The sequence below is a fragment of the Flavobacterium sp. FG68 genome (genome assembly GCF_057808895.1).
In genome coordinates this window covers 1-57,671 of sequence record NZ_JBMDIY010000027.1, presented here as the reverse complement: position 1 = coordinate 57,671, position 57,671 = coordinate 1, and the positions used below count along the sequence as shown (strand labels likewise).

Genomic DNA, 57,671 nt, shown 5'->3' with positions numbered 1-57,671 from the left:
CCGAACCTGAAATAGAACCAACTTACAGCGGAGAATTAGATGATGTTTATAAAGACTTTGAATATGAAGAATATACTCATGGCGAAGAAGTAAAAAATATTCGTTTTATAGATGCCATCCGAAATGGTTTAGAACAATCTATGTGGCGTAATAAAAACTTAGTCATAATGGGTCAGGACATTGCTGAATATGGTGGTGCTTTTAAAATTACAGATGGATTTGTTGATGCTTTTGGAAAAGATCGCGTACGTAATACTCCAATTTGCGAAAGTGCCGTAGTTTCGGCTGCAATGGGATTATCCATCAATAATTATAAAGCCATTGTCGAAATGCAGTTTGCTGATTTTGTTTCGACAGGTTTTAACCCAATTGTCAATTTATTAGCAAAATCACATTATCGCTGGGGCGAAAAAGCTGATGTTGTGGTTAGAATGCCTTGTGGCGGAGGAACACAAGCCGGCCCGTTTCACTCACAGACAAATGAAGCCTGGTTTACTAAAACTCCAGGTTTAAAAGTTGTTTATCCGGCATTTCCTTATGATGCAAAAGGTTTATTAAATACCGCCATTAACGACCCAAATCCGGTTTTGTTTTTTGAACACAAACAATTATACAGAAGTATTTATCAGGACGTTCCAACAGATTATTACACTATTCCGTTTGGAAAAGCAGCTTTATTAAAAGAAGGAACTGCCGTAACTATTATTGCTTTTGGAGCTCCCGTTCACTGGGCTTTAGAAACTTTAGCCAATAATCCTGAAATTCAGGCAGATTTAATTGACTTAAGAACTTTACAGCCGCTTGATACCGAAACTATTTTTGCTTCGGTTAAAAAGACTGGAAAAGCAATTATCTATCAAGAAGATACTATGTTTGGCGGAATTGCAAGTGATCTTTCGGCTTTAATTATGGAAGAATGTTTTGAATATTTAGACGGTCCCGTAAAAAGAGTCGCCAGTTTAGATTCGCCAATTCCGTTTACAAAAGCGCTTGAAGATCAATTTTTACCGAAAAATCGTTTCGAAGAAGTTTTGAAGGAATTGTTAGCGTATTAAAACATTATAAATAAATTTTAAACACATAGAAACATAGTTTTTGAAACCGATAAAAGGCGTTTCACTTAGTTTAAACAAACATAGCTATGTGTGAGAAACTAGTTTCTTTTTATATTCTTTATTCAAGAAATAAAATCTATGTTTCTATGTGTTTAAAAAAACTTTTTAGATTAAAACAACTAATCTTTTCCCATCAGAAACATCAGCGTTCCACATTTTTTCAATATCGACTAAATTCACTTTCTCGATATTTACTTTTAGTTTGTTTTGAGAAGCTAAAACAAACATCTCAGGAAGAATTTCTGAAAATAACATTTTCACTTCATCTCTTGTCCAGCTTCCTAAACCTGAGCCAGATAATTGTAAATCAACGCTTCGCAAAATTTGAGCTGATAATTGAATCGTATCACCAGACATTGAACCAACAGAAACATATCTCGTTTTAGGAGTAAAATTACCGTTTCCTTTTAAAACAGAAAGAATCAATTCTGCCGAATGTCCCCACAAATAATCCAAAACAATATCAATTGGTGTGTTTTGATGAATTTCTTTAAGCTTCGACACAAAACTTTCATCATTCTGTTTTAAAGAAACAATTTCGTCAGCACCTAATTCTAAAAGACTTTGAAGCGTTTTTTCGCTTCTTCCCGTAACAATTATTTTTTTTGCTCCATAATGTTTCGCAATCTGAATAGCCATCTGACCCGTAAAACCAGTTGCGCCATTAATTAAAACCGTTTCTCCTGGTTTTATTCCGGCTCTAAATCGAAGCGCCATTGCCGAACCTGCAACTGCGTTAGGCATTGCTGCGGCTATTGCATCTTCAATTCCGTCTGGCAATGCGACCATTCTGTTTTTCTCGACTAAAGCTTTTTCTGCGATTGTTCCTGAAATTCCTCGGGCGTAAACCCTGGTTCCGTTTTCAAGTAAACCAATGGCGTCACTGCCAATTACAAATCCGTTTTGATTTTCATTTTCTGAAGAATAATGTTCTCCGCTTGCAATTCCTTTATCCAGATTAGTAATCGCCACAGCTTTAACCGAGATTAAAACCTCATTTTCATTTGTCGGGATTGGTTTTTGGAATTCTGCATATTTTGGCAATTCGCCTTTTTTATAAACTACTGCTGCTTTCATAATTTTTATAAATATTAAATTTTATGAAGCAAAATTATGGCGTCGTTTATGGGCAAACGATAACATTTGTTATCAAATGAAATAAGAAACAATTATCAAGTTTTTTTTTAAAACCATATAAGTTATATAAGTTAATTTAAGCCAAGCTTATAATTTCTTATATAACTTATATGGTGAAATTTTAATTATTTTTTGTGAACCAGCTTACTTTTAATTCGGCTTAAATGAACGGTGCTCACGCCAAGGTAAGATGCGATGTAATGTTGCGGAACTCGCTGCACAATTTGAGGTCTTTCTTCAATTAAACTAAGATAACGCTGAGTAGGGGAGTCTTTTATAAAAGAAAAAAAGTGTTTCATATAATCAAATGTTCTTTGAAAAAGCATATTGATTAACCGATCCCGAAGTTCTGGAATTTCTTTTATTTCTTCCAAAATTGTATCAACGTCATTTTTAGAAATCCACCATAAAACAGAAGGTTCAATTGTTTCCACCACAACCGGACTCGGAAATTTTTTAATGAAACTTTCGATAGAAGCAACACTTTGATTTTCGAAAAAAAACTGCGAAGTCAAATCTTTTCCGTTATTATTAAACCAAACCCTGATACAGCCTTTTTCGATTATAAAAAGCTTTTTAGAAACTTCGCCTTCTTCTATCAAAACTGTTTTGGCAGGAACTTCAATACGATTGAAATAGCTGGTGTATTCGTTCCATTTTTCGTCCGTTAAAGGAAATTTATTTCGGAATTGAGTGAACATCTTTTTAAATTATAATTCCCAAAAATAGCTTACTGCTTTTATCAAAATTACTATTCCAATAAAATAATATATTGTATAAAATCCAATATCAAGTGAACTAAACAAAAATATAAAAGACACATATGGATAACCATCAACAAGTATTTTATATACCCTTTTTATTTTTACATCTTTAAATTCATAAAGAATAGATTTGTGTCTAGCATCATTAAAATACATAAAATTTAGAGTTAATACAACTATCCCAAAAGCACAACAACTGTAAAAAGCAATATTGTTAAATGACCTAAAAAGTAAAGAATAGACACTTAAGATATTTATAAAAATAATAAGAGACAGCAATCCTGCGGATGAATATTCTGCAGATGTTTTATTTGTTTTTGAAATAGTTTCATAAGTACGAAAGTACAGGTAATGGTATGCTTTAATCATTAGTATTATTTAGAATCAGATTCAACCTCAAACAACTGCACCTGACTTTTCAATCTGTCAATCAATAAATTCATCATTCGTTTGTTTAAACTCGATGAATTTTGAATATAAGTTTCGTATTCTTCAATAGTAAAAAGCGCCATTACAATTCCTTTTAGAGAATTTCTGAACTTAATATCTTTTTGAATGGAATTTTCTATAGTCTGCAGTTTCTTCTCAACAGAATACGAATAAAAATCAGCTTTGTTTTTATTGACATAATTAATAAAAACCGCAATAAACAAATCGTTTTGAAGTTTTAGAATAGGCCTAATCGTCTGATTTTGAAAGATCTCATCTGGAGAAGATTGAGCACTTACAGTTCCTAAAGTTTCGCCTCTTAATTCTCTTAAAAAAGTGTCTCTATCCGCCATGTTTTTTATTTAAATTTAGAAAAAAATATAATGCAAAAATAATTTCACCATATAAGTGATATAAGAAAATTTAAGTTTTATTTCTAACTTGCTGAAATTGCTTGTAATTAGGAAAATAAAAAAATCTTAACTCTATAAGTAATGTAAAAATTAAGCTTCAAATTAATTTAACCATATAAGTTATATAAGAAAATTTAAGTTTTATTCTTAACAAACTGAAATATTTATATGTTCAAGATTAAGCTTTAATTTATGAACTTACATAACTTATATGGTTTAACACACACACTCATGAATATAAAATCTTTGGTTTTTCTCCTGTTGATATTGGTTACTATAGTTTCCTGCAATTCAAAAGAGGATAAAAATGGTTATCAGGAAGTTTTGTATCGCGCCGTAAATAATAAAGACACCGCAATTTTAGCACTTAATATAAGTGATAAACGCTTTTTCGGTCGTTATGAAATATCTTATTATAAAGTAGGGAAGGATTCCGGCGATGTAAGAGGGGATATAAACGGAAATACTTTAAGAGGTGATTTTCATTATATATCAAACGGTGGAACCTGGAAAAGAGTGCCTTTGGCTTTGCTTAAAAAAGAAAACAAACTGATTCTGGGAAATGGAGTAGTGGGAACTTACTTTAATCTTCCGTGCTTTATTGACGGAACTTTGAATTATAAAGATCCTAAGTTTGTTTTTGAAGAAATTAAAAGATAGTATTCAGTCGCAGTCTCAGTTTTCAGTTTTCAGTTTTTTACTGAGACTGTGACTGAATACTGCGACTGAAAACTTACCGATCTAAAACCCCAATCTGCGAAGGCAGTTCAAATATTTCAAGATCAAAATAGATAACCGACGCCATAATGTGATCGAAAATATCAGACATTATATATTCGTAATTTGCCCAGCGTTTATCACTTGAAAAAACATAAATTTCTAATGGAACTCCGTGTGCAGTCGACTGCAGCTGGCGGCACATAATATGCATGTTTTTATTTAATCCGGGATGATCTAATAAATACTGCATAATATATTTTCTAAACAAACCTAAATTGGTCATATTACGTCCGTTGAGAGCAAGTGATTTATCGATTCCCCGATGAGCATTGTACTTTTCAATTTCAGATTGTCTGGTTTCAATGTAAGAGGTAATAAGCTGAATTCCTTTCATATGATTTAAGTCATCATTATTCAGAAAACGAATACTGCTGCTTTTAATCAAAATATGTCTTTTAATACGTCTTCCTTCAGAATTCTGCATGCCGCGCCAGTTCTGAAAAGAATCAGAACTTAAAGCATACGTTGGAATTGTGGTAATGGTATTGTCGAAATTTCGAACTTTTACGGTCGTTAAATTGATTTCTATTACGTCGCCATCGGCACCAAATTTATCCATCGTAATCCAGTCGCCAATGCGAACCATATCGTTTATGGCAACCTGAACACTCGAAACAAATCCTAAAATTGTATCTCTGAAAATCAAGATAATAATAGCCGAAAGCGTTCCTAAAATGGTTAATAATTCGCCTCTTTTGATTCCGAATAAAGTTGAAATAATCATCGCAACCCCAAAAATCCAAAGCACAATCATAATAACCTGAATGAAACTGTCGATAGGTTTATCGCTGTATTCCGGTTTTTGCTTTAAATAATCACGAAGCGCATTAAAAATCGTTCTGATGATCCATAAACTGATCAAAACGATATAAATACCAACGATTTTCCCAAAAAGCGATTCCCAATATTCGTATTTGTCCAGAATAATAGGAACAGCTTTATAAATAAAGAAAAATGGAATTAAATACGCGGTGTATTTTGTGGTTTTATTGTGAACTAAATAGTCGTCAAACTTTGTTTTGGTTCGCTGGGCAAAAATGGCCGTCAACGTTACCAAAACAAATTTTGCGACATAATAAATGGCATAAGCCAAAGCCACCATAATGGCAATATTAAAAATCAGGCTGATATAAGACGCAAAATTGCGGCTCATTCCCCAATGCCTGAAAAGAGGGTATAAAAAATTGAATATTTTATCCAAAAGGTTAAGCATTTGCTTTAGTTTCTAAATATTTTTTCTCGATGTAGAAAGTTCCAAACGGAATAAGAGAAGCGATTAGTATAATTGCAAATGTTTTTAAATCCCAGTTTTGAGATTTTTTTAATAAAAAAGCCAAAACAATATAACCTATAAATAACACGCCGTGTGTCATTCCTAAAGGTCTTAATAAAGTATGGTAAAGTTCTGGATTGTTAGTTTTAATAATAAGCATATTGGCAAATAAAACTAAATATGAAATTCCTTCTAAAATAGCGGTAACTTTAAAAATCTTAAGCATGTAGATATATTTTGAGATTATAGCAGCAAAATTAAGTATTAGGATTGGTTTTTAAGTTATGTCTCAGGAAAGTAATTTACTTTTGTAATCTTAAACTTTGATAATGAGCAAGCGCGATTTAAAAAAATATTTAACCGAACTGAGCAAAGAGCAACTCGAAGAACAGCTTATTGAGCTGTATGAAAAATTTGCTCCGGTAAAAGTGTATTACGATTTTGTTTTTAACCCAAAAGAAGATAAACTTTTGCAGGAATCTAAGGTTAAAATTTCCCATGAATATTTTCCCGTAAAAAAGCCCAATGCAAAATGGCGCCCGAGAGCAAAAATGCGTCGTTCTGTAGCACAAAAAATCATCAAACATTTTATAATGTTAGGCGTTGATCCGTTTATCATTGCCGATTTGATGTTTTACAATATCGAAATTGCCCAAACTTATTCTGCCAACAACTACATTAAGCAGGAATTATTTTACAAAAGTATTTTTAATTCGTTTGAACAAGCAGTAAATTTTGTCATTTCTAACGGAATCCTCGCTGAATTTAAAGCAAGGATTGATGCAATTTACCAGCAGACTTTGCAGCAAAAATGGAAAAATAAGTATGATTTTGAAGCAATTCTGGATAAAATCGACTTTTAAAAACACTTCCTATAAAAAATCTTATTTAAAAAAATCATTTATTTTAGGTTAAAATAAGATGAATAACTGTTTTTTAGATGTATTTTTGCAAAAATCCAAAAATAAACAATGTCTCAAAACACTTTAGAAATAGAAAGAGAAGAGAAAAAAGAACTTTATGCATACCAAAAAGGCGATATTGATGCCATTTTTGACCGCTTAGACAATGCTCCTCCAAAACATCATTTATTGTATCAGCTGCCTACCGGAGGCGGAAAAACAGTAATTTTCTCTGAAATTGTACGTCGTTATTTATCTAATAATGACAAAAAAGTGGTTGTTTTAACTCACAGAATCGAGCTTTGCAAACAAACTTCAAAAATGTTGAAGGGCTTTGGCGTAAGCAATAAAATAATCAACAGCAAGGTAAAAGAATTACCGGACCAAAATGATTATTCTTGTTTCGTGGCGATGGTTGAAACTTTAAAAAACCGTATCAACGACGAGAAACTGCACCTTGACAATATTGGTTTGGTAATTATTGACGAGGCACATTACAATTCATTTAGAAAACTATTAAACTCATTTAAAAATGCTTTTATTCTTGGAGTAACAGCAACACCTTTGAGTTCAAACATAAAATTACCAATGCACCAAAGTTACGACGAACTTATCGTTGGGGACACTATTGGTTCATTGATCGACAAAGGATTTTTGGCGAGAGCAACAACCTATAGTTATGATGTTGGTTTGACTTCATTAAAAGTAGGTATCAACGGAGATTATACCGTAAAATCATCTGATGATTTGTATACCAATTCTTTAATGCAGGAAAAATTGCTTCATGCCTATACAGAACGTTCTTTAGGCAAGAAAACTTTAATTTTCAATAACGGTATTCATACATCATTATATGTATACGATACTTTTAGAGAAGCGGGTTACGATATTCGTCACCTTGATAATACAAGCAGTTCTGAGGAGCGTAAAGATATTTTGGCTTGGTTCAAGAAAACGCCGGATGCAATTTTGACATCTGTGGGGATTTTAACAACTGGTTTTGATGAGCCAACTGTTGAGACAATTATCTTAAACAGAGCAACAAAATCATTGACATTATATTTCCAGATGATTGGTCGTGGATCTCGTAAATTACCTGGTAAAGACGAGTTTACAGTAATCGATTTAGGAAACAACGCCGCTCGTTTCGGTTTATGGAGCGAACCGGTAAACTGGCAGCACATTTTTAAATCTCCAGAATTTTATTTGGAGAATCTTAGAGACGATACTGAGATTGAAATGTTCTTTAAATACAGCATGCCGCCAGAATTAAGAGCAAAATTCAGCAAAACTGCTGATGTTACTTTTGATGTTGAAGAAGAACACAAATTGGCCATTAAACAAAATTTACGTTCGAAAATTGTTTTAGACAAATCGCTGGAACAGCACGCTGCAATGTGTGTTGATAATACAGAGACGCTTCAGGAAGCAAAAGCTTTGTCAAGAGAATTAGAAGATGATATCGAATGCCGAATTAAACGTTACGCAAAATGCTTAAGTCAGTGTAGTAAAAACTACCGCGAATGGCTTCTGGATGATTACAAGCAAAGATTGACTTTATTAGTAGGTAAAAAATACCGCGAAAAAATCATGAACGAACCGGATTGATAATAAGAATTAAAAAAGTTTCAGGTTTCATGTTTCAAGTTCTTGAAATCTGAATAATTATAATTTCAAGAAGGAGGAATCACATTTAAGAGTAATTAAGTCTAATGTGATTTCTCCTTTTAAACTTAATTGAGTTTCTGTGTAACTTGAAACATGAAACCTGAAACAAAAAAAACTAAAAATATGTCTAAACAATTCTCAACATTAGGACTTTCAGCGCCAATTTTAAAAGCTTTAGGCGAATTAAACATTGTTGAACCTACTGAAATTCAACAAAAAACAATTCCGCTTTTACTGTCTGAAAACCACGATGTTGTTGGTTTAGCCAAAACCGGAACCGGAAAAACAGCGGCTTTTGGACTTCCTTTATTGCAATTAATTGATACGGAATCTCCTGTAGTTCAGGCTGTAATTTTAGTTCCAACGAGAGAATTAGGGCATCAGATTTTTAGAAATTTAGAAGATTTTTCAAAATATATTCCAAATATTTCAATCGCGGCAACTTGCGGTGGAATTCCCATTAAACCTCAAATTGAGCGTCTTACATCGCCAACACACATTATTGTGGCAACGCCGGGACGTTTAATTGATTTGATTCAAAGAAAAGCAGTTGATTTAAAACAAACCCAATTTTTAGTTTTAGATGAAGCCGATGAAATGGTTTCGATCTTAAAAGAAAGTCTGGACGAAATTCTGGCTGAAATTCCTAAAAAACACCGCACTTTATTATTCTCGGCTACTTTACCGGGAACAATTAAACAATTGGTTCAGAATTACTTAAACAAAAATGTAGTTCAGGTAAGCGCCAATATGGAAACTGTTGGTAACCAAGGAATTGATCACGAATATATTGTAGTTGATCCTATTGAAAAATTAGATGTTTTAATGCATTTTCTAAATTCAAAAGATGGGGAACGCGGTATTATTTTCTGTAAAACAAAAGCTGCCGTTAATAAATTAGCCAAAAATCTGGCGATAAACCGTTTTTCTTCGGGAGCAATTCACGGAAGTTTATCACAGGGAATTCGTGACAGAATCATGGAACAATTCCGCGAAGGACATATTAATATTTTAGTTGCCACCGATTTAGCAGCGAGAGGAATTGACGTAAAAGAAATCTCTTATGTTGTCAATTACCATTTACCGGATGCTTACGAAACGTATGTTCACCGAAGCGGAAGAACTGCCAGAGCAGGAGCAAAGGGACTTTCTTTAACTGTTTTACAAGAAGAGGAAGTGGCAGAAATTGCTGATTTTGAAAGAGAACTGGGACTTAAATTTACTAAATTCCAAAAACCTTCAGCCTTAAGTATTGAAGAAAACAATACACTTTTATGGGCAAAACAAATCTTCAAAACAAAACCAAATCACGATATTTCGACTGATTTGAAAACGAAGGTAAAAACCGTTTTTCATCATCTTACAAAAGAAGAACTGATTGAGAAATTGTTAGCCAATTATGTTTTACAAAATAAAATTGAAGTAACAGAAAAACCTGTTAAAAAATTCAAAAAGTAAGACTTCAAGCTTTTTAATCTGCTGATTTATGTTGTAATTTTATAAGGAATTTAAATCCTAAAACTCAGCATAAATTAGAATGGAAAATATTCATATAAACGAGATTACACTTGACGATATTGACCAATTACAAAAAATTGGCCGACAAACTTTTTATGAGACTTTTTCAGAATCAAATTCTGAAGAAAACATGCGCAGTTATTTAGAAAAAAAATTTTCTAAAGAAAAATTGACGGAAGAATTAACGAATAAAAGTTCTGAATTTTATTTCGCCCTTCTTGATAATAACGCAATTGGTTATTTAAAAATAAACTTCGGAGAATCGCAGACTGAACTGCAGGACGAAAAATCCCTTGAAATCGAACGTATTTATGTTTCAAAAGAATTTCACGGAAAAAAAGTCGGACAGTTGCTTTATGAAAAAGCGATTCAAACAGCCAAAGAAAAGAACGCTGACTATGTTTGGTTAGGAGTCTGGGAAGAAAATCATCGCGCTTTAAGTTTTTATAAAAAGAATGGTTTTGTCGAATTTGACAAACACATTTTTAGACTTGGAAACGATGAACAGACTGATATTATGATGAAACTTAAATTGACTGAATAATTCTCAAAAAAGGAAAAGAAAACTTAAGTTTGAGTTTCATATTTGGAATTAAAATGTTAAATTTATGGAACTGCTAAGGCAAAAACAGTTTTACTCATAAATCCTACATAATAAAACAATACGTATGAATATAGTCATTATAGGAGGTGGTTTTGCAGGAATAAATCTCGCAAAAGAACTTGTAAATCATCCTCAAATACAAGTAACCCTTGTCGATAAAAACAATTATAATTTTTTTCCTCCGCTTATATATCAGGTTGCAACCGCTTTTTTAGAACCATCAAGTATTAGTTATCCTTTTAGAAAATTTTTCGCTGGTAAAAAGAACCTTCAGTTTCGTTTAGGTGAATTACTTTCTGTAGTTCCTGCCGAAAATAAAATCATTTTGAGCAACGGCGAATTATCATATGATTATTTGGTTTTTGCAACGGGTGCCGAAACGAGTTATTTTGGTATGGAAAACGTAATGAAAAACGCAATCCCGATGAAAACCTTAAATGATGCCATCGAAATGCGAAATGCATTGCTTAAAAACCTTGAAAAAGCTGCTATTACAAAAGATATTCGCAAACGACGTAAATTATTAACGATCGTTGTTGCCGGAGGCGGACCAACAGGAGTTGAAGTTTCTGGAATGTTTGCCGAAATGAGAAAAAATATTCTGTTGAAGGAATATCCGGAATTAGAAACATCTGCGAGTAATGTTTATTTGGTTGATGGAGGAGATGCTCTTTTAGCACCAATGAGCAAGGAATCTCAAAAAGATACTCTCGAAGCGCTTACAAAACTTGGTGTTGTTGTAAAACTGCATACTCGTGTTGTTGATTATGTTGATGATACGGTGCATTTTGAAAATGGAGAAACAATCAAAACCAAAAACTTAATTTGGGCAGCCGGAGTTTCTGCGAAGCTTTTTGACGGAATTCCAAAGGAAAGTTACGGTCGCGGCCGACGTATGGCTACAGATCAATATAGTAAGGTAAATGGTCTAGACAACATTTATGCTATTGGTGATACTGCAATTTCAGCCGGAGATAAAAATTTCCCCGACGGACATCCACAGGTTGCGCAAGTTGCAATTCAGCAAGGATTAAATTTGGCTAAAAACTTTAAGGCAATGACTCAAAATAAACCTTTGAAACCATTTGCTTATAATGATAAAGGTTCAATGGCGATTATTGGAAAAAACAAAGCCGTAGTTGATTTACCAAGTCCTAAATGGCATTTTAAAGGATTCTTTGCCTGGGTTATCTGGTTGTTTATTCATCTGATTTCCTTAATTACATATAGAAACAGAATTAATACATTTTGGAACTGGATGGTTGCGTATTTCGCCAGAGATCAATCTCTTAGAATGATTATTAGACCTGATAAAAAACAACAATTGGAATAAAATATTAAATTCCAAAATTTTTTAAATTCCAAATTCCAATTACAGGAATTTTGATTTTTTTTGAGTTTATAAACCCGACAGGTTTTTAAAACCCTGTCGGGTTTGTTGTAGAAGATCCACAAAGTATTGTCATTTCGACTGAAGGGAGAAATCGCACTAGAATGTCGACAAAGATTGGCGATTCAGATTACGGAGTTTCGTGTGCGATTTCTCTCTTCGGTCGAAATGACAAACTGTTGAACATAAAAAAAAGCCAGAATCAAGATCTGGCTTTTTATATACGAATACAATTGGAATTTGGAATTTAAAAAAATTGGAATTTAAATATCTAATGTCCCACAACCACATCATCACTTTCAGCAATCTCAACTTTATTTTTAATAAAACGTTTTCCAATATTTAAAACTACAAAAGCAATAATTGTAGTAACGGTCATAATAAGAACCATTGGCGCTACAGAATCCTTAACAAAAATTCCGACAGCAAATGAAGCTAAAGCTCCTAATCCTAATTGAATAGCACCCATTAAAGCCGAAGCACTTCCGGCATTTTTAGCAAATGGAGCCATTGTAAGTCCGGCAGTATTTGGGTTTGAAATTCCTAAACAGCCCAGGAATAAAAATAACATTACAATTGTCGAATACAATCCTAAAAGGTTATTTACAGAAAGTATAAGGAATACAATAGTAATTAAAGATTGTAAAATTAAAGCAGCAAAAATCATTTGTTCACTGGAAAATCTTTTCAATAAAACCGAATTCAACTGGCTCGAACCAATAAAACTAACGGACATAAAAGCAAAAATCCATCCGTATGTTTTAGCATCAACGTGGTAAATATCCATAAAAATGATAGGTGATGCCGCTACATATGTAAATAATCCGGAAAAAGCGATCGCTCCCGTAAATGCATACGTATAAAACTGAGGCTCTTTAAGGACTTTTAAAAAGTTTGAAATAATAGGTTTTGGTTTTAAAGAAATAGAATGGTCTGGTTTATAACTATTTGGCAAACCAACTTGAGCAGCAATTAAAATGGCAATTCCCATACAAAACAGGATTAAAAATACGATATGCCAACCAAAATCCTGTGTGACGTAACCGCCAATTGTTGGCGCCAGCATCGGCGAAAGTCCTAAAACAAGCATTAATAACGAGAATACTTTAGGGATATCTTTTACGGGAAATAAATCACGAACCATTGCAACCGAAGCTACAGTTGCAGCACAGCTTCCGACAGCCTGAATAAAACGTAAGAAGATAAACGAATCAATATCAGCGACATATACACAGCCTAAAGAAGCTAAAATATAAACCATTAACCCAATAAATAAAGGTTTTTTGCGTCCGAAACGGTCTAATAAAGGTCCGTAAAGTAATTGTCCGGCAGAAATTCCGATAAAATAACTTGATAAACTCATCGAAACTTTTGCTACAGACGTATTTAAATCCTTAGCAATATCAGAGAAACCAGGCAGATACATATCAATTGAAAAAGGGCCAAGTGCAGTTAAAGAACCTAAAATAAGTATAAGTTGAATATATTTTTTTGTTGTCATTTTCTTAAAATATTGCTTTTAATTTCGTGCAAAGATAAATATTAACTATCTTGTTGTAAATAATAATTACTTTAATTCAAAAATGGTTATTATATAACGTTTCGAAAATGTTTTGAAACATTAACTATAAAATTTAGATTATGAAAAAATTCACTTTACTATTAGCACTTATTTTTACAACAATTTCTTTTGCTCAAACCATCTCATCAAAACAAGAAGATGCAAATGTGGAGCAATATGCATTACTAACAAAAGTAAATCAATATTATCCGGATATTACTTTAAGCAAAACGATCACAAATTTTTATGCTGATGGAAAAATTATTGATTCACAGCAGCAATTTGATTTAAAAGGAACAAAATTTTCAAGTTATAAACTTGGAATTGAACCAGACAACAAAAAACTATTGTTTGAATATGTTTCTGATGAAACCGGAAAAGTTTACGGTGACGTTTCGCTTTTTAACGGAAATGTACTGAGAACAACATTTACTGAAAAAACAAATCAGATTGAAGTTTCACTTAACGGAAAATCGGTTTATTTGAAAAAATTAAATTAAATTTTCAAATACGCGAAATATAAAGCATCACAATTCTGTGATGCTTTTTTCGTTTATATTTGAATCATAATTCTGCACATTTAAAATTTATGAAAAAATTTATTTTATTTCTCATTCTTATACACTTTCAATCATATTCTCAAACCAATAAATTTACCGGCACATGGGGATCAGAAAAATGCAAAGACTGTAAAAAACAATATATTTTTACCATAACAATGGCTCAGTCAAATTATACGATTTCAGGAACTGCAGAACTTACAAGCGATTCTAAAGAATTAAATTCGGGAGTTTTGGATATTACGGGATATGTTTATCCATTAGGCGACACGGCTCAAATAAAACTGATAAATAAAGACGGATCAAGTTCAAGCGCAGTTTTAGTTGTAGAAGATAATGTCATTCAATTTAGAAAACGAGGCGGAAATGATTTAGTTCCTAAAGAATTAATTATGAAGAAATTATACGAATAATGTCGTAGTAATTTATTTTTTTACTTTCCCTGAATCAACTTTTCTAACTTATCAATCATTTCTTTTTGCTGCTGCAGCATACGCTCGTAAAGCTCAACCATTTTATCTAAAGGATTGAATGTGCAATTGAAGTTTGCCTGTGCGCCATCTGTAAAAGTATTCGCAACAGCGCTATCGTGGAAAGTACTTGCTATAATATTAATTGCAGAATCTTCATCAAAATTCTCGATAGCTTCAACAGGCACTTTAAGAATTTTAGCCACTTGATCTAAAATATTATTTTCAATCAATTCTTTTTGCTCCAAAAGAGAAATTTTCTTTTGATTCCATTCTTCGCCCAATTCAAAGGCAAGCGCTTCCTGTTTAATACCTAACATTTCACGGAAACGTTTTATATTTCTACCTTGATGTATTATTTTGTCTGTCATGTTGCGATCTGTCATAAATGTCAAATATAGGATTTTTACTTAAAATAATTAAGACATATAAAGGTTTAAATTTAAAATAGAAATTGTGACGTATGGAGAGCTTTAAAAGTTAAACAAGGAATTGAGAAATTTCTATTATAGAAATTGAAGTTTCACTCAACGGAAAATCCGTTTATTTGAAAAAAATAAAATAATTTTTCAAATATGGAAAATTTGAAGCATTACATGTACATGATGCTTTTTTATTTGAACGCGTATAAATTCCTTATTTGAAATTTGAAAATTTTATTTTTCAAATATGAGAAATTTTAAGGCAATAAAATGATACGAATTCAAATCAATATAAATCTCATATTTGGAATAAGATAAATTATTTTTTGAGATATGAGATTCTGAAACAAGAGATAAGTCTATGAATAGAAAGAGAATACAAATAATAAAGCCTCACGAGCATCCAATTAAACACAGATACTTTTGAACTATAATTTATATTATGTAAAATAGAAAATTATAAGAATCTTATGGTGAATCATTCATTATTATAAATTCTGAATAATCTAAACTGCTGCCCCTTTCACTATACAACATAAATTGAATAATTTAGTTTATAAGCTTATAAAACTGTAAATTTATAACAATGAAAATCAATCAATTATTTAAAATTGATTCTCAAAAAACTATTTTAAAGCCTTGAATTCAGTAATTCTTAACATTTCTTTAAAATAATTAGATTCTGAGCAAGATGGTTTCATTCTAAGAGTTTATTTTATTATTTTTACATTCAATATTTTAAAAGATATTATACCATATATGAATACAATTGCTGAGCATATTGCAGATTTTTTAAAAGAATACCCGCCGTTTGATAACTTAACTTTTCAGGAATTATCAGATATCGCAACAAATATTCGTGTCATTAATTTAGAAAAACATGCAGTATTGTTTCAAAATAATGATCCGCTTCACGACAGCTTTTATGTTGTAGCTTCTGGAGTCATTAATTTAACAACAATTGCTGATGCCGAGGAAACTCTTATAAACAAATGTCACGAAGGAGATATTTTTGGTTTACGCCCGTTTTTTGCCAAAAATAACTATATGATGACGGCAAAAGCACGCGAAGAAAGTATTGTTTATGCTATTCCTATTGCTGTTTTCCGTCCGTTTGTAGCTAATAATTCAGATGTTTTAAATTTTTTACTGGAAAGTTTTGCAGTAAATTCAAGACATACACGAGATAATTCCCGTTCTAACGGAAAATTAGATCCGGACAGTAATTTCATGGATCAGCAGAATGAGATGCAGTATATTCAGTCTCTTTCTTATAATAATTCTCCGTTAACAACAGAATCTCACCATATTGTAAAAGATGTTGCCATTTTAATGACAGAATCTATGGTGGACAATATTGTGATTTGTGAAAAAAATAATCCAATTGGTATTGTTACCCATGCCGATTTATCTTCAAAAATTGCAACCGGACGTTATCCTATTACAGAAACGATTGACAAGATTATGTCTTCGCCGGTTGTTACAGTAATTGAAAATGTTTCTTTGGCCGAAGCTCAGCTTTTAATGCTGAAACATAATGTTTCTCACCTTTGTGTGACTAAAGACGGTACAAGTAAATCTGCTGTGAAAGGAATTATTTCTGAGCACGATTTAATTGTGGCTCAAGCTAGTAACCCTGGTGTTTTAATTAAAGAAATTAAGCGTTCGCAGCTTCCAAAAGATTTAAAACAAATTCGTGATCGTTTATCAGATTTGATTCAGAATTCGATTCAGAAAAATATACCAATTTCTCACGTTAGCAATATTGCAAGCGAAATTAACCTTGCCATCATTAAACGTGCGGTAGAATTATCTATTTTAGATTTAGGCTCCCCTCCTGCCAGATTTGCATGGTTAAGCATTGGTAGTCAAGGACGTAAAGAACAGCTTTTATTGACAGATCAGGATAGTATTTTGATTTTTGAAGATGTTGCTCCGGAGAAATATCGTGAGGTAAAAGATTACTTTTTAAGACTCGCAAAAAGAACAACTGCCATACTTGAAAAAGTAGGTTACGAATATTGTCCAAATGGTCACATGGGAAGTAATATGTTATGGTGTAAGTCATTGAGCGACTGGACAAAACAATACAACAGCTGGATGAATACTCCAGGTGAAAACAGTAATGATTTGAGCAGTATTTTCTTTGATTATGAGATTGTAATTGGTGAAGCAAAAATTGAAGAAGTTATCGAAAATGTGGTATTTAAAAATGCCGTAAACAATACTTTATTCTTTGACTTTTTAGGAAACGATGCTTTAAAAAGAAATTCTCCTCTAAGCTTTTTCAAAAAGTTTATTGTTGAAGAAGAAGGTCCGCAAAAAGGAAAATTCGATATTAAAACCCGTGCTTTAATGCCGCTTATTGACAGTGCACGTTTATTAATTTTGAGCGCGAATATAAAAGGAATCAAAAATACGTATTTAAGATTCAAACAATTAGCGATTACCGATTCTAAAAATGCTGAAATATATTTAAGTTGTGCCGAAGCTTTTTTAACACTTTCAAAGTTTAGAACTGTTGAAGGTTTAAAAAATGACGATTCCGGGCAATATATTAATTTAAGAGAAATGTCTAAATCAGACAAAGAGAAGTTAAAAAATGCTTTAACCCCGATGAAGGATCTTGAGGAACTTATTAAGAGTAAATTTCAACTGACACAATTCTCATAAAATATGCTAGACTGGATTAAAAATATCAATAAGGAATATCCGGAATTCTGGAAGGAATACTTAACAAAATTAGAAGCAAAACCCACTAAATATGTGGTTTTGTCAACGGAAACTTCTGGCTTAAACCCTAATAAAGATGTTATTTTATCTTTAGGGGCTTTTTCTGTAATTGACGACAGTATTGTAATTAAAGAGAATTTTGAAGCGGTTTTACTTCAGTATAAATTTCTAGAAGAACACGGAATTTCTAATGAATTCATTATTGAAAGCAAAATGAATAAAATGCCTGAAGCTGAGGCTTTAGAGGCATTTATAAATTTTATTGGAAATGCAGTTCTGGTGGGTCATCATATTAATTTTGATATTGAAATGCTAAATGCTGCTCTCGAAAGATTAGATTGCGGAAGATTAAAAAATGAAGCTCTTGATATTGATGTTATGTATCGAAAATTAACTGATATTAATGACAAACAGTTTTCCTTAAACGATTTATGCGAAATTTATAAAATCCCAAAAAGCGACAGAAATTCTTCTGCGGAGGATGCTTATAAAATTGGGCTTTTGTTTTTGAAATTGAAGTCGAGATTGGGGATACGATAATTTTTTCACCATATAAGTTATATATAAGAAATTTAAGTTTTGATTGTTTAGTAAAGCAATTGTAATTGTCAGGCTGAGCGAATTCGAAGCTCCTCATGCAGAATCACACATAATCTTGTCATTTCGAGGAACGAGAAATCGCACTCGTAATTCTACAAAGATTGGCGATATGCATTGTCGAGTTTCTTGTGCGATTTCTCGTTCCTCGAAATGACAAACTACATGTTGAAGCAATGCGATTGTCAGGCTGAGCGAAGTCGAAGCCCTCGCAAAGTGATTCTGCATGACGGGCTTCGACTTCGCTCAGCCTGACATATGTTATCAATACTTTTTATAAAACAAAAACACATAAAAAAATGCCTCTTAAAATTTTAAGAGGCATTTTTTATTATAAATACAAGTTTCGAATTAAGAAATTCTATCTTTAATAATCTCATCTACAATTTCAGGATTCAATAATGTTGAAGTATCTCCAAAATTAGAATTATCACCTTCAGCAATTTTACGTAAAATTCTACGCATGATTTTTCCCGAACGTGTTTTTGGCAAACCAGAAACGAATTGGATTTTATCTAATTTAGCGATTGGCCCAATATGATCCGAAATATATTGGTTGATCTCTTTTGATAAATTCTCTTTATTTCTAACTTCTCCAGTTTCTTTCAGAATAACGTAACCATATAAAGCGTTTCCTTTAATATCATGTGGGAATCCAACAATAGCAGATTCTGCAACCGCTGGGTGTTCGTTGATAGCATCTTCGATTGGCGCTGTTCCTAAATTATGTCCAGAAACAATTACAACATCATCTACTCTACCCGTAATTCTGTAATAACCAACTTCGTCTCTTAAAGCTCCGTCACCTGTAAAGTATTTTCCAGGGAAAGCAGAGAAATAAGTGTCTTTATAACGCTGGTGATCTCCCCAGATAGTTCTGGCGATTCCAGGCCAAGGGAACTTAATACATAAACTTCCAACAACTTGGTTTCCTTCAATTTCATTGCGTTTTTCATCCATTAAAACTGGCTGAATTCCCGGTAATGGCAAAGTTGCATAAGTTGGTTTTGTTGGTGTAACGAAAGCAATTGGCGAAATCATGATTCCTCCGGTTTCAGTCTGCCACCAAGTATCAACAACCGGACATCTTTTATCTCCTACGTGGTCGTTGAACCAGTGCCAAGCTTCTTCGTTGATTGGTTCTCCAACAGATCCAATAACTTTTAGCGATTTTAGAGGATATTTTTGAATATAATCTAAGCTTTCTTTTGCTAATGAACGGATTGCCGTTGGTGCTGTATAAAATTGTGTGATTTTATGTTTTTCGATAATATCCCAAAAACGGCTAAAATCAGGATAAGAAGGAACTCCTTCAAAAATTACGGTTGTTCCGCCATTTAGTAATGGTCCGTATAAAATATAAGAGTGTCCTGTAATCCATCCAATATCTGCCGTACACCAGAAGATATCGTTTTCTTCATGGCTGAATACGTTTTTGAAGGTATAAGCTGTATAAACCATGTATCCAGCTGTTGTGTGCACCATTCCTTTTGGTTTACCTGTTGATCCTGATGTATAAAGAATAAACAAAGGATCTTCGGCATCCATAATTTCAGCAACACTATTGTCAAGAGCGGCATCTAATAAAGGCTGTAACCAAATGTCACGTCCTTCTTTCATTGACACTTCTGTTTTTGTTCTTTTTACCACTAAAACTTTAGAAACAGATGGACAGGTATCCAAAGCTTCGTCAACAATAGATTTTAAATCGATTGTTTTATTTCCTCTGTAACCTCCATCAGATGTGATTACCATTTTACATTCGCTGTCGATAATTCTTGCAGAAACTGCAGAAGCAGAAAATCCGGCAAAAACTACTGAGTGAATCGCTCCAATTCTGGCACAAGCCAAAACAGAAACGGCAAGTTCAGGAATCATTGGTAAATAAATACAAACGCGGTCTCCTTTACGAACTCCCTGCTCACGCAGAACATTCGCCATTTTTGAAACTCGTTCGTATAATTCGTTGTAAGTTATATGTAAAGCGCTTTCAGACGGATCATTTGGTTCAAAAATAATAGCCGTTTTTTCTCCTCTTTTGCTTAAATGTCTGTCGATACAGTTTTTGGTAATGTTAACCTTAGCGTCAGTAAACCATTTCACTTCGGCATCGGCCATATTAAAATCAACAACTTTTTCCCACTGTTGATACCAAGTAAAATTTTCTTCGGCAATTTTCCCCCAAAATTTTCTTGGCTCTCTTATTGACTTATTGTAATGTTTAAAATATTGTTCTAAATTTTCAATTTTATAATAACTCATAGTTTTGTGGAATTTTTTTTATAAATGTATTAAATCTGCTTCTATTCTTAAAATTATTTAATTCATAAATTTTATATAAAAAAAACATATAATAAATAAAATATACGTTTTTTTTAAAGTTATTCTAAAAAAAGACGATTTAAGAAAAAATCTAAATCGCAAAAAAGGTATGACAAAGAAATTATCATACCTTTTTATTTAACAAATTTCAATAACAATTAATTTTGTAATATCTGCATTACAAATGCTTTCCCTACTTTGAAAATAGCAGCAGCTTTATTAATTATAATAGAAATTTCAACAAGTATATTTTTTGATTAAAAAATATACCCCAATTTTAGGGATCCGCTTCACTTAACTTGCTTAAATAACAGAAGTTAAGTGAATGCAAAATGCATCTATATCTATTTTCTTAATAAGTGCTTACTAATTCAAAATATTAATTTAAAACATTGATACAGAGCAAATTCCACTACATTCGGAATGCGTGGAAATTCCCAATTTTATTATACAATTTTTTTCATTGCTGTCATTGATTCTCTCAACCATGCTCCTACTTCTTCGATAGGATGCTGACGAATTTCTTTATTTACAGCAATTAAAACATTATTATCTACTCCATTTGAAGTTGAAAATGGTTTTCCGATAATATTTGTTTCTACTTTTTTCATAAATTCAGTCAACAATGGCTTACAAGCGTGATCAAATAAATAACAGCCATATTCTGCAGTATCAGAAATCACACGGTTCATTTCAAACAATTTCTTTCTTGCGATTGTGTTTGCAATTAATGGTAATTCGTGTAATGACTCATAATAAGCAGATTCTTCAATGATTCCGGCCTCTGTCATAGTTTCAAAAGCTAACTCAACACCAGCTTTTACCATAGCAATCATTAAAACTCCGTTATCAAAATATTCCTGCTCAGAAATTGGAGCTTCTTGTGGAGCTGTTTTTTCGAAGTTAGTTTCTCCTGTTGCAGCTCTCCATTTCAATAAATTAACATCGTCATTAGCCCAGTCAATCATCATAGTTCTTGAGAATTCTCCAGAAATAATATCGTCCTGGTGTTTTTGGAATAACGGACGCATAATATCTTTCAATTCTTCTGCTAATTCGTAAGCTTCAATTTTAGAAGGATTATTTAAACGATCCATCATATTTGTGATACCACCATGTTTCAAAGCTTCAGTGATAGTTTCCCATCCGTATTGAATTAATTTTGAAGCATATGCTTTATCGATTCCTTTTTCAACCATTTTATCAAAACATAAAATAGATCCAGTTTGAAGCAATCCGCAAAGAATTGTCTGCTCACCCATTAAATCTGATTTTACTTCGGCAACGAAAGATGATCTTAAAACTCCTGCTTTGTGTCCTCCAGTTGCTACAGCGTAAGCTTTTGCCTGATCTAAACCAAATCCGTTTGGATCATTTTCAGGGTGAACTGCAATAAGTGTTGGTACACCAAAACCTCTCTTATATTCTTCACGAACCTCAGAACCAGGACATTTAGGAGCACACATAATAACTGTGATATCTTCACGAATCTGCATTCCTTCTTCAACAATATTAAAACCGTGAGAATAAGCTAAAGTTGATCCTTGTTTCATTAATGGCATAATCGCAGTAACAACAGACGTATGTTGTTTATCCGGAGTAAGATTACAAACTAAATCAGCAGTTGGAATCAACTCTTCATAAGTACCTACTTTAAACCCATTTTCAGTTGCATTTTTATATGAAGCTCTCTTTTCAGCAATTGCATCTGCACGCAATGCGTAAGAAATATCTAAACCTGAATCTCTCATGTTTAAACCTTGATTCAAACCTTGTGCACCACATCCAACAATAACAACTTTTTTCCCTGCTAATGCTGAAATTCCGTCTGCAAATTCTGACTGCTCCATAAATTCGCAAACTCCAAGTTGCTCTAATTGTAATCTAAGTGGTAATGTGTTGAAATAATTTGCCATTTTGTTTTAAAATATTTAATGAAATGAAATTTAGTAATTAATTTATTTATAATTGGTTGTGATCGTGTAATATCACATATTAATTGTTTATTTGAAGGTTTCTAACAATGATGAAATCTCCATTTTTTCTTTAGAAACCGAAATTCTTCCCGAACGTACAAATTGCATAATTCCGTACGGTTTGAATTTTTGGTATAAATCTTCAATTTCTGAACGTCTTCCTGATTTTGAAATCACAAAGAAATCTCTTGAAACCGTTACAATCGTCGATTGACTGTCTTTGATGATATTTTGAATTTGTTTTTCATCAAACAACAAACTTGAAGCGATTTTAAAAAGTGCATTCTCCAAATAAATGGTTTCTTCATCTGTGTGATAAAATGCTTTTATAACTTCAATTTGTTTTTCAATCTGTCCCACAATATTCTGAACCCATTTCTCCGTTGTATTTACTACAATGATAAATCTTGAAACATTCTCTATTTCTGATTCTGAAACATTTAGACTTAATATATTAATGTGACGCTTTAAGAATATTCCAGATATTCTATTTAATAAACCCACGTTATTTTCTGAGTATACCGATATGGTAAATGTTTTATCTTCCATTTTGTTTTTTAGTTTATTTTGTTTCAAGTTTCAAGTTTCACGTTCTGCTGGGAACGTGAAACCTGAAACTTAAAACTTGAAACTTTTTTCTTTAGCTTAATCTAATTTCTGATACACATGCTCCTGTTGGGATCATTGGGAAAACGTTGTTTTCCTTTTCGACCATGACTTCTAAGAAATAAGAATCTTTTGAAGCAAGCATTTCGGCAACTGCAGCATCTAAATCTTCACGATTGGTAACTTTCTTAGATTTAATATGATACCCTTCGGCAATTGCAGTGAAATTTGGATTAATCATTTTTGTTGATGCATATCTGTTGTCAAAGAATAATTCCTGCCATTGACGCACCATTCCTAAAAATTCATTGTTTAGAATTACAATTTTTACCGGAACCTGGGTCTGGAAAATTGTTCCTAATTCCTGAATCGTCATCTGGAATCCTCCATCACCAATAATAGCTACAACTTCACGATCTGGTCTTCCCATTTTAGCTCCAATTGCAGCCGGAAGCGCAAATCCCATTGTACCTAATCCGCCAGATGTAATATTACTTTTAGTTGAATTGAATTTAGCATAACGACACGCAAACATTTGGTGCTGACCAACATCTGAAACTATAATCGCATCACCTTTTGAGTGTTTATTGATCATTTCAATAGTTTCTCCCATCGAAAGTCCCGGAGTTTCTGGATTTAATTCGTCTTTAATAACTGTGTCATATTCTATTTTAGCCAATTCTTTAAACTCATTGTGCCATAAATCGTGTGATTTTGCATCCAGTAATGGTAATAAAGCAGCTAAAGATTCTTTTACATCACCTAAAACAGCAACTTCTGTTTTAACGTTTTTATCAACTTCTGCAGGATCAATTTCGAAGTGAATTACTTTTGCCTGTTTTGCGTAAGTAGCTAGTTTACCTGTAACACGGTCGTCAAAACGCATTCCGAAGGCAATTAAAACATCACATTCGTTCGTTAGTAAATTTGGAGCATAATTTCCGTGCATTCCAAGCATTCCAACATTTAAAGGATGATCTGTTGGCAGAGCCGAAAGTCCTAAAATAGTCCACGCCGCCGGAATTCCTGATTTTTCAAGAACTGCTTTAAACTCGGCTTCAGCCTGACCTAAAATAATTCCCTGTCCGAAAACTATAAAAGGTTTTTTAGCACTATTGATTAAGGCTGCAGCTTCGGCAACTTTGTCTAATTTTAATTTCGGAACCGGAACATAACTTCTGATTGCCGTACATTTTTCATAACTAAAATCTAACTCATCAAACTGAGCGTTTTTAGTAATATCAATTAATACAGGTCCCGGACGTCCGGAACGAGCAATATAAAATGCTTTTGCAATGATTTCAGGAATTTGAGAAGCCTCAGTTACCTGAAAATTCCATTTTGTAACCGGAGTCGAGATTCCGATAATATCTGTTTCCTGAAAAGCATCAGATCCTAATAAATGTCTTCCAACTTGTCCGGTAATACAAACCATTGGAGTTGAATCGATTTGAGCATCAGCAATTCCGGTAACTAAATTTGTTGCTCCCGGTCCAGAAGTAGCAATTGCCACTCCTACTTTTCCTGTTGCTCTAGCATAACCCTGAGCAGCATGCGTTGCACCTTGTTCGTGACGTACTAAAACATGGTGTAACTGATCCTGAAATTTATATAATTCGTCGTAAACCGGCATGATTGCCCCTCCCGGATAACCATAAATTAAGTCTACTCCTTCTGCTAATAAACATCTAATAACGGCTTCGGCGCCTGATATCCTAATTGTTCCCATTTGGTATATTTTTTTCTCTCTTATTTCTATTTTTTAAGAAATAGAGATTTACACTTTTATAGTTTATTCCAAAATCTTTTTCATTTGAAATTGATTTTTGAAATTGTAATTGTAATTGAATGCTAGTTATCGGTAACACATCCTGTTGATGCGCTTGAAACCGACCTTGCGTATTTAAGTAAAACTCCCCTGTCAACTTTTAGCGCTGGTTGAACCCAAGCCGCTTTACGAGCTGCATATTCTTCGTCAGATATCTTCAGGTCGATAGTATTTTTCACAGCGTCGATAGCGATTATATCTCCATCTTTTACTAGTGCAATACCACCACCATCATATGCTTCTGGTGTAACGTGTCCTACCACGAATCCGTGTGAACCTCCGGAGAATCTACCATCTGTAATAAGTGCACAGCTGCTTCCTAATCCAGCTCCAATAATCGCTGATGTTGGTTTTAGCATTTCAGGCATTCCCGGACCACCTTTTGGTCCACAACCCCTGATGACGACTACATTACCTGGTTTAATTTTTCCGGCCTGAAGACCTGGAATTACTTCAAATTCACCTTCAAAAACTACAGCCGGTCCTTCGAAATATTCTCCTTCTTTTCCGCTAATTTTTGCTACAGCACCTTCAGAAGCAAGGTTTCCATATAAAACCTGAATATTTCCTGTTGGTTTTAATGCTTTTTGAATTTCATGAATTACTTCTTGTCCGTCTTGTAAATCCGGAGTTGAAGCTAAATTTTCAGCAACTGTTTTTCCCGTTACGGTTAAACAATCTCCGTGAATCAATCCAACTTTTAACAGATATTTCATTACTCCCGGAATACCTCCTACTTCATGAATATCTTCCATCATATATTTACCACTTGGTTTCATGTCAGCAAGAACCGGAGTTCTGTCGTTAATAGCCTGAAAATCATCCAAAGTAATTGTGATACCAACAGAATGTGCCATTGCAATTAAGTGCATAACGGCATTTGTAGAACCTCCTAAAACTGCTACAATTGTAATAGCATTTTCAAAAGCTTTACGAGTCATAATATCTCTTGGCTTAATATCTTTTTCTAATAAAATTTTAATTGCAGCTCCGGCAGCAAGACATTCGTCTCTTTTTTCCTGACTTAAAGCAGGATTAGAAGAACTGTATGGCATACTCATTCCTAATGCTTCAATTGCCGAAGACATTGTGTTTGCCGTATACATTCCACCGCAGGCACCAGCACCCGGACAAGCATTTTGAATAACTCCTTTAAAATCTTCCGGAGTAATTTCTCCTTTTACTTTTTTTCCTAAAGCTTCAAAAGCAGAAACGATATTTAAAGATTCTCCTTTCCATTTTCCAGAGTGAATTGATCCTCCGTAAACCATCATTGACGGACGGTTTAATCTTCCCATTGCGATTAACGCTCCAGGCATATTTTTATCACAGCCGGGAATTGCAATAATACTATCGTACCATTGTGCTCCTGCAACTGTTTCTATAGAGTCTGCAATAACGTCACGAGATACTAATGAATAACGCATTCCTTCAGTACCGTTTGAAATTCCGTCACTAACACCAATGGTATTAAAAATAAGTCCGACCAGATCTGCATCCCAAACACCTTTTTTAACATCTTTTGCTAAATCATTCAGGTGCATGTTACACGTGTTACCATCGTAACCCATGCTCACAATCCCTACTTGTGCTTTTTTTAAATCTTCTTCAGTTAAACCAATACCGTATAACATCGCTTGCGCCGCTGGCTGAGTTTGATCTTGAGTGATGGTTTTGCTGTACTTATTTAATTCCATTATTGTATTATTTATTTTAATTTTTATTCAAAAAAAAACCTTCCAGTATTTGGAAGGTTTGTAATATAGTTTTTCAATTATATTTATACCATTCCCGATGCAGATGTGCGAAACACATTGACAACAACGACAGAAGTAATAATAATTGAGATTTGCATCTTTATTTTTTTAGTGTTACAAAAGTACGGAAACTTTAAGAACTAAAAAAATAAAATCTCAACATTTTCAATACTTCTTGTTATTTAATTCATAATTTTAATAAAAACTTTAAACTATTGTCGACTGTCCGATATGAACATTGTCATTTCTGAAATATAATAGGTCATCTTTGCTGAAAATGACATTTGAAACAAACTCCCCTACTTCATTTGTACCGAATTTTGAATCTGGCTTTAAATCAACTGTAACCACTTTATATTCAATTGCTTTTTCAATAGCTTTATAAATCACATTTGCTTCTGTAAACAATCCGAAATGTTCTAACAACATTGCTGCTGATAAAATCGAAGCAATTGGATTAGCAATATTTTTTCCTTTTGCCTGAGGATAAGATCCGTGGATTGGTTCGAAAAGCGCATTTTTTTCTCCTAAAGATGCTGAAGCCAATAAACCAATTGAACCTGTAATTACGCTTGCTTCATCTGATAAAATATCTCCAAATAGATTTTCTGTCAAAATCACATCAAATTGTTTCGGGTTTAAGATGATTTGCATTGCCGCGTTATCAACAAATAAAAAGTCTAAAAGAACATCAGGATAGCTTTCGCCCACTTTTTGAACCACTTTTCTCCATAATCTTGAAGTTTCCAAAACGTTAGCTTTGTCAACCATAGTCAGCTTTTTTCGTCGGTTTTGTGCCGATTTAAAAGCTAAATGTGCAATTCTTGTAATTTCTTCTTCTGAATATTCACATAAATCAGAAGCGTGTGTTCCTTCTTCATTTAATGTTTTAGCTCCAAAATAAGCACCGCCAGTTAATTCTCTGAAAATAGTAAAATCTGCTCCTTCAATAATTTCTCTTTTTAAAGGAGATGCGTCAACTAATGCTTTATAAGGTTTTATTGGGCGAATATTAGCAAACAATCCTAATTCTTTACGAAGTTTCAACAATCCCTGCTCCGGACGAACTTTTGCGTTTGGATTATTATCGTATTTAGGATCTCCAATGGCACCAAATAAAACAGCATCTGTATTTAAACAAAGATTTAAAGTTTGTTCCGGCAGCGGGTTTCCAGTTTTATCAATGGCGATAGCACCCATGAGCGCTTCTTCAAAAACAAATTCATGATTGTACACTTCGCCAATAGCGTATAATGCTTTTTTGGCCTGTGCAATAACCTCTGGTCCAATTCCGTCTCCTGGTAAAACTGCTATTTTCAAATTCATAACGTCTCGTTCTTTATGATTTAAATCTTTATTATTTTTCTTCTAACTTCTTTCTTCTATTCTCTTTTAACTAGCTTCTGATTAAATCACCTTCAATTTTAGAAGCTTCGATAATTTGGTGAATATCTGCATCAACCACTTCTTTTTTGATATCTGCAAATTTCAGGAACTCAATATATACAATGTCTAATTGTACTTTAGTCAATTCGTAACCTACTTTTTTAGCACGGTAAGCTAATGCAGCTCTTCCGCTTCTTGCAGTCAAAATAATTGAAGATTCGTTTACACCAACATCAAGCGGGTCCATGATTTCATAAGTTGCTCTGTTTTTAATCACACCATCCTGATGAATTCCAGAACTGTGTGCAAAAGCATTTGCTCCAACGATCGCTTTATTTGGCTGCACAATCATTCCCATACTTTCAGAAACTAAACGACTCATTTCGTTTAATTCTCTTGTATTAATGTTTGTATCTAAATTTAAGTATGGATGCTGTTTGAAAATCATAACCACTTCTTCAAGTGCTGTATTTCCGGCTCTTTCTCCAATACCATTAATTGTACATTCGATTTGTCTTGCACCATTTATAGCTCCTGCAATTGAGTTTGCAGTTGCCATTCCTAAATCATTATGACAGTGACATGAAAGGATTACGTTTTCGATTCCTTTTACGTTTTCTTTTAAATATTTAATTTTTGCCCCGTATTCTTCTGGAAGACAATATCCTGTAGTATCAGGAATATTTAATACCGTTGCACCAGATTTAATTACTTCTTCGCAAACTTTTGCAAGGAAAGCATTGTCTGTTCTACCAGCATCTTCTGCATAGAATTCAACATCTTCTACATATGTTTTTGCGTGAGCTACTGCAAATTTTGCTCTTGCAATAATATCTTCCGGGGTAGTTTGTAATTTATGGAGTATATGAGATTCTGAGGTTCCGATTCCGGTATGGATTCTAGGTCTTTTAGCGTGCTTTAAAGCAGCTGCCGCAACATCAATGTCATTTTTTACGGCTCTTGTCAATCCGCAGACGGTTGCATTTTCTACAATTTTACAAATCTCAGAGACCGATAAAAAATCGCCCGGACTTGACACAGGAAAACCGGCTTCGATAATATCAACTCCCATTTTGTCTAGTCGTTCTGCGATAACTAATTTTTGCTTAGTATCTAACTTACATCCTGGAACTTGTTCACCGTCGCGTAATGTGGTGTCAAAAATTTGAACTTTCTCTCTATTCATATTCATTTATTTAATGTAATTTCACATCTTGATAACAAATATATATTGTACAATCGCAGTACGAAATTCATTTTAATGAAATTATACTGTTCATAACACAATTTATAACGACTTAAATATTTAATAATCAATAAGTTATATTATTATTTTTTACAATGGCTAACCATCAAAAAGATTTCTTATTTGTTCTGATAAAATCACTTTCCAAATCTGAAAAAAGGCAGTTTAAAATTTTTGCAAGCCGATTAGAAACAAGTTCGAATACTAAATTCATTGAATTATTCAATATTTTAGATAAGTCTGAAACGTATGATGAAAAGCTGATTTTAAAGAGCGGAATAATCAAAAAAGTACAGTTATCTAACTTAAAATCATACTTATACAAGCAAATTTTAGTTAGTATTCGTTTGAATATTCCGAGCCAGAACATTCGTTATCAACTCCGTGAACAAATTGATTTTGCTGTTATTCTATATAATAAAGGTTTGTATAAACAGAGTTTGAAGATTCTGGACAAAACAAAACAGCAGGCTTTAGAAAATGATGAAAAATATATGGCGTATGAAATTGTCGAGTTCGAAAAACTGATAGAATCGCAATATATTACCCGAAGTATTCAGGGCCGCGCCGACGAACTTGTTATTCAGGCCAAGGAATTAAATTACCGAAATACAATTTCCAGTAAATTATCGAACCTTTCGCTTCAATTATACGGAATCATGCTGAAAACCGGTTACGTAAAAAGCGATGAAGAGTATAAATATATTGATGATTATTTCAACAAACATATTGCCAAGCTGGACGAAACTAAATTTGGTTTCCGTGAAAAGTATTGGTTTTACAACGCTAATTTATGGCGCAGCTTTTTAGTTCAGGACTTTTTAGCGAGTTATAAGTTTGCTTATAAGTGGGTGCAGCTATTTTATGATAATCCGAATATGATTTATCTTAATCCGGTGTTTTTCTTAAAAGGAAATCACTATTTCTTGGAATCGCTTTATATGCTGAAATATACGTCTAATTTTAAAAGATATCTTTCACTTTTAGAAGAAACTATTCAGGATCCAAAATTTCCGGTAAACGATAACATTGCATCACTATCATTTCTATATGTTTACAACAATAAGTTGAATTTACACATTCTGGAAGGTACTTTTGCCGAAAGCGAATATTTGATTCCGGAGATTTTAGAAAAAATAAAACTGCACAGCGAACATCTTGACGAACATCACGAAATGTTGTTTTTCTATAAAATTGCTTCGATTTATTTTGGAAATGAAAAGTACAATGAATGCATTCTTTATTTAGATAAAATCATCAACAACAAGAACTTAACCATGCGTGAGGATTTAATGTGTTTTGCGAGACTTTTGTCTTTAATTGCACATTATGAATTAGGAAAGGATTATTATTTAGAAAACCACCTAAAAAGCACGTATAAGTTTTTATTGAAAATGAATGATTTACATGAAGTTCAAAAGGAAATCATCAAGTTTTTAAGAAACTTAAACAACTTTTACCCTGCTGATATCAAAAAGGAATTCAAGAAAATGCACGACCGCTTTGTAGAACTTGAAAAGAATACTTACGAAAAAAGAGCATTTTTATACCTTGATATTATTTCGTGGCTTGAAAGTAAAATTGAGAATCGAAAAATTGCGGATATAATTAAGGAAAAGGCGAAGCTTAATAGCAGATAAAAATTCCAATTTTTAAATTCCAAATTCCAAACTTTTTACGGTACTACGTACAATTTGTCATTTCGAGGAACGAGAAATCTCCGCAAGTAGCTCCGTACAGAATGTAGCCAATCTTTGTAGAGTTTCTCGCGGAGATTTCTCGTTCCTCGAAATGACATACCTTTTCTACAAATTAATAAGATATAAAAAAATCCCAAACTCCTCCCGAAGCATCGGGATTGGAATTTGGGATTTATATTTTGGAATTTAAAAATTTACTCTATAATATTCGAAGTCGTAACATAAAAATCTTTATCAACTTCTACTTTTCTATCTTCATTAGTCGTTTTTTCAGACTGCCATTCTGTTGTTGGTTTTAACCAGGTTTCAACACCATTTATTTTTACCCTAACTGGCATATCAAATTTAGCAACACAATTTGTCCAGTGATATCCGAAAGTTCCGTTTTTAAACATGTATTCAAAAACCGGAATTTGTGTTGTAGTCAAATATTGCGCAAAAACTCTGTTGAAGTTAATTCCAGATTGTTCGTTAATATAATCCTGAATCTGTTTACCAGTAACCGTTTGATGATAAAAAGTCTTGTTCATTCCTCTCAAAATCGATTTCCATTTTGCATCATCATTAATTACCTGGCGAATCATGTGCAGCATTGAAGCTCCTTTTGGATACATATCTCCAGAACCTTCATTATTTACATCATAATGTCCGATAATTGGAGTGTCATTTTTAATGTTTTTTCTGCATCCAATAATATATTCAGCCGCAGCATCTTTTCCGTAATAATATTCAATGAAAAGGCTTTCAGAGTAATTTGTAAAACTCTCGTGAACCCACATATCAGCGATATCTTTGTACGTAATATTGTTGGCAAACCATTCGTGGCCAGATTCGTGAATAATGATAAAATCAAATTTTAATCCCCAGCCAGTTCCGCTTAAATCACGTCCTAAATATCCATTTTTATATTGATTTCCGTACGTTACAGAGCTTTGGTGTTCCATTCCTAAATACGGAACTTCAACTAATTTATAACTGTCTTCATACCAAGGATAAGGTCCAAACCAGTTTTCAAAAGCTTTCAGCATCTTTGGAGCATCTTTAAACTGCTCTTTTGCCAAAGTTAGATTATCTCTTAAAACATAATAATTACAATCTAAATCGCCTTTTTCTCCTTTATATACTTCAGAGAAATTAACGTAATCTCCAATATTGATGTTTACTCCGTAATTATTAATTGGGTTTGAAACGTACCAATTGAATGTTTTTGTTCCGTCTTTTTCTTTTTTAACACTTTGTAATCTTCCGTTAGAAACATCCGTTAAATCACCCGGAACATTCACGCTGATTAACATATTTTCTACTTCATCATACATATGGTCTTTGTTTGGCCACCAAACGCTCGCGCCTAAACCCTGACAAGATGTAGCAATAAAATCTTTTCCGTTTTTATCTTTTTTCCATGAGAAACCTCCATCCCACGGCGCTCTTACCGCTTCTTTTGGTTTTCCTTCAAAATAAACTACGATCTCTTTTGTATCACCAACTTTCTGCTTTTCAGTTAAAGTGATGAAAAACGCATTTCCGTCTCTTTCAAATTTTAATTCTTTCTTGTCCTGCGTTACTTTCGTAATTTTCATAGGTTCCTGCAAATCAATCTGCATTCTGTTATTCTCTGTTAAAACAGTATAGCGAACTGTGTTAGAACCCGAAATAGCTTTTTCTTTAGGATTAACTTTTACATCAAGATGATAGTATTTTAAATCCCACCAGGCTCTTTCTTTTGTAATGCTTCCGCGTAAAGTATCCTGATGTGTAAAAACTGTTTCTCCTTTATTAAGAAGTCCTTGAGCATTGGCAGTAAAACCAATTAAAAAAGCAGTAAAAATGCTTCCGAAGTAATTTTTCATTAGTAAAATGGTATTATTTTGAAATCAATCTGCAACAAATGTAAACATTCGGATTAAGATTTCTAAAATTTTATGATTTCCTGATAAAAAAACAAACCCAATAAATAAGAAATTTATTGGGTTTCAATTTTTAATTATTTTCCGAAGTTTAATTGGTAATATTAAATTCTGTCACGTAAAAGTTTTTATCAACAACCAAAGTCGATTTATCATCCTTTACATTTTCTGCTTTCCAGTCTGTTGTTGGTTTTAACCACGTTTCAACACCGTTTAAAGTAACTTTTAAAGGAAGATCAAAATTCTCTACACAATTGATCCAGTGATAAACCAATTTATGATTTTTAATATAATATTCAAAAGTTGGAACCTTAGCCGTTCTTAAATACTGATCAAAAACCGGACTGAAATTAATTCCTGATTCTTTACTTATATAATCTTCAATTTGTTTTGTAGTAACTGTTTGATGGTAAAAAGTTTTATTCATTCCTCTCAAAATTGATTTGAATTTTGCATCATCGTTTATAACCTGACGAATCGTATGAATTATATTAGCACCTTTTGGATACATGTCGCCAGATCCTTCAACATTTACATCATAATAGCCAATAATTGGTTTTTTATTGGTAATCACTTTTCTAATTCCTCTTATATATTCATTTGCGGCGTCTTTTCCGTAATAATACTCAATAAAAAGTGATTCAGAATACGTTGTAAAACTCTCGTGAATCCACATATCTGCAATGTCTTTATAGGTAATGTTGTTTGCAAACCACTCATGTCCAGACTCGTGAATAATAATATAATCAAATTTTAATCCCCAGCCTGTTCCACTCATATCGTTTCCTTTGTAACCATTTTGATAGTCATTTCCGTAAGTCACAGAACTTTGGTGCTCCATTCCTAAATACGGAACTTCGACTAATTTATAGCTGTCTTCGTAAAACGGATAAGGTCCAAACCAGCTTTCAAAAGCTTTCAGCATTTTTGGTGCATCCTGAAAGTGTTTTTTAGCAATTTCAAGATTATCTCTTAAAACATAATAATTGCAGTCTAAATCGCCTTTTTCTCCTTTAAATTTTTCCGAGAAATTAACGTAATCTCCAATATTTATATTTACACCGTAATTATTAATTGGGTTCGAAACATACCAATTAAAGGTTTTAGTTCCGTCTTTTTGTTTTTTTACGCTTTGTAATCTTCCATTTGAAACATCGATTAAATGTCCCGGAACATTCACGCTGATCAACATATTTTCGACTTCATCATACATATGATCTTTACAAGGCCACCAAACGCTCGCTCCTAAACCCTGACAAGATGAAGCGATGAAATCTTTTCCGTTTTTATCTTTCTGCCAAGTAATTCCTCCATCCCAAGGTGGTCTAACAGCTTCTTTAGGCACTCCGCCAAAAGAAACTATTATTTCTTTAGTTTCGCCAACTTTTTGACTTTCAGTTAAAGTGATGAAGAATGCATTCCCGTCTCTTTCAAATTTTAATTCTTTTCCGTTTTGCGTTACTTTCGTAATCTTCATTGGTTCCTGCAAATCGATCTGCATTCTGTTATTTTCTGTTAAAACAGTATAACGTACCGTATTTGAACCTGTTATTGTTTTATCTGCTGGATTTACTTTTATATCCAAATGATAATATTTTAAATCCCACCAAGCTCTTTCTTTTGTGATACTTCCGCGTAAACTATCCTGATGTGTAAAAACGGTTTCAGACTTATTCATAAGTCCCTGAGCATTGGCAGAAAAACCAATTAGAAAAGCTGCTATAACACTTCCAACGTATTTTTTCATTATAAATTAAGTTTTTGAATTAGTTATAATATTAGTATATTTTTTTAATTTATGTTACAGATTTGTATTCCTAAACAGTATTGTTTTTTTATTTTAGCTAAAATTTACCCGTTTTATGAAATCTAACTCTTTTTTATACCTTTTGATATTCCTGTATTCAATACATAATTATTCACAGACATTTCCCGTTCATAAAACAAACGATAAAATAACGATTGACGGCGATTTAACCGATTGGAAAACACCGTTTTTAGGTCCGTTTGTAATTCATAATTCCGGTGAAAAAGCAACACAAAACACAATGGTTTCACTTTCGTGGAATGACGAAAACCTTTATATCGCCTATCATTCTATAGATTCGAAAATAGTTGGAAAGGCTCAGAAAAAAGACTCAAAAATCTATGAAGCTGATGATTTAGTAGAAGTGTTTATTGATCCGGATGGCGATGGAAAAAACTATCTTGAAATTGGCGTAAATGCTTTTTCTTCCAATTACGATATGCTTATAAAGTGCATTTCTCCTGAATGCGGAGGCTGGAAAACAGCAATGAATTTTAATATTGAAGGATTAGAAGCTGTCAGTAAAATAACTCCCGAAGGTTTTGATACCGAAATTAAAATCCCTTTTTCAAGCTTAGAAAAAATAGAAAATGGCGGTTTTTTGAAACCAAAAATGGGTACGAAATGGAAAGCAAATGCTTTTAGAATTGATTACGGTAATACAACTGAATATCTTGCTTTACAGGATTATAAAAGTTTGAAATTTGGGTTTCATCACCCGGAAGAATTTGCGGTTTTTGAGTTTGTGGAGTAAGTGTTACGAGATGGCACACGGATGAAACGGATTCGCTATGCGAAAAGCGCGGATTTATACGGATTTTTTTTCCTTTTTTTGTTAATCGCATTTTTTGTCAGACTGAGCGAAGTCGAAGTCCCGTTTGCTGAATCACTTTGCGGGACTTCGACTTCGCTCAGTCTGACAAAACTATATCTTTAGAACTATTTCTGACGTTTTTTCAAAACATCAACAACATCATTCAACTGAAAACCTTTTGCCTGCAGTAAAATCAAATAATGAAAAAGTAAATCCGCGCTTTCGCTAAGGAATAAATCATCGTTATCATCTTTTGCTTCGATAACCACTTCTACTGCTTCTTCACCTACTTTTTGAGCAATTTTATTGATTCCTTTTTCGAATAAAGAAGCTACGTAACTTTTCTCAGAATCGGCATTTTCTCTACGGATTTTGATTGTGTTTTCCAGTTGAGAAATGAAACCGTAGTTTTCTTTGTTTTCTTCCTGCCAGCAAGTATCTGCGCCCGTGTGACATGTTGGCCCGACAGGTTTTGCCTGAATTAAAAGCGTATCTCCGTCACAGTCGTTTTTAATACTTACCAAATTTAAAAAGTTACCACTCTCCTCACCTTTTGTCCAAAGTCTTTGTTTGGATCGGCTGTAAAAAGTTACTTTTTGTGTTTCTATTGTTTTTTGAAGCGATTCTTCGTTCATATAACCCAGCATCAAAACATTTTTAGTTTCTGAATCCTGAATTATCGCCGGAATTAATCCGTGTGAGCTTTTTATATCTATGTTCATTTTTATTTTAGATTTTAGATTTTTGAGTTTAGATTTTAGATTCTGAACTCTTATATTATTTTGTTCTAATTTTTACTTACTTGAATTTCTTCAAATTTTTGTATTAATATATTCTTCAACTCATTAAAAGATATTTTTAGTCCATTAACTGAAATACTAACAGGAGAGCCTGATTGCTTTAAATTCATTTTTATCATATTCCTTTTAATCACATTAGTTTCTTTACTTATATAATCTTCAGGATTTTTAAGATAAATTTTAATGAATTTTTGATTTACAACTGTAATTTCTTTAATTGCATCAATGTCTTCCCATAAAATTCTCCCAAGCGATACTGCTGATGAATTATCTATAATTCCAATAGCATCAATAACAACGACTGGTTTTTTATCAAATAATTTTTTTGTAGTGAAATAGATTCCAAACAATCCCATGAATAGACCTAAAATTGAAGCAACATTTTTTATAATAAAATTATTAACGATTACATTGCGAACAGTAGGCTGATATACTAATATCCAAAGGCTGACAATTAAAAATAAGATTGAAAAAAACAATAGTTTTATCAATTTACCCGTACTTCCAAAAATTTCAATACTTTCTTTATCTTCCATAAACAATTATTATATATCTCTCTAAAGTCTAACTTCAATACCATTATTCCTAAGCTCTTGTTTTAAAGCTTTTATCTCAATTTCTTTAAAGTGAAAAACACTCGCTGCCAAAGCGGCATCTGCTTTTCCTTCTTTAAATGAATCTACGAAATGCTGTATATTTCCGGCTCCGCCCGAAGCAATTATCGGAATATTAATTAAGGTTGATAATTTAGCCAAAGCTTCGTTTGCAAAACCGTTTTTCGTTCCGTCATTGTCCATTGATGTGAATAATATTTCGCCGGCACCGCGTTCTGCAACTTCTACAGCCCAATCGAATAAATTTAGTTCTGTTGGTACTTTTCCGCCGACTAAATGTACAATCCAGTGTCCGTCAATTTGTTTCGCATCGATTGCAACTACAACGCATTGGCTTCCAAATTTCTGCGCCAAATCATTAATTAATTGCGGATTTTTTACTGCCGATGAATTTATCGAAACTTTATCTGCTCCGTTATTCAACAGAATTTCAACATCTTCAACAGACGAAATCCCACCGCCAACCGTAAACGGAATATTGATTTTTTCAGCCACACTTCGCACCATATTTACCAGCGTTTTACGTCGCTCTTCTGTTGCCGAAATATCCAGAAAAACTAATTCATCTGCACCTTCTGCTGAGTAAATTTCTGCTAGTTCTACAGGATCTCCTGCATCACGCAAGTCAACAAAGTTAACGCCTTTTACGGTTCTTCCGTTTTTTATATCTAAGCAGGGTATGATTCTTTTTGCTAACATTTTTTTGTTGTTTCACAGAGATTCACAAAGATAACGCAGAGATTCGCAAAGATTTTTTTAGTGAATCTTTGTGTTTTACTTCGTGCATCTTTGCGAAATAATCTTATTTATTTAAAATATAATTTTCAAGTTGTTTCAAAGTTATTCTTCCTTCGTAAATCGCTTTTCCAATTATGGTTCCTTCACATCCAAATTCAGCTAATTTAGGTAATTCATCAAAAGTAGAAATTCCGCCCGAAGCAATTAATTTTACACCTTTTGCTTCTTCTAAAATTTTACCATAAAGATCGAAACTTGGGCCTTCAAGCATTCCGTCTTTTGCAATATCAGTGCAAATAACATACTGAATTCCTTTAGTTTGATAATCCTGAATAAACGGAATCAAATCTTCATTTGAATCTTCTAACCAGCCCGAAACAGCGATTTTTTCCTCTTTCGCGTCAGCGCCTAAAATAATTTTATCAGAACCGTATTCTGAAATCCATTTTTCGAAAATAGCTCTGTTTTTTACAGCAATACTTCCGCCAGTAATTTGATTTGCACCGCTTTCAAAAGCAATTCTCAAATCGTCATCTGATTTTAATCCGCCGCCAAAATCAATTTTTAAACTGGTTTGTGACGCAATTTGTTCCAAAATCTTATAATTGACAATTTTGCTTGATTTTGCGCCGTCTAAATCTACTAAATGCAGATATTCAATTCCGTGTGCTTCAAATGATTTCGCTACTTCAAGCGGATTTTCGTTGTAAATTATTTTGGTATCATAATCACCTTTTGACAAACGAACGCATTTTCCGTCAATGATATCTATGGCTGGTATTATTCTCATGTTTTGATATTTTAGATTTAAGAGTTTAGATTTTAGATTATTTTCTAAACTGACATTTTGATTGAAATTGATTTTTGATATTGCAATTTGGAATTTGGGATTTAAGAAATTGGAATTTTAAAATTTACATTTTTAAAAAGTTTTCCAAAATCTTCTCCCCAACGGCACCGCTTTTTTCCGGGTGAAACTGAGTTCCGTAAAAATTGTCTTTTTGTAAAGCCGATGCATATTCTAAATCGTAATTCGTTGTTGCAATGGCTTCTGGGCAATTTGGAGCATAAAAACTATGAACCAAATACATAAACTCATTTTCCGGAATAGCTGCAAACAAATCTGATTTTAAATTATAGATCTGATTCCAGCCCATTTGCGGCACTTTTACCTGATTTGAAAATTTCACAACATCAACATCAAAAATCCCTAAACCTTTTGTATTACCTTCTTCAGATGAATTGCACATCAACTGCATTCCAAGGCAAATTCCTAAAACCGGCTGATTCAAAGTCGGAATTAAACTGTCTAAACCGCTTTCACGAAGCTTTGCCATTGCCGAACTTGCTTCACCAACACCAGGGAAAATCACTTTATCTGCCGCCTGAATTTCTTCTGGATTATTGCTCAAAACGGCTTTAAAACCCAATCTTTCAATAGCAAACATAATGCTCTGAATATTTCCTGCTCCGTAATTTATAATTACTATTCTCAATTTATTTTAGATTTTAGATTTTAGATTTTAGATTTCTCTTCAATCTTACAATCATTTAATACTATTATTTTATTTTACAGATCCGTATAATGAGCTATCATTTTGTTTACCAATCCATTTTCATTAAAAAACATGACTTCAATCGCCATTTTATTCATTACTGATTTATAATAAAGCGCAACAGAATCAACTCCTGAAGTTAATTCAACCAATTCAAAATGCAAATCTGGAATTTTATGTAAAGCTTTCTCCCAATATGCTCTAACTTGCTCTTTTCCTTTCAACGAACCACTCTCGATTCCGGCGGCAAGTTTTATCATTGGCGTCGTAATTTCAATATCTTCAGAATAATGTTTCATGATATCGTCTAAATCGTGAGAATTCCAGGATTCTATCCAGGCTTTTGCAAATTGATCAGCGTTCATAGTTTTTGTTTGTTTTGTTTCAGGTTTCAAGTTTCATGTTTCACGTTCTGTTGAGCAACTTGAAACCTGAAACTTGAAACAAAATTCATTACAACATCCCTTTCGTTGAAGGCAAAATCATCTTTTCGGTATCTCTTTTTACGGCTACTTTTATGGCTTTTGCGAAAGCTTTAAAAATGGCTTCGATTTTATGATGTTCGTTGATTCCTTCTGCTTTGATATTTAAATTGGCTTTTGCACCGTCTGTAAATGATTTAAAAAAGTGGTAGAACATTTCTGTTGGCATTTTTCCGACCATTTCACGTTTAAATTCGGTTTCCCAGATAAGCCAGTTTCTTCCGCCGAAATCAATGGCAGCCTGTGCTAAACAATCGTCCATTGGTAAGCAGAATCCGTAACGCTCGATTCCTAGTTTATTTCCTAAGGCTTTTGCGAAAACTTCTCCTAAAGCAATTGCTGTATCTTCAATTGTATGGTGTTCATCGACTTCTAAATCACCTTTTACAAGGATTTCTAAGTCCATTTGACCATGACGCGAAATTTGATCTAACATATGATCAAAAAATGCAATTCCGGTATCGATTTTACTTTTTCCATTTCCATCAAGGTTTAAGTTGATGTAAATATCGGTTTCATTTGTTTTACGCGTAATTGATGCCGAACGTGCTTCTAGTTTCAAAAACTCATAAATCCTTTTCCAATCTGTTGTTTGCAGGATAATTGTATCGTCTAATTCCTCACGTTTTGATGAAATTTCATTACTTCCAATTCCATCTGTCATATTCATAAAAATCGCTTTTGCACCAAGATTTTTAGCCAATTCAACATCGGTCAAACGATCTCCTAAAACAAAAGAATTTTCTAAATCATATTCTGGATTGTTTAAATATTTAGTTAACAATCCGGTTCTAGGTTTGCGTGTCGGCGCATTTTCTTCAGGAAAAGTTCTGTCCACAAAGATTTCATCAAATACAACGCCTTCGTTTTCAAAAGCTTTTAAAATGAAATTTTGTGTTGGCCAAAACGTATTTTCAGGAAAACTGTCAGTTCCTAATCCGTCCTGATTCGTTACCATTGCTAATTCGTAATCTAATTCATTGGCAATTTTAGCCAAATATTGGAACGCTTTTGGATAAAATTCCAGTTTATCTAAACTGTCTAATTGGTAATTTTCAGGTTCTAAAACAATCGTTCCGTCACGATCGATAAAAAGTACTTTTTTCATAGTTTATATTTTTTCTGCCACAGATTTCACAGATTAAAATGATTTTTTTTGTTTGCCACGAATTGCACTAATTTTCACTAATCCAATTCGTGCTAATTTGTGCAATTCGTTGCGAAAATTTAAACACAAACAGAATAAAAATAATCCGTTTAATCTGTGAAATCTGTGGCCTATAACTTTTCTAATTCAACAACTTTAATTCTCTAATTACAACAGCATTTTCTTCTTTTGTACCAATTGTAAAACGAAGACAGTTTTCACATAAAGGCTGTGTTGTTCTGTTTCGAATTACGATTCCTTTTTCAATTAATTGATTGTATCTTTTGTTTGCGTCATCCACTTTTGCCAGAATAAAATTGGCTTCTGTTGGATAAACTTTCTCTACAAAATCAATTTCAAGTAATACTTTAAGTAATTCTTCTCTTTGTTCAATAATTGAAGCTATTTCCTGTTTTATTTTTTCAGAATCTTTTAAACGTTCTTTTGCTCTTTGCTGCGTCAGTTCGTTTACATTATATGGTGGTTTTATTTTGTTTAAAACCGAAATAACAGCTTCTGATGCATAGCAGATTCCTAAACGAATTCCAGCCAGACCATACGCTTTTGAAAGTGTTTGTGTAATGATCAAATTTGGATATTCGTCAATTTCGATTAACCAGCTTTCTTTGTCCGAAAAGTCAATATAAGCTTCGTCAATCACAACCAAACCATTAAAATTTTGAAGCAGTTTTACCACGCTTTCATCAGAAAAAGAATTACCGGTTGGGTTATTTGGAGAACATAAAAAGATGATTTTTGTGTTTTCATCAACAGCTTCCAGAATCTTTTCAACTTGTGGCTGAAAATCATTTGTCAGTAGAATTTCTCTGTTTTCGATTGCATTTATGTTCGCCAAAACGCTGTACATTCCGTATGTTGGCGGAAGCGTAATAATATTATCCGTTTTTGGTTCACAGAAAGCCCTGAAAATCAAATCCAAAACTTCGTCACTTCCGTTTCCTAATAAAATCTGACTTTGTTTTGTGTTATTATTTTTAGCTAAAATTGCTTTAACCGAATTCTGCTGCGGATCCGGATAACGGTTTACGCCATTTTGAAACGGATTTTCATTGGCATCCAAAAAAATCATTTCGGCGGTATCAAAATCTTCAAACTCATCTCTTGCAGACGAATACGGTTTTAAAGACTTTACGTTTTCACGTGTAATTGTGTTTATATCAAAAGTATTCATTTTCTAAGTTTTGCTCCTGCAAGGTTTTTAAAACCTTGTAGGTATTATTCATTAAGGTTATAAATCGAAAATTTATTTAAACCTACGAGGTTTTAGAAACCTCGCAGGACTTCAGACGAAGTGTTACTGCGTTTTTATGCGCTTGTAAACCTTCGGCTTCAGCCATAATTTCAATCGCTTTTCCAATATTTTGAATTCCTTTTTCTGATATTTTTTGAAAAGTCATTGATTTCATAAAACTATCCAGATTTACACCACTGTAATTTTTAGCATAACCATTTGTCGGCAAAGTGTGATTCGTTCCAGAAGCATAATCTCCGGCACTTTCAGGAGTATAATTCCCAATAAAAACCGAACCCGCATTTACGATTCCGTTGCAGTAAAAATCATCATATTCTGAGCAGATAATAAAGTGTTCCGGACCATATTCGTTGATTAAATCTAAAGCGATCTGATCATTTTCAACAAAAATTAATTTTGAGTTTTCGATTGCTTTTATGGCGATTGCTTTTCTTGGAAGAACTTCTAACTGCGATTGAATTTCTTTTTCAACTTGGTCAATTAATTTTTTAGAAGTCGAAACTAAAATTACCTGACTATCTGTTCCGTGTTCTGCCTGCGACAATAAATCTGATGCCACAAAGGCTGGAACGGCAGAATCATCAGCAACAATTAACAATTCTGATGGACCGGCCGGCATATCGATTGCAACTCCAAATTGTGTCGCCAATTGTTTAGCAACGGTAACAAACTGATTTCCGGGGCCGAAAATTTTATAAACTTTTGGAATTGATTTTGTTCCAAAGGTCATTCCGGCTATTGCCTGGATTCCACCTACTTTTAATATTTTAGTTACACCGCATAAATTGGCAGCATACAAAATCGCCGGATTGATTTTTCCTGTTTTATCTGGAGGCGAACACAACACAATTTCTTTACAGCCTGCAATTTCAGCCGGAACTGCCAGCATTAAAACTGTTGAAAATAAAGGCGCTGTTCCGCCCGGAATATATAATCCTATTTTTTGAATTGGTCTTTTTTCCTGCCAGCAATTTACGCCTTCAATAGTTTCAACTTCTATCCTTTCTGTTTTTTGAGCGCTGTGAAACTTGTAGATATTGTCTTTTGCTAATTGAATCGCTTCTTTTAATTCATTTGGAATCAATGCAATTGCTTCATATACTTCTGCTTTAGTAACTTCATAATTCTCTAAAGTTATTCCGTCAAAAATTGAAGTGTATTTTGCTACGGCTTCATCTCCTTTTTTCTGAACTTCTCTGAAGATTTCTTTTACCGTAACTTCAATATCGTCAATCGTTTGGGTTGGTCTTTTTAATATTTCAGACCAGGTATCTGGTTTTGGATTGTCTATCTTATTCATGCTTGTATTTTTTTTAACCGCTAAACTTTGTGTTTTTTTTTACCGCAAAGTTCGCAAGGTTTTTTTTCTATTCTTTTGTTTTAGAAAACGCTAAGTTCACAAAGCTGCTGTCGAGAATTGGAATTTGGAATTTAAAAATTGGTATTTTGCTTTTACAATACCATTTTCTCAATTGGGCAAACTAAAATTCCTTCGGCTCCAACTTCTTTTAATTGGTCGATTACGTCCCAAAAAGTATCTTTATCAATTACAGAGTGAACACTGCTCCAGCCTTCCTGCGCTAATGGCAAAACGGTTAAACTTCTTAAAACCGGAAGGATTTTTCCAACTGCGTCGATTTTCTCGTTTGGAATATTCATCAAAATATATTTTGAATTTCTCGCTCTTAAAACCGATTGTATTCTGAATTTTAAGGTGTCGATGTGCTTTTGAATTTCAGGAGAAACTTTTGGTGAAACGGCAAGAACTGCTTCACTTTTCAGGATTACTTCAACTTCTTTTAGGTTGTTTTTGAATAAAGTGCTTCCGCTTGAAACGATATCGACAATTGCATCGGCAAGACCAATATTTGGTGCGATTTCTACAGAACCGGAAATTTGGTGAATATCTACTGTTAACCCGAAAGAATTGAAATATTCGTTAACTGTATTTGGATAAGAAGTTGCGATTCTTAAACCTGCTAAATCCTGAATTGAATTGTATTCAAAGGTTTTAGGAACTGCAACAGAAACTTTACATTTTGAGAATCCTAATCGTTGTACAACTTCAATTTCTTTTCCTTTTTCTACTAAAAGGTTGTCGCCAACGATGGCTAAATCTACTACTCCGTCAATTAAATACTGCGGAATATCTGAATTTCTTAGGTATAAAACTTCAAGAGGAAAGTTTGAAGCTTCGGCTTTTAACTGATCGATTCCGTTGTTGATTGAAATACCGCAATCTTTTAGGATTTGAATGCTGTCTTCGTTTAAACGACCCGATTTTTGAATTGCAATTTTTAAAGTACTCATTTTTCTTTTTTTGTTAGATTAATAGTTTGAGTACAAAGAATTGGTATAAAAAAACCCGTTTGATGTACTCAAACGGGTTTTAAAATATGATGATTTACATGCATACCATTAACACATCGCTTGAGAGCAATAATGAAAATGATGATGATGTAATTGATTTGAAATCATTGTTTGGTTTGTTTTATAATTCTTTGATTCGGTTGCAAATATACTAGTTAATTTCATGAAAAAGCAATTTTTAATATAACTTAACGATAGTTTATTGTTAAAAAAAATCTGAAGTACTGTTTTTATTGAAAATTTTTAATTTACGAAAACGTTTTCCAAATCTTTATTAAAAGCCAAAATTACTGTTGTTCCTACTCCTATCTCGCTTTCAATTTTAAACTTAATATGAAGCAATTCTGTAATTCTTTTTACAATAGAAAGTCCCAGACCAACTCCTTTAATTTCTGGATGTTCTGTATAATTGGACCTGAAAAATGGATTAAAAATCATTTCTAAATCTTCTTTGGCAATACCAATTCCGTTATCAGAAATTTTACAAACTATTTTATTGTTTTCTTTAAATAGCAAAATCGAAATTTCTCCATCTGGATTTGTATATTTTACTGCATTAGAAATAATATTTCTAAGAATTGTAATGATTAAAAAATTATCAGACTGAATATAAAAATCTGTTCCGGCATCAAATTTTACATCTAGTTTTTTACTTTTTATTTTCTCTGAATTCAGCGTTAAAACATCTAAAATTATCGCATTTAAATAGACTTTTTCTGTATTAATCTGCTGCTTTTGATTATCGAATCTGGCCATTGTTAAAAGCTGATCTACGAGCATATTCAAATGATCAACTTCATTTATACAATAGTTTATTTTATCTTCGTATTCCTTATTATTTCTGGGTTTACGTATAAGCACTTCAAGTGTTCCTTTAATAACGGTTAAAGGCGTTCTTAACTCGTGTGAAGCATCAGAAGTGAACTGTTTTTCACGTTCAATAGCATCTTCAATTCGGTTTAATAAATTGTTTATGGTTTTGGAAAGTGTATACAATTCATCTCGCGTTTTAGGCAGCGGAATCCGCGCTTTCAAATTATCTTTTGTAATAATTTTTGAAGTATTAATTATGGCATTTATAGGCTTAATACTTCTGCCTGCAAAAAATCTGGCCAGAAAAAACAACACTATTAAAATCGCTAAAAACGATAAAAACATGATATCAAATAAGTTGTTTAATACCAATTTTGAGTCTGACAGCGACATTGCTACAATAATATAGCCTATCGGTTTGTTCTGAACATTTAATTTAACCTGAATTTGCCGAATGGCATTATTCCCCATTTTGGTATCAAACAATTCATAATCTTCTACAGAATCATGAAATTCAAGTGCTTGTGTCTTTAAATTTGGTGCTTTTTCAATAATTTTTTTATTCAAATCTAAAAACTCCACAAAAACAGGATTTACATCAACAGTATTATGTTCACGCTCTTCCCATTCTTCTTCATCAATAAGAATTACTTTGCCGTTTTGTACTTTGATTTCTTCTAAATGGTTTTTAATTTCAACTTTGATATTTTCGTCGATGTGGCTGTAAACAGTATGTTTTACGATAGAATATATAACCGAAAAAACCACTAAAATCAACAAACCTGTGGTTATAATATAGTTTAAGGCGATTCTGTTTTTAAAGGAAAGCTGGTTCATTTATAAGTCATTAGCGATATAACCTACGCTGCGGATGGTTTTAATATAATCTTCTTCTATTTTTAATTTGAGTTTTTTACGAATGGCGTTCATAAAAACATCAATTACGCCGGTATCGTATTCAAAATTAATATCCCAAACATCTTTTAAAATCTGATTTCGTGTACATACTTTCCCTTTATTTTGGATTAAATAGGTCAAAAGTTCAAATTCCCTTTGTGTTAAAGCGATTTCTTCATCATTTTTTAAAACAATATGTTTGGAAAGATCAATTTTAATAGTCCCTAATGAAAGGGTTTCACTTCCGCCTTTATTTCTAAAATGAATTTTAACCCTTTCTACTAATTCTTCAAAACTAAAAGGCTTTTTAATGTAATCATTTGCACCCGCTTTCAAACCTTCTATCGTTTCCTGAACAGTATCTTTTGCGGTTAAAAAAATTATGGGTGTTTTTTGGTCTTTGATTCTAATTGCTTTGCATAAATCTAAACCATTGATTTTAGGGATCATCCAATCGAGTAAAATCAAATCAAACTTATGATTCTGAGTTAATTCAAATGCTTTTGAGCCATCATTTGCGGTTGTAATTTTATATCCTTCCTCGCGCAGTCCTTGTTCTAAAAACTGAACGATTCCTAACTCATCTTCAACAATTAAAATGTGCATATCGTATTATTTTGATCCAGGATTAATATCTCTTTTACTCTTCAAAGATATAGCTTTTAAGACTTTTAACCTCTTAAAATCATAACAATAGGTTAAAATACATAATCTTAAGCAAACATTAAGGATAGAATAAGTAAGGTAAAAGGTGAACTTCATCTGTTGTTAATTAATCAAAATTAATTTTGCAGAAAATAAAAATACCATGAGTTCTTTCAAAAAATTATCTCCATTTTATAATCTGGCCATTTTCTATTTCTCTGTAAGTTTTATCTTGAGAATTGTTTTGATTTTTCATCCAATAACGCAAAGTTCTTTTAAGTTTTTAGAAAGCTTGAAAATTTTTGGTTTAGGATTACTTTCAGATTTTTTTGTTTTCGTGATTGCCTCGGTTTTTCTTTGGCTGTATCTCATTTTTCTTTCAGAATCTAAATATAGAAAGCCGTATGGCTATGTTATTTTAGGTTTTTTGAGTTTATTACTTTTATATACGGCTTCGGGAAAAAGCATTTTTGACGAATACGGAGGCGCTTTACCCAGAATTGTCTTGATTTTTATAGGGCTAAAAACAATTTTATTTACAGTTTTTCTTTTACTGCCAAAATACAGAACTAAGCTAAGATTTTGGCTTTATTCGTTTGTCGTTTTTCTATATGTTTTACTAATCCTGCAAAACGGATTGAGTGAATATTTCTTTTGGAATGAATTTGGGGTAAAATACAATTTCATTGCGGTTAATTATCTCATTTACACTAATGAAGTTATTGGAAATATTATGCAGTCTTATCCTGTAATTCCTTTATTTTCGGCTTTATTTTTGGTTAGCGGGATTGTTACTTATTTTATAATAAAAAGGTCTAAGGATTATCTTAGCGAAATTCCTTCTTTTACAGAAAAAGTAAAAATCTCTGGAATTTACTGGGTTTTATTTTTCATTTCGCTTGCTGCGATTCCAACTTTGGCGAAGACCGAAAATTCTAAAAATGTATTTGTAAACGAATTGCAGTCTAATGGATTGTATAAGTTCTATTTGGCTTTTGAAAACAACAAATTAGATTATTTCAAATTTTATAAAACACTGCCTAATCAGGAAGCTTTTTCTATTTTGAAGAAACAGTTCCCAACTATTTCCGGAGAAAATACATTTCAGAAAATTTCCAGTGATTCTATTGAAAATCATAAAAATGTGGTTTTAATTACGATTGAAAGCCTAAGTGCTGATTTCATGAAAACGTACGGAAATCAAGAAAACATAACGCCGTTTCTAGACAGTTTATCTCAAAAAAGCCTACAGTTTACGAATTTATATGCTGCCGGAAACCGAACTGTACGCGGACTTGAGGCTGTTACTTTATGTCTGCCACCAACTGCCGGAGAAAGTGTTGTAAAACGTGAAGACAATAAGAACAAATTTTCTACCGGTTCTGTATTTAAACAGAAAGGATATAACGTGAAATTTATGTACGGCGGAGATGCTTTTTTTGATAATATGCAGGATTTCTATTCTGGGAACGGTTATCAAATTGTCGATAAATCTAGCTTTTCTCCAGAAGAAATCACATTTTCAAATGTTTGGGGCGTTTGTGATGAGGATATGTACAACAAGGCTATTAAAGTGATGAATGCTGAAGCGGGACAAAATAAGCCTTTCTTTAATCATATTATGACGGTGAGTAATCACAGACCTTTTACTTATCCAAACAATAAAATTGATATTCCTGGCGATATTAAATCTCGTGACGGCGGTGTAAAATATACTGATTATGCGCTTAAAAAATTCTTTGATATGGCTCGAAAACAGCCGTGGTTCAACAATACTGTTTTTGTAATTGTTGCTGATCATTGTGCTTCGAGTGCGGGAAAAACAGAGCTTCCGCTTGACAAATACAGAATTCCGGCTTTTATTTATACGCCGAATGAAAAACCTGAAAAATGCAATAAATTAATGTCACAAATTGATCTTATGCCTACTCTTTTCGGATTATTGCATTTTGATTACGACAGTAAATTTTTCGGACAGGATGTTTTAAAACCTTCGTATAAACCAAGGGCTTTTATTGCTACTTATCAGGATTTGGGTTTAATAAAGGATAATGTTTTAACTATTTTATCGCCTAAACAAGAGGTGAAACAATTTGCTTTAAAATTAGATTCAAAAGATAGTGTTTCATCTGATTTTCAGGTTGAGTACGATGAAATGCCGTTGAAAAAGCACAATGTAGATTTGGTTAATGAAACTATTTCTTATTATCAATCTGCTTCATTTTTGTTGAAGGAGAAGAAATATCAGAAGTAAAAATTTCAATTCTGAAATTCCAAATTCCAAATGTGGTTAATGGCACGCAGATTTGGCAGATTTAAACAGATTTTTATATCTCCATTCTTGATATACTGGACGTAGACGCACTGCTGTGCGTCTCTACATAATCGTTGTGTATAAAATATATTGACATGGATTGATTCACATGAACTAATCGTAGAGACGCACAGCAGTGCGTCTACGAAATCTAAATCTACAATCGAAATCAAAATTTTAAATTCCAATCTTTTAAATTCCAAATGCGGTTAATGGCACGCAGATTTGGCAGATTTAAACAGATTTTTTATATGCGGGCGTGAAATACTGGACGTATACGCACTGCTGTGCGTCTCTACATAATTGTTGTGTACAAAAAATATTGACATGAATTGATCGACATGAATTGATCGTAGAGACGCACTGCAGTGCGTATACGCAATCTAAATCTACAATCTAAATCAATAATTCCAAAACTTGGTTAACCGCAAAGAACGCAAAGGTTTACGCAAGATTCAAAGAAAAAGCCTCAAATTCTAAATGAATTTGAGGCTTTAACTTGAAACTTTAAACCTGAAACAAAAATTTAATCATTTTGATTCTTCAATCCGAATAAATCTCCTTTTTTGAACAATAATAAATCGTCTTTTAAAGCTTGGTTGTTTCTTTGTGTTACTGCTGGTGAATCTAAATCACTTAGGTCTGGTTTTCCGGCATTTACCCACGCTGTATACCAAAAACTTGCTGTTGCAGTAATGGCTTTTTTCATTTGGCTTTCCACCATTCCGTTTAACTGATCGTTTAATTTCTTTGCATATTCATCAGAGAAAATTGGAGTATTGTATTTGCTTTTCAATACTTTTCCATCAGCATCCATTTTAAAAACCTGATTTTCGGGAGTTGCAGTTCTTAATTTTTTATCGATGTCTAATAATGGCTGCGCTAAACTGTGCGTATCGTTTATCATATCCCAGATTGCTTTGTGAACATCTGTGTAATATTCTGCCTGAGGAACATTTAATTTGTAATTTTTAGCAAATAATTCAGGAAGTCTGCTTTCCCAAAGAGAATGAATTCCCTTTTGATCGCTTAATTGTCCGTCATGGTTTGCAGAAGTATGTAATGGCATGTGCGCATCACCTATATAATGACCTAAATCTGCAGCAAGAAATAAAATTTCTGCTCTGTTTTTATCTTTAAAAGCTTTAGTTAATTTCGCCATCATATCTTCAATATACCAAGGTAAAATTCCATTATCGTTCAGGAATTTAGCATCGTATTTTTTCTTTGCGGCTTCCATTGACTGCGGAATACTGTCAGCAGAACCAAAGTTTTCCATGTCGAAATAATGTCTTGGATTTTCGTCTTTATAGTTTAAAGCATATTTACGAATATCCGGAACAGAAGCTTCCTGCGTAATAAAATCAATGTGGTTGTAAAAGAAAACCTGAAGTTGCTGTGGTAAAGCCATTACAGCTGCTTTATTAATTCTCTCATGGCCTACAATTCCCCATGATAAAGTAAAAAAACCAATAATTAATGCGAAGAGTGCAATTAACTTTGGCCTCATTTTGAAGTTTTTCATTTTGTTTTTGTATTTGGAAGGCAAAGTTACCGTATTTAAAGATAATTTAAAAGATTACCCTTGAAGAATATGTTAATTTAACTTTTATAAGTTTTTGAACCATATAAGTGATATAAGTTCATGTTAAAGATTTTTATTTGTAAGTTTGTTAGTGACTTTAGTTTTATAAATATGCGCCATATACATTTATTTTTTTTGCTTCTTATTAGTTCTGTTTGTTTCGCTCAAGAAGCTGATATAGAGCTAAAAAATGTTGACGATACTATTCTTAATCCTAAGCGGGTTCTCAAAATGCAAGACCCAATTGACGGGGTAAAAACAATGCAAAAGCTGTTTCCTGGAAAATTATACAAACTTTCTGATCACAATACTTTTATAAGCTGGAAATGTAAAACTTGTAAACCTTTACCTTTTACTGATGTAAATGGCGTTGAAGGTGATCAATTGTTTCCTTATTCTGAAGGTGTGGCAACAAGACTTCTTGCCAACATTGATTATGCCGATTCTAAAGGAAACCAATTCAAAATTTTGGCTTTTAATCATTCATATTATGATGCTGATGGTTTACAAACCGGACGTTTTTCCGGCGGTTTATTAGGTTTGGTAAAATTTGCCAAAAATGGTAATGCTTGGGAAATGAGATCTTTTCAACCTGCGGTTGCTGCTTTTGGTGCTTTTTCACAATCTCCAAAACCTAAACTTTTGCAAATTGGTGAAGATCAATATGCTTTTACATTATTGCACGTAAATGGTGGTGCAGGCGGTCCTTTTGAAGGTTATCTTTATATTGTTGCTGGTTTTGATGGTAAATATCAGCCAATATTGGAAGCTAATAGTTATCAGTTAACCAATGTTTCCAGTATAACCTGGTCTGGTTCTTATACAGTTATAGATGATGGGACTAAAAAACATTTTAGAGATATCATTATTAAAACCAGCGGATCATTTAATAAAGCTGCTAAAGCAGAAGATGAGTTTGAAGTTACACCTCCGGATGAAATTGCTGCAATGGCAAAAACTAAAAAATCATTTAATTTTGAGATCGAAAGACGTTTTTCTTTTAAAGGAAAATCATATAAATTGATTGGTAAGCCAGTTGTCAAATTTTCTAATGTGAAATGATAATCTAATATTTTAACCATTAAGACATTAAGTTTATCAAGCTGTTGTCTTTAATTTTTTGTCAAGTTTCATTAAGCAATTCTTTATTGTTTTTGATCTTAATTTTAATTTAGAAAAACAATTGATACTAAACTTAAGCCTGCAATAAATATCCAAAGAAAAACTCCTTGGAGTAAAGGCTTTACTCCTACTGATTTTAAAGTGTTTACATTTAAAGTTGCTCCAATTAAAAATAGCGTGATGGTTAAACCAATTTTAGCTAGATTTACAATATGCGGCGTAAAAATCGATATTTGCGGAACGTAAGAGTTGATAAGCATTGCCAAAACAAACAATCCAATAAAATAAGGGATTTTTATTTTACTATTTTTATTTTTAAAAATAACGGCTGTTAAAAGTGAAATTGGAATAATCCATAAAGCTCTGGCCAGTTTTATGGTTGTTGCGATTTGCAAGGCTTCGGCTCCATATTTATTGGCCGCGCCCACTACAGAACTTGTATCGTGAATGGCAATGGCACACCATAATCCGAAATCTTTTTGAGACAAATCAAGCTGATGTCCGATAAATGGGAAAGCAAACAACGCAATTGAATTTAGTATAAATATTACACCTAAAGCAATTGAAGTCTGGTTTTCGTTTGATTTTATTACGGGAGAAATTGCTGCGATGGCACTTCCGCCGCAAATTGCGGTTCCGCATGAAATTAAATGCGATGTTTTTTTCTCAGTTTTAAGCCATTTTCCTAATAGGAAACCAAATATTAAGGTGCTGAAAATTGAAAATATAGTCAATACAAATCCTTCTTTTCCTGCTGAAAATGCGCTTGATGCGTTCATTCCGAAGCCTAAACCTACTACTGAAAACTGCAATAAAAAAGTTATGGCTTTGCTGTTGAATTCTACAAATGGATTTCCGAACACATTCACTATGATAACGCCAAGTAATAAAGCAACTGGCGGGGAAATTATCGAAAATAAACATAACAAGATTACCACAGCAAAAATTAACTGCTGTAAAAAATGATTTATTTCAAATAAATGTGATGCGGAATGTTGTTTCGTTTTCAAAATAGAGTAATTGATATTTACTCTGCAAAGTTCCGTCGATTAAATGGAATTCGCCAATCGTAAAATACGATCGACTATAACTTCAAGTTATAATGATTGGCAATATTCTGAATAAACAACTCTGATAAAGGATCTGATTTTCCTAATAAAGTAATGATGTAAAAATGTCTTTCGATTGCTAATTTCTCAACATCCAAAACAATTAATTCTTTGTTTTTCAACTCTTTATTTACTGCATGAATGGACATAAAAGCAAAACAATCTGAATTTAATAAATAGGATTTTATGCTTTCTGTACTTCCTAATTGCATTTCGATTTGCAAGTCAGAGAATTTTAAGCCAACATTTTTAAGTGCAAATTCTATAACTTCAAGTGTTCCTGATCCGCGTTCGCGGGTTATGAATTTCATTGATTTTAAATCGTTTACCGAAATTTCATTTCGTTTTACAAATGGATTATTGCTGTTGCAGACTAAAACCAGCTCGTCTTTTAAAAACGGAATGTATTTTATGGATTGATTTTTTGATTGTCCTTCGACAATTCCAATTTCAATTTCCTTATTGATTAAAGCATTTTCAATTTGTTCTGTATTACCATTTAACAAATTGACTTTTATGTCTTTTTGTTTTTGGTGAAAACGTGCCAAAACGGGAGAAATGATATATTGCGAAATTGTGGTACTTGCACCTAATCGCAGTAAACCTTGGCGTTCGCTGATAAAGGAACTCATTTCAAAATCGATTTCCCGATAAATTTCGAATATTTCTTTGGTATGTTTTAACAGAATTTCTCCGGCTGGAGTTAAAGCAATTTTAGAACCGTTTCGTTCAAAAAGTTTTGTTTTGTAGGTTTCTTCGAGTTCTTGAATGTGTTTCGAAACTGCCGGCTGTGTTATATACAATTCGGTTGCCGCTTTAGTAAAATTAAGGCGGAGCGCAACGGTGTAGAAAACTTTTAGCCTGAAATCCATATTGTTATTTAATGTGAAACACTAATTTCACGAATTTACACGAAATTAAATTTAGTATAGTTCCTACGGGACAAATTTATTTAATTGATCATATTTTTTCTACCGATATCAAACTCCTAATGGAGTTTACTAATATATTCTCAAAATTTTAACCTAATAATTCTATAGTCCCTACGGGACAAATGTATTGGGGTGTTTATATTTTTTTTACCGACCTGAAACTCCTAACGGAGTTTTTTTATAATGTTGATCTTTTTGATAAAATTTTATTTAACAAAAAAACAGCAAAAAAATTAACGAAGTAAATCTCGTAGAGATTAAATATCGGTAGCAAAACAATTGTTTTAAATTCAATTTTGTCCCGTAGGGACTTCACATAATAATGTATATAAAACTACAACAACCCATTATACTTCCTAACAAACCATTCCGTCGTTAATAAAGCAGCAATCAAAATCAATAACCAAACCCAATCAATTATTGGAGTTTTGGTGGAAATATTTTTCTCGATTGATTTGTATTCTTTGTTTTCTAAAAGTGTATTGATTAAATCTTGTTCTTGATTTTCGAAGAAAGCTTTTCCGTTGGTTTGTAAAGCCAATTGTTTCAGTTTTAAAACATCAGGATTTACAAATTGTTTTTCGATATCAAAATCTAAAATTTCAAAATGACTGGAATACGATGTATTTGAATTTAATTCTTTTACGGTGAAATTATATTTTCCGGCTGTTAATCCTTCTAAATTTACGGAGAACGAATTATTTCCTTTTAATAAATCATAGTTTTTAGCTTGTTTGGTTTCGGCATTTGTAACGGTGATTGTTAGTCTTGCTTTTTCGTCAAACTCATAATTTTTATTGAAGTATTGGGCGTTGATTACGATTTCTTCTCCAGAATTATAAAAACTTTCGTGTGTTACTACCAATGATTTTTTTGAAGTTGATGTTGCCAAAAACTGAATTATCTTATCTACAAAAACATCGTACTTTTCAAATGACTGATTGTCGATATGACTTTGTAAACGCCATTTCCAGCTGTTTTCTCCTAAAAGAAAAGCGATTCGTTTTCCTTGGTTTTCGGCGAAAGCCAATAAAGGTGCATTGGTTGAAACGTTTCTAATTTTTGAAGAAAGTAAAACGGACACATTTCCGTTTGTTGAAATTGTTCCGAACGCATTTTGCAATGGCGGGAAGTTTTCAAAACCAATATTATCTATTGCAAACAAATTAAATTGCGATTGAAATTCTGATAAATAATCTTCAACCTGTCCGCTCATTCTGAAATTTAAATTATTTTGCTGCTGATTTAGAAAATTAAAATCGGTGCTATTTCCGGTTATGATAAAGGTATTTCTTCCGGCTGCTTTATTGTTGTCAAAAATTGGTTTGAAAGCGTAAGTCGGCTGATATAAAACCAGAACAAAAGCTTCTTGTAACTGATTAATATCATTTGGTTTAACCAAGATTACTTTACGCTGTGCATTAACTTCTATAGATCGTTTTAAAGCCGCAATATCCGGGTGATTTATTGCTGAAACTATTGCAATTGTTGATTTTTGATCGATGATTTCGACAGCAAAATTCTTGATATTATTATAGCTGTTTTTCTCTTTTGCGTTTGATGAAATATTGGCTCTAAAAATTTGCAATCCTACTTTATCAGCTGGTAAAAGTAAATTTAAAGTGGCTGTTTTTTTTGATGGAGAAAAAGAAACTTTCTCTTTTGCTACAATTGAATTTCCCTGCGAAATTGTAAAATCGGCAGTTGTGGTTTTGTCTCCGGCATATTGCAGGAATACTTCAACGGGAAATTTATTTTTGTGGAATGCGTATTTGTTTACGTTAAGCTGATTTATTTTTAAATCAAAAAACGTGGTTGTATCTCCTACAACCAAAGGATAAACTTTATTGGCAGGATCGAATCTGTAAATGTAGTCGTTTCCTGTAGTTTGATTTCCGTCGGTAATAATAACCGTTGGGAAAGTCAGGTTTTTGTTGATGCTTTTTAAATTCTTGGCAACTTCGTCTAAATTGGTTTGTTTTCCTTTGAAATCAAATTTGTCTGAAGTTTTAAATTCGTCGTCAAATTGATACGACTGAATTTCGAATTTTTCTTTTAAAGCTGGATTTGAAATTAGCTTTTGATATAATTCGACTGCTTTTTTATCTGATTTTAAAGCTGTTATTGAACTTGAATTATCAACTGCAATGGCTAATGGTGTTTTAGTTATTTCGAGCGAACTTTTAGAAATTATCGGGTTTATCAATAAAACCAATAATCCAAAAATGGCCAGAAAACGTAAAAAAGCCAAAAACCAAATCAGATTTGATTTGTTTTTGGCTTTATAAAAGTATTGAAAGTACGACAAACCACCCGCTATTACTAAAGAAAGTAATAATAATAAAATCGTGTTTGTAGTCATATTTATTTAGTATTCAGTAATCAGTTTTTAGTGATCAGCATTAGAAATCGAATTATAACAAATGTGTTCTCTTTATTATTGTCAGACTATATTTACTGAATACTTAAAACTGAACACTGCAAACTATTAAGTAAGCATTCCTCCACAAACATTAAGAACTTGTCCTGTAACGTATGCACTCATATCTGAAGCTAAGAAAAGACATGCATTTGCAACATCTTCAGTAGTTCCGCCACGTTTCAACGGAATTCCGTCTCTCCATCCTTTTACTACATCTTCCGGTAATTTTGCAGTCATTTCAGTTTCGATAAAACCTGGAGCGATTGCGTTGCAGCGAATATTACGAGAACCTAATTCTAAAGCTACTGATTTTGTAAAACCAATTGCTCCGGCTTTTGAAGCTGCGTAGTTTGTCTGCCCTGCATTTCCAGAAACTCCAACTACAGAACTAATATTGATGATAGAACCTGCACGTTGTTTTAAGAAAGTTTTTTGGATTGCTTTTGTCATATTGAAAACTGATTTCAAGTTAACATCAATAACCTGGTCAAAATCAGCTTCAGACATACGCATAAGTAAGTTGTCTTTTGTGATTCCGGCGTTGTTAATTAAAATATCAACTGTTCCAAAATCTGCTAAAACAGCATCAACAAAAGCTTGTGCCTCATTAAAATCGGCTGCGTTAGATTGGTAACCTTTTGCTTTAACTCCTAAACTATTCAATTCAGCTTCAAGAGCTTCTGCAGATGCAGCAGATGAACTGTATGTAAATGCTACGTTTGCTCCGTGTTTAGCAAAAACTTCTGCAATTCCTTTACCAATTCCGCGGCTCGCGCCAGTAATGATTGCTACTTTTCCTTCTAGTAATTTCATATTAAGGTATTCGTTTTTATTTTTTGAATTACAAATATAGAGTATTTGGGCGTTTAATAAAATTTGTGATACAAAATTTGATTCAGAATTTTCTTTTATTACAAACAAAAAAACAGCTCAAAAAACTGAGCTGCTTCCACCAAAATAAATAAAACTAAAATCTTAACATCAATTTTTAAAGGATATTTTTTTTCTACTGATGCTCGTTTTCTTTTTTTCGTTTTAAACGATCATATATTATAGCAATAACTGCAAGAATTATAGAGATATATAAATAGTATCTTAAATACTCATAGTACATTGGATATGCAAACAAAAACTGGAGAAAAAGTTAAGCTACATTTTTATAATTAG

General features: G+C 32.8%; 49 protein-coding genes (1 of these 49 running past the window's edge). 15 read left to right on the top strand and 34 right to left on the bottom strand.

Annotated elements, in window-relative coordinates:
- Positions 1–1,055: the 3' portion of an alpha-ketoacid dehydrogenase subunit alpha/beta gene (locus ACODSB_RS16845; protein WP_488937894.1), read on the top strand. The gene continues 922 nt to the left of window position 1, outside the view; 1,055 of the gene's 1,977 nt are visible here — the last part of the coding sequence; the start codon falls outside the window, past its left edge; it ends in the stop codon at positions 1,053–1,055.
- Between the two features lie 165 nt (positions 1,056–1,220).
- Here the strand turns inward: ACODSB_RS16845 and ACODSB_RS16840 are convergent, their stop codons facing one another.
- The 4 genes from ACODSB_RS16840 to ACODSB_RS16825 all read right to left on the bottom strand — a co-directional run bounded on the left by ACODSB_RS16840 (position 1,221) and on the right by ACODSB_RS16825 (position 3,798).
- Positions 1,221–2,192, bottom strand: a complete 972-nt coding sequence (locus ACODSB_RS16840) for a quinone oxidoreductase family protein (RefSeq protein WP_488937893.1) — start codon at positions 2,190–2,192, stop codon at positions 1,221–1,223.
- 185 nt (positions 2,193–2,377) lie between these two features.
- Complete coding sequence (locus tag ACODSB_RS16835; protein ID WP_488937892.1) at positions 2,378–2,953, bottom strand: Crp/Fnr family transcriptional regulator; 576 nt, start codon at positions 2,951–2,953, stop codon at positions 2,378–2,380.
- 9 nt (positions 2,954–2,962) lie between these two features.
- Entirely contained in the window at positions 2,963–3,385 is a 423-nt protein-coding gene (locus ACODSB_RS16830; protein ID WP_488937891.1) for a hypothetical protein, read from the bottom strand.
- Between the two features lie 5 nt (positions 3,386–3,390).
- Positions 3,391–3,798 carry a glyoxalase gene (locus ACODSB_RS16825; protein WP_180861771.1) on the bottom strand — a complete coding sequence of 136 codons (408 nt, stop codon included), beginning with the start codon at positions 3,796–3,798 and terminating at the stop codon, positions 3,391–3,393.
- Between the two features lie 291 nt (positions 3,799–4,089).
- On the opposite strand from ACODSB_RS16825, the gene ACODSB_RS16820 reads away from it, so the two are divergent.
- Complete coding sequence (locus ACODSB_RS16820; protein WP_180861769.1) at positions 4,090–4,518, top strand: hypothetical protein; 429 nt, start codon at positions 4,090–4,092, stop codon at positions 4,516–4,518.
- Between the two features lie 73 nt (positions 4,519–4,591).
- Here the strand turns inward: ACODSB_RS16820 and ACODSB_RS16815 are convergent, their stop codons facing one another.
- Both ACODSB_RS16815 and ACODSB_RS16810 read right to left on the bottom strand, forming a co-directional pair.
- Entirely contained in the window at positions 4,592–5,851 is a 1,260-nt protein-coding gene (locus tag ACODSB_RS16815) for a mechanosensitive ion channel family protein (protein WP_488937890.1), read from the bottom strand.
- A complete protein-coding gene (locus tag ACODSB_RS16810; RefSeq protein WP_053473186.1) occupies positions 5,844–6,137 on the bottom strand; it encodes a DUF3817 domain-containing protein in 294 nt (97 codons plus the stop codon). Before ACODSB_RS16810 ends, ACODSB_RS16815 begins: the two co-directional genes overlap by 8 nt.
- Positions 6,138–6,240: 103 nt before the next feature.
- On the opposite strand from ACODSB_RS16810, the gene ACODSB_RS16805 reads away from it, so the two are divergent.
- The 5 genes from ACODSB_RS16805 (at position 6,241) to ACODSB_RS16785 (ending at position 11,936) form a co-directional block, all read left to right on the top strand.
- Positions 6,241–6,774 carry a DUF6155 family protein gene (locus ACODSB_RS16805; protein WP_488937889.1) on the top strand — a complete coding sequence of 178 codons (534 nt, stop codon included), beginning with the start codon at positions 6,241–6,243 and terminating at the stop codon, positions 6,772–6,774.
- Positions 6,775–6,882: 108 nt separating this feature from the next.
- Positions 6,883–8,421 (top strand): DEAD/DEAH box helicase, encoded by a 1,539-nt coding sequence (locus tag ACODSB_RS16800; protein ID WP_053473184.1) that lies wholly within the window; start codon positions 6,883–6,885, stop codon positions 8,419–8,421.
- Between the two features lie 183 nt (positions 8,422–8,604).
- Positions 8,605–9,939 carry a DEAD/DEAH box helicase gene (locus tag ACODSB_RS16795; RefSeq protein ID WP_053473261.1) on the top strand — a complete coding sequence of 445 codons (1,335 nt, stop codon included), beginning with the start codon at positions 8,605–8,607 and terminating at the stop codon, positions 9,937–9,939.
- A gap of 79 nt (positions 9,940–10,018) precedes the next feature.
- Positions 10,019–10,543, top strand: coding sequence for a GNAT family N-acetyltransferase (locus tag ACODSB_RS16790; protein ID WP_488937888.1), 525 nt, complete (start codon positions 10,019–10,021; stop codon positions 10,541–10,543).
- A 124-nt stretch (positions 10,544–10,667) separates the two neighbouring features.
- Entirely contained in the window at positions 10,668–11,936 is a 1,269-nt protein-coding gene (locus tag ACODSB_RS16785; protein ID WP_053473182.1) for an NAD(P)/FAD-dependent oxidoreductase, read from the top strand.
- A 328-nt stretch (positions 11,937–12,264) separates the two neighbouring features.
- Here the strand turns inward: ACODSB_RS16785 and ACODSB_RS16780 are convergent, their stop codons facing one another.
- Entirely contained in the window at positions 12,265–13,494 is a 1,230-nt protein-coding gene (locus ACODSB_RS16780; RefSeq protein ID WP_488937887.1) for a multidrug effflux MFS transporter, read from the bottom strand.
- 140 nt (positions 13,495–13,634) lie between these two features.
- On the opposite strand from ACODSB_RS16780, the gene ACODSB_RS16775 reads away from it, so the two are divergent.
- Positions 13,635–14,054 carry a hypothetical protein gene (locus ACODSB_RS16775; protein WP_180861757.1) on the top strand — a complete coding sequence of 140 codons (420 nt, stop codon included), beginning with the start codon at positions 13,635–13,637 and terminating at the stop codon, positions 14,052–14,054.
- A gap of 89 nt (positions 14,055–14,143) precedes the next feature.
- A complete protein-coding gene (locus ACODSB_RS16770) occupies positions 14,144–14,527 on the top strand; it encodes a hypothetical protein (protein WP_488937886.1) in 384 nt (127 codons plus the stop codon).
- A gap of 20 nt (positions 14,528–14,547) precedes the next feature.
- Here the strand turns inward: ACODSB_RS16770 and ACODSB_RS16765 are convergent, their stop codons facing one another.
- The gene (locus ACODSB_RS16765; protein WP_180861747.1) at positions 14,548–14,970 is read right to left on the bottom strand and encodes a helix-turn-helix transcriptional regulator; all 423 of its coding nucleotides are present in this window, start codon (positions 14,968–14,970) and stop codon (positions 14,548–14,550) included.
- 795 nt (positions 14,971–15,765) lie between these two features.
- On the opposite strand from ACODSB_RS16765, the gene ACODSB_RS16760 reads away from it, so the two are divergent.
- The gene (locus ACODSB_RS16760; protein ID WP_053473176.1) at positions 15,766–17,679 is read left to right on the top strand and encodes a DUF294 nucleotidyltransferase-like domain-containing protein; all 1,914 of its coding nucleotides are present in this window, start codon (positions 15,766–15,768) and stop codon (positions 17,677–17,679) included.
- 3 nt (positions 17,680–17,682) lie between these two features.
- Entirely contained in the window at positions 17,683–18,279 is a 597-nt protein-coding gene (locus ACODSB_RS16755; RefSeq protein ID WP_180860062.1) for a 3'-5' exonuclease, read from the top strand.
- A gap of 408 nt (positions 18,280–18,687) precedes the next feature.
- Here the strand turns inward: ACODSB_RS16755 and acs are convergent, their stop codons facing one another.
- From acs to ACODSB_RS16720, 7 genes are all read right to left on the bottom strand, one after another.
- Positions 18,688–20,598 carry an acetate--CoA ligase gene (gene acs, locus ACODSB_RS16750; RefSeq protein WP_488937885.1) on the bottom strand — a complete coding sequence of 637 codons (1,911 nt, stop codon included), beginning with the start codon at positions 20,596–20,598 and terminating at the stop codon, positions 18,688–18,690.
- A 506-nt stretch (positions 20,599–21,104) separates the two neighbouring features.
- A complete protein-coding gene (gene ilvC / locus ACODSB_RS16745; protein WP_053474516.1) occupies positions 21,105–22,574 on the bottom strand; it encodes a ketol-acid reductoisomerase in 1,470 nt (489 codons plus the stop codon).
- An 87-nt stretch (positions 22,575–22,661) separates the two neighbouring features.
- Entirely contained in the window at positions 22,662–23,183 is a 522-nt protein-coding gene (ilvN, locus tag ACODSB_RS16740; protein WP_053474515.1) for an acetolactate synthase small subunit, read from the bottom strand.
- 91 nt (positions 23,184–23,274) lie between these two features.
- Entirely contained in the window at positions 23,275–24,969 is a 1,695-nt protein-coding gene (gene ilvB, locus ACODSB_RS16735; protein WP_256634903.1) for a biosynthetic-type acetolactate synthase large subunit, read from the bottom strand.
- Between the two features lie 122 nt (positions 24,970–25,091).
- On the bottom strand, positions 25,092–26,765 hold the full coding sequence (gene ilvD / locus ACODSB_RS16730; protein ID WP_053474513.1) for a dihydroxy-acid dehydratase: 1,674 nt from the start codon (positions 26,763–26,765) through the stop codon (positions 25,092–25,094).
- A 267-nt stretch (positions 26,766–27,032) separates the two neighbouring features.
- Positions 27,033–28,151 carry a 3-isopropylmalate dehydrogenase gene (leuB, locus tag ACODSB_RS16725; RefSeq protein WP_053474512.1) on the bottom strand — a complete coding sequence of 373 codons (1,119 nt, stop codon included), beginning with the start codon at positions 28,149–28,151 and terminating at the stop codon, positions 27,033–27,035.
- Positions 28,152–28,221: 70 nt separating this feature from the next.
- On the bottom strand, positions 28,222–29,397 hold the full coding sequence (locus ACODSB_RS16720) for a 2-isopropylmalate synthase (protein WP_073482969.1): 1,176 nt from the start codon (positions 29,395–29,397) through the stop codon (positions 28,222–28,224).
- Positions 29,398–29,552: 155 nt separating this feature from the next.
- Here ACODSB_RS16720 and ACODSB_RS16715 point away from each other — a divergent pair, with 155 nt between their 5' ends.
- Positions 29,553–31,097, top strand: a complete 1,545-nt coding sequence (locus ACODSB_RS16715; protein WP_488937884.1) for a hypothetical protein — start codon at positions 29,553–29,555, stop codon at positions 31,095–31,097.
- A 254-nt stretch (positions 31,098–31,351) separates the two neighbouring features.
- Here the strand turns inward: ACODSB_RS16715 and ACODSB_RS16710 are convergent, their stop codons facing one another.
- Positions 31,352–33,007, bottom strand: coding sequence for a M1 family metallopeptidase (locus ACODSB_RS16710; protein WP_488937883.1), 1,656 nt, complete (start codon positions 33,005–33,007; stop codon positions 31,352–31,354).
- Positions 33,008–33,155: 148 nt separating this feature from the next.
- Positions 33,156–34,811 (bottom strand): M1 family metallopeptidase, encoded by a 1,656-nt coding sequence (locus tag ACODSB_RS16705; RefSeq protein ID WP_488937882.1) that lies wholly within the window; start codon positions 34,809–34,811, stop codon positions 33,156–33,158.
- Between the two features lie 115 nt (positions 34,812–34,926).
- On the opposite strand from ACODSB_RS16705, the gene ACODSB_RS16700 reads away from it, so the two are divergent.
- The gene (locus ACODSB_RS16700) at positions 34,927–35,625 is read left to right on the top strand and encodes a carbohydrate-binding family 9-like protein (protein WP_488937881.1); all 699 of its coding nucleotides are present in this window, start codon (positions 34,927–34,929) and stop codon (positions 35,623–35,625) included.
- A gap of 185 nt (positions 35,626–35,810) precedes the next feature.
- Here the strand turns inward: ACODSB_RS16700 and hisIE are convergent, their stop codons facing one another.
- The 12 genes from hisIE to ACODSB_RS16640 form a co-directional block, all read right to left on the bottom strand.
- Positions 35,811–36,461, bottom strand: coding sequence for a bifunctional phosphoribosyl-AMP cyclohydrolase/phosphoribosyl-ATP diphosphatase HisIE (hisIE, locus tag ACODSB_RS16695; RefSeq protein WP_488937920.1), 651 nt, complete (start codon positions 36,459–36,461; stop codon positions 35,811–35,813).
- Positions 36,462–36,472: 11 nt separating this feature from the next.
- On the bottom strand, positions 36,473–37,021 hold the full coding sequence (locus tag ACODSB_RS16690; RefSeq protein ID WP_488937880.1) for an STM3941 family protein: 549 nt from the start codon (positions 37,019–37,021) through the stop codon (positions 36,473–36,475).
- Positions 37,022–37,042: 21 nt separating this feature from the next.
- Positions 37,043–37,798 (bottom strand): imidazole glycerol phosphate synthase subunit HisF, encoded by a 756-nt coding sequence (hisF, locus tag ACODSB_RS16685; protein ID WP_488937879.1) that lies wholly within the window; start codon positions 37,796–37,798, stop codon positions 37,043–37,045.
- A 103-nt stretch (positions 37,799–37,901) separates the two neighbouring features.
- Positions 37,902–38,627, bottom strand: a complete 726-nt coding sequence (gene hisA, locus ACODSB_RS16680; RefSeq protein WP_488937878.1) for a 1-(5-phosphoribosyl)-5-[(5-phosphoribosylamino)methylideneamino]imidazole-4-carboxamide isomerase — start codon at positions 38,625–38,627, stop codon at positions 37,902–37,904.
- A gap of 124 nt (positions 38,628–38,751) precedes the next feature.
- Positions 38,752–39,333 (bottom strand): imidazole glycerol phosphate synthase subunit HisH, encoded by a 582-nt coding sequence (gene hisH / locus ACODSB_RS16675; protein WP_488937877.1) that lies wholly within the window; start codon positions 39,331–39,333, stop codon positions 38,752–38,754.
- A gap of 74 nt (positions 39,334–39,407) precedes the next feature.
- Positions 39,408–39,758, bottom strand: a complete 351-nt coding sequence (locus tag ACODSB_RS16670) for a nuclear transport factor 2 family protein (RefSeq protein ID WP_488937876.1) — start codon at positions 39,756–39,758, stop codon at positions 39,408–39,410.
- An 88-nt stretch (positions 39,759–39,846) separates the two neighbouring features.
- On the bottom strand, positions 39,847–40,983 hold the full coding sequence (gene hisB / locus ACODSB_RS16665) for a bifunctional histidinol-phosphatase/imidazoleglycerol-phosphate dehydratase HisB (protein WP_488937875.1): 1,137 nt from the start codon (positions 40,981–40,983) through the stop codon (positions 39,847–39,849).
- 181 nt (positions 40,984–41,164) lie between these two features.
- The gene (hisC, locus tag ACODSB_RS16660) at positions 41,165–42,214 is read right to left on the bottom strand and encodes a histidinol-phosphate transaminase (RefSeq protein ID WP_488937874.1); all 1,050 of its coding nucleotides are present in this window, start codon (positions 42,212–42,214) and stop codon (positions 41,165–41,167) included.
- Between the two features lie 82 nt (positions 42,215–42,296).
- Positions 42,297–43,595 carry a histidinol dehydrogenase gene (hisD, locus tag ACODSB_RS16655; RefSeq protein ID WP_488937873.1) on the bottom strand — a complete coding sequence of 433 codons (1,299 nt, stop codon included), beginning with the start codon at positions 43,593–43,595 and terminating at the stop codon, positions 42,297–42,299.
- A gap of 152 nt (positions 43,596–43,747) precedes the next feature.
- Positions 43,748–44,605: an ATP phosphoribosyltransferase gene (gene hisG, locus ACODSB_RS16650; protein WP_053471449.1), complete on the bottom strand. Its 858-nt coding sequence runs from the start codon at positions 44,603–44,605 to the stop codon at positions 43,748–43,750.
- 303 nt (positions 44,606–44,908) lie between these two features.
- The gene (locus ACODSB_RS16645) at positions 44,909–46,315 is read right to left on the bottom strand and encodes a sensor histidine kinase (protein ID WP_488937872.1); all 1,407 of its coding nucleotides are present in this window, start codon (positions 46,313–46,315) and stop codon (positions 44,909–44,911) included.
- Positions 46,316–46,981, bottom strand: coding sequence for a response regulator transcription factor (locus ACODSB_RS16640; RefSeq protein WP_488937871.1), 666 nt, complete (start codon positions 46,979–46,981; stop codon positions 46,316–46,318).
- 202 nt (positions 46,982–47,183) lie between these two features.
- On the opposite strand from ACODSB_RS16640, the gene ACODSB_RS16635 reads away from it, so the two are divergent.
- Positions 47,184–49,274, top strand: coding sequence for an LTA synthase family protein (locus ACODSB_RS16635; RefSeq protein ID WP_488937870.1), 2,091 nt, complete (start codon positions 47,184–47,186; stop codon positions 49,272–49,274).
- Between the two features lie 586 nt (positions 49,275–49,860).
- Here the strand turns inward: ACODSB_RS16635 and ACODSB_RS16630 are convergent.
- Entirely contained in the window at positions 49,861–50,859 is a 999-nt protein-coding gene (locus tag ACODSB_RS16630; RefSeq protein ID WP_488937869.1) for a zinc dependent phospholipase C family protein, read from the bottom strand.
- 291 nt (positions 50,860–51,150) lie between these two features.
- On the opposite strand from ACODSB_RS16630, the gene ACODSB_RS16625 reads away from it, so the two are divergent.
- Positions 51,151–51,981, top strand: coding sequence for a hypothetical protein (locus ACODSB_RS16625; protein WP_488937868.1), 831 nt, complete (start codon positions 51,151–51,153; stop codon positions 51,979–51,981).
- A gap of 104 nt (positions 51,982–52,085) precedes the next feature.
- Here ACODSB_RS16625 and ACODSB_RS16620 read toward each other — a convergent pair whose 3' ends face one another.
- The 4 genes from ACODSB_RS16620 to fabG all read right to left on the bottom strand — a co-directional run bounded on the left by ACODSB_RS16620 (position 52,086) and on the right by fabG (position 57,317).
- Positions 52,086–53,051, bottom strand: coding sequence for a YeiH family protein (locus ACODSB_RS16620; protein ID WP_488937867.1), 966 nt, complete (start codon positions 53,049–53,051; stop codon positions 52,086–52,088).
- 74 nt (positions 53,052–53,125) lie between these two features.
- Entirely contained in the window at positions 53,126–54,022 is an 897-nt protein-coding gene (locus ACODSB_RS16615) for a LysR family transcriptional regulator (RefSeq protein ID WP_488937866.1), read from the bottom strand.
- 394 nt (positions 54,023–54,416) lie between these two features.
- Positions 54,417–56,444: a hypothetical protein gene (locus ACODSB_RS16610; RefSeq protein ID WP_488937865.1), complete on the bottom strand. Its 2,028-nt coding sequence runs from the start codon at positions 56,442–56,444 to the stop codon at positions 54,417–54,419.
- A gap of 126 nt (positions 56,445–56,570) precedes the next feature.
- Entirely contained in the window at positions 56,571–57,317 is a 747-nt protein-coding gene (fabG, locus tag ACODSB_RS16605) for a 3-oxoacyl-[acyl-carrier-protein] reductase (RefSeq protein WP_026729795.1), read from the bottom strand.
- Between the last annotated feature and the right edge of the window lie 354 nt (positions 57,318–57,671).

Bases quoted from the DNA above. Each gene is read 5' to 3' on its own strand.
- ACODSB_RS16840 (WP_488937893.1), bottom strand. From the start codon at position 2,192: ATGAAAGCAGCAGTAGTTTATAAAAAAGGCGAATTGCCAAAATATGCA.
- ACODSB_RS16835 (WP_488937892.1), bottom strand. From the start codon at position 2,953: ATGTTCACTCAATTCCGAAATAAATTTCCTTTAACGGACGAAAAATGG.
- ACODSB_RS16830 (WP_488937891.1), bottom strand. From the start codon at position 3,385: ATGATTAAAGCATACCATTACCTGTACTTTCGTACTTATGAAACTATT.
- ACODSB_RS16825 (WP_180861771.1), bottom strand. From the start codon at position 3,798: ATGGCGGATAGAGACACTTTTTTAAGAGAATTAAGAGGCGAAACTTTA.
- ACODSB_RS16820 (WP_180861769.1), top strand. From the start codon at position 4,090: ATGAATATAAAATCTTTGGTTTTTCTCCTGTTGATATTGGTTACTATA.
- ACODSB_RS16815 (WP_488937890.1), bottom strand. From the start codon at position 5,851: ATGCTTAACCTTTTGGATAAAATATTCAATTTTTTATACCCTCTTTTC.
- ACODSB_RS16810 (WP_053473186.1), bottom strand. From the start codon at position 6,137: ATGCTTAAGATTTTTAAAGTTACCGCTATTTTAGAAGGAATTTCATAT.
- ACODSB_RS16805 (WP_488937889.1), top strand. From the start codon at position 6,241: ATGAGCAAGCGCGATTTAAAAAAATATTTAACCGAACTGAGCAAAGAG.
- ACODSB_RS16800 (WP_053473184.1), top strand. From the start codon at position 6,883: ATGTCTCAAAACACTTTAGAAATAGAAAGAGAAGAGAAAAAAGAACTT.
- ACODSB_RS16795 (WP_053473261.1), top strand. From the start codon at position 8,605: ATGTCTAAACAATTCTCAACATTAGGACTTTCAGCGCCAATTTTAAAA.
- ACODSB_RS16790 (WP_488937888.1), top strand. From the start codon at position 10,019: ATGGAAAATATTCATATAAACGAGATTACACTTGACGATATTGACCAA.
- ACODSB_RS16785 (WP_053473182.1), top strand. From the start codon at position 10,668: ATGAATATAGTCATTATAGGAGGTGGTTTTGCAGGAATAAATCTCGCA.
- ACODSB_RS16780 (WP_488937887.1), bottom strand. From the start codon at position 13,494: ATGACAACAAAAAAATATATTCAACTTATACTTATTTTAGGTTCTTTA.
- ACODSB_RS16775 (WP_180861757.1), top strand. From the start codon at position 13,635: ATGAAAAAATTCACTTTACTATTAGCACTTATTTTTACAACAATTTCT.
- ACODSB_RS16770 (WP_488937886.1), top strand. From the start codon at position 14,144: ATGAAAAAATTTATTTTATTTCTCATTCTTATACACTTTCAATCATAT.
- ACODSB_RS16765 (WP_180861747.1), bottom strand. From the start codon at position 14,970: ATGACAGATCGCAACATGACAGACAAAATAATACATCAAGGTAGAAAT.
- ACODSB_RS16760 (WP_053473176.1), top strand. From the start codon at position 15,766: ATGAATACAATTGCTGAGCATATTGCAGATTTTTTAAAAGAATACCCG.
- ACODSB_RS16755 (WP_180860062.1), top strand. From the start codon at position 17,683: ATGCTAGACTGGATTAAAAATATCAATAAGGAATATCCGGAATTCTGG.
- acs (WP_488937885.1), bottom strand. From the start codon at position 20,598: ATGAGTTATTATAAAATTGAAAATTTAGAACAATATTTTAAACATTAC.
- ilvC (WP_053474516.1), bottom strand. From the start codon at position 22,574: ATGGCAAATTATTTCAACACATTACCACTTAGATTACAATTAGAGCAA.
- ilvN (WP_053474515.1), bottom strand. From the start codon at position 23,183: ATGGAAGATAAAACATTTACCATATCGGTATACTCAGAAAATAACGTG.
- ilvB (WP_256634903.1), bottom strand. From the start codon at position 24,969: ATGGGAACAATTAGGATATCAGGCGCCGAAGCCGTTATTAGATGTTTA.
- ilvD (WP_053474513.1), bottom strand. From the start codon at position 26,765: ATGGAATTAAATAAGTACAGCAAAACCATCACTCAAGATCAAACTCAG.
- leuB (WP_053474512.1), bottom strand. From the start codon at position 28,151: ATGAATTTGAAAATAGCAGTTTTACCAGGAGACGGAATTGGACCAGAG.
- ACODSB_RS16720 (WP_073482969.1), bottom strand. From the start codon at position 29,397: ATGAATAGAGAGAAAGTTCAAATTTTTGACACCACATTACGCGACGGT.
- ACODSB_RS16715 (WP_488937884.1), top strand. From the start codon at position 29,553: ATGGCTAACCATCAAAAAGATTTCTTATTTGTTCTGATAAAATCACTT.
- ACODSB_RS16710 (WP_488937883.1), bottom strand. From the start codon at position 33,007: ATGAAAAATTACTTCGGAAGCATTTTTACTGCTTTTTTAATTGGTTTT.
- ACODSB_RS16705 (WP_488937882.1), bottom strand. From the start codon at position 34,811: ATGAAAAAATACGTTGGAAGTGTTATAGCAGCTTTTCTAATTGGTTTT.
- ACODSB_RS16700 (WP_488937881.1), top strand. From the start codon at position 34,927: ATGAAATCTAACTCTTTTTTATACCTTTTGATATTCCTGTATTCAATA.
- ACODSB_RS16690 (WP_488937880.1), bottom strand. From the start codon at position 37,021: ATGGAAGATAAAGAAAGTATTGAAATTTTTGGAAGTACGGGTAAATTG.
- hisF (WP_488937879.1), bottom strand. From the start codon at position 37,798: ATGTTAGCAAAAAGAATCATACCCTGCTTAGATATAAAAAACGGAAGA.
- hisA (WP_488937878.1), bottom strand. From the start codon at position 38,627: ATGAGAATAATACCAGCCATAGATATCATTGACGGAAAATGCGTTCGT.
- ACODSB_RS16670 (WP_488937876.1), bottom strand. From the start codon at position 39,758: ATGAACGCTGATCAATTTGCAAAAGCCTGGATAGAATCCTGGAATTCT.
- hisB (WP_488937875.1), bottom strand. From the start codon at position 40,983: ATGAAAAAAGTACTTTTTATCGATCGTGACGGAACGATTGTTTTAGAA.
- hisC (WP_488937874.1), bottom strand. From the start codon at position 42,214: ATGAATACTTTTGATATAAACACAATTACACGTGAAAACGTAAAGTCT.
- hisD (WP_488937873.1), bottom strand. From the start codon at position 43,595: ATGAATAAGATAGACAATCCAAAACCAGATACCTGGTCTGAAATATTA.
- hisG (WP_053471449.1), bottom strand. From the start codon at position 44,605: ATGAGTACTTTAAAAATTGCAATTCAAAAATCGGGTCGTTTAAACGAA.
- ACODSB_RS16645 (WP_488937872.1), bottom strand. From the start codon at position 46,315: ATGAACCAGCTTTCCTTTAAAAACAGAATCGCCTTAAACTATATTATA.
- ACODSB_RS16640 (WP_488937871.1), bottom strand. From the start codon at position 46,981: ATGCACATTTTAATTGTTGAAGATGAGTTAGGAATCGTTCAGTTTTTA.
- ACODSB_RS16635 (WP_488937870.1), top strand. From the start codon at position 47,184: ATGAGTTCTTTCAAAAAATTATCTCCATTTTATAATCTGGCCATTTTC.
- ACODSB_RS16630 (WP_488937869.1), bottom strand. From the start codon at position 50,859: ATGAAAAACTTCAAAATGAGGCCAAAGTTAATTGCACTCTTCGCATTA.
- ACODSB_RS16625 (WP_488937868.1), top strand. From the start codon at position 51,151: ATGCAAGACCCAATTGACGGGGTAAAAACAATGCAAAAGCTGTTTCCT.
- ACODSB_RS16615 (WP_488937866.1), bottom strand. From the start codon at position 54,022: ATGGATTTCAGGCTAAAAGTTTTCTACACCGTTGCGCTCCGCCTTAAT.
- ACODSB_RS16610 (WP_488937865.1), bottom strand. From the start codon at position 56,444: ATGACTACAAACACGATTTTATTATTATTACTTTCTTTAGTAATAGCG.
- fabG (WP_026729795.1), bottom strand. From the start codon at position 57,317: ATGAAATTACTAGAAGGAAAAGTAGCAATCATTACTGGCGCGAGCCGC.